The sequence below is a fragment of the Aquitalea palustris genome (assembly GCF_003693445.1).
Classification (GTDB): Bacteria; Pseudomonadota; Gammaproteobacteria; order Burkholderiales; family Chromobacteriaceae; genus Aquitalea; species Aquitalea palustris.
The window spans coordinates 1-56,179 of record NZ_RFAR01000001.1 but is presented as its reverse complement, the minus strand read 5'-3'; the positions used below and the strand labels follow the sequence as shown (position 1 = coordinate 56,179).

The 56,179-nt window shown below is 59.8% G+C and carries 55 protein-coding genes; 40 read left to right on the top strand and 15 right to left on the bottom strand.

Translation table 11 applies throughout. The features are described from left to right. From EAY64_RS00280 to ylqF, 7 genes are all read left to right on the top strand, one after another. Window positions 1-1,188 carry an acyl-CoA dehydrogenase gene (locus EAY64_RS00280; RefSeq protein ID WP_103522807.1) on the top strand — a complete coding sequence of 396 codons (1,188 nt, stop codon included), beginning with the start codon at window positions 1-3 and terminating at the stop codon, window positions 1,186-1,188. A gap of 181 nt (window positions 1,189-1,369) precedes the next feature. Next, window positions 1,370-2,560, top strand: coding sequence for a CaiB/BaiF CoA transferase family protein (locus EAY64_RS00275; protein ID WP_103522806.1), 1,191 nt, complete (start codon window positions 1,370-1,372; stop codon window positions 2,558-2,560). A gap of 105 nt (window positions 2,561-2,665) precedes the next feature. Beyond that, a complete protein-coding gene (locus EAY64_RS00270; protein ID WP_103522805.1) occupies window positions 2,666-4,285 on the top strand; it encodes an electron transfer flavoprotein-ubiquinone oxidoreductase in 1,620 nt (539 codons plus the stop codon). A 329-nt stretch (window positions 4,286-4,614) separates the two neighbouring features. Continuing rightward, window positions 4,615-5,226, top strand: a complete 612-nt coding sequence (locus EAY64_RS00265; protein WP_147456157.1) for a hypothetical protein — start codon at window positions 4,615-4,617, stop codon at window positions 5,224-5,226. 22 nt (window positions 5,227-5,248) lie between these two features. Further along, on the top strand, window positions 5,249-5,587 hold the full coding sequence (locus EAY64_RS00260) for a DUF4870 family protein (protein ID WP_103522803.1): 339 nt from the start codon (window positions 5,249-5,251) through the stop codon (window positions 5,585-5,587). Window positions 5,588-5,940: 353 nt separating this feature from the next. Further along, window positions 5,941-6,153 (top strand): DUF3820 family protein, encoded by a 213-nt coding sequence (locus EAY64_RS00255; protein WP_059285267.1) that lies wholly within the window; start codon window positions 5,941-5,943, stop codon window positions 6,151-6,153. Between the two features lie 4 nt (window positions 6,154-6,157). Continuing rightward, complete coding sequence (ylqF, locus tag EAY64_RS00250) at window positions 6,158-7,105, top strand: ribosome biogenesis GTPase YlqF (protein WP_103522802.1); 948 nt, start codon at window positions 6,158-6,160, stop codon at window positions 7,103-7,105. A gap of 73 nt (window positions 7,106-7,178) precedes the next feature. Here ylqF and EAY64_RS00245 read toward each other — a convergent pair whose 3' ends face one another. Next, complete coding sequence (locus EAY64_RS00245) at window positions 7,179-7,616, bottom strand: hypothetical protein (RefSeq protein WP_103522801.1); 438 nt, start codon at window positions 7,614-7,616, stop codon at window positions 7,179-7,181. 380 nt (window positions 7,617-7,996) lie between these two features. On the opposite strand from EAY64_RS00245, the gene EAY64_RS00240 reads away from it, so the two are divergent. The 3 genes from EAY64_RS00240 to EAY64_RS00230 all read left to right on the top strand — a co-directional run bounded on the left by EAY64_RS00240 (window position 7,997) and on the right by EAY64_RS00230 (window position 11,471). Beyond that, entirely contained in the window at window positions 7,997-8,347 is a 351-nt protein-coding gene (locus EAY64_RS00240; protein ID WP_103522800.1) for a DUF2834 domain-containing protein, read from the top strand. A 341-nt stretch (window positions 8,348-8,688) separates the two neighbouring features. Continuing rightward, the gene (locus EAY64_RS00235; RefSeq protein WP_103522799.1) at window positions 8,689-10,008 is read left to right on the top strand and encodes an MFS transporter; all 1,320 of its coding nucleotides are present in this window, start codon (window positions 8,689-8,691) and stop codon (window positions 10,006-10,008) included. Further along, window positions 10,005-11,471, top strand: a complete 1,467-nt coding sequence (locus EAY64_RS00230; protein ID WP_103522798.1) for an amidase — start codon at window positions 10,005-10,007, stop codon at window positions 11,469-11,471. The genes EAY64_RS00235 and EAY64_RS00230 overlap by 4 nt, the downstream gene beginning before the upstream one ends. Window positions 11,472-11,552: 81 nt before the next feature. Here EAY64_RS00230 and EAY64_RS00225 read toward each other — a convergent pair whose 3' ends face one another. From EAY64_RS00225 to moaA, 6 genes are all read right to left on the bottom strand, one after another. Next, the gene (locus EAY64_RS00225; protein ID WP_103522797.1) at window positions 11,553-12,095 is read right to left on the bottom strand and encodes a hypoxanthine-guanine phosphoribosyltransferase; all 543 of its coding nucleotides are present in this window, start codon (window positions 12,093-12,095) and stop codon (window positions 11,553-11,555) included. A 66-nt stretch (window positions 12,096-12,161) separates the two neighbouring features. After that, entirely contained in the window at window positions 12,162-13,031 is an 870-nt protein-coding gene (gene galU, locus EAY64_RS00220) for a UTP--glucose-1-phosphate uridylyltransferase GalU (RefSeq protein WP_103522796.1), read from the bottom strand. Window positions 13,032-13,111: 80 nt separating this feature from the next. Continuing rightward, window positions 13,112-14,551 carry a tetratricopeptide repeat-containing glycosyltransferase family protein gene (locus EAY64_RS00215; RefSeq protein ID WP_103522795.1) on the bottom strand — a complete coding sequence of 480 codons (1,440 nt, stop codon included), beginning with the start codon at window positions 14,549-14,551 and terminating at the stop codon, window positions 13,112-13,114. Window positions 14,552-14,560: 9 nt separating this feature from the next. Then, window positions 14,561-16,990, bottom strand: a complete 2,430-nt coding sequence (gene ligA / locus EAY64_RS00210; protein WP_103522794.1) for an NAD-dependent DNA ligase LigA — start codon at window positions 16,988-16,990, stop codon at window positions 14,561-14,563. Window positions 16,991-17,045: 55 nt separating this feature from the next. Beyond that, window positions 17,046-18,227, bottom strand: coding sequence for a cell division protein ZipA C-terminal FtsZ-binding domain-containing protein (locus tag EAY64_RS00205; RefSeq protein ID WP_103522793.1), 1,182 nt, complete (start codon window positions 18,225-18,227; stop codon window positions 17,046-17,048). Window positions 18,228-18,324: 97 nt separating this feature from the next. After that, on the bottom strand, window positions 18,325-19,299 hold the full coding sequence (moaA, locus tag EAY64_RS00200; protein WP_103522819.1) for a GTP 3',8-cyclase MoaA: 975 nt from the start codon (window positions 19,297-19,299) through the stop codon (window positions 18,325-18,327). A 329-nt stretch (window positions 19,300-19,628) separates the two neighbouring features. Between moaA and EAY64_RS00195 the strand changes: the two genes are divergently transcribed. From EAY64_RS00195 to EAY64_RS00180, 4 genes are read left to right on the top strand one after another with little or no spacing between them, the layout of a single operon-like run. Continuing rightward, complete coding sequence (locus EAY64_RS00195; RefSeq protein ID WP_226034311.1) at window positions 19,629-20,021, top strand: MarR family winged helix-turn-helix transcriptional regulator; 393 nt, start codon at window positions 19,629-19,631, stop codon at window positions 20,019-20,021. Further along, the gene (locus tag EAY64_RS00190; protein WP_103522791.1) at window positions 20,008-20,553 is read left to right on the top strand and encodes a cytochrome b; all 546 of its coding nucleotides are present in this window, start codon (window positions 20,008-20,010) and stop codon (window positions 20,551-20,553) included. Before EAY64_RS00195 ends, EAY64_RS00190 begins: the two co-directional genes overlap by 14 nt. 25 nt (window positions 20,554-20,578) lie before the next feature. After that, complete coding sequence (locus EAY64_RS00185) at window positions 20,579-21,130, top strand: YceI family protein (protein WP_226034312.1); 552 nt, start codon at window positions 20,579-20,581, stop codon at window positions 21,128-21,130. A 19-nt stretch (window positions 21,131-21,149) separates the two neighbouring features. Then, a complete protein-coding gene (locus EAY64_RS00180; protein ID WP_103522790.1) occupies window positions 21,150-21,722 on the top strand; it encodes a YceI family protein in 573 nt (190 codons plus the stop codon). A 65-nt stretch (window positions 21,723-21,787) separates the two neighbouring features. On the opposite strand, the gene EAY64_RS00175 is transcribed toward EAY64_RS00180, so the two are convergent. From EAY64_RS00175 to smc, 3 genes are all read right to left on the bottom strand, one after another. Then, on the bottom strand, window positions 21,788-22,252 hold the full coding sequence (locus EAY64_RS00175) for an energy transducer TonB (RefSeq protein WP_158604585.1): 465 nt from the start codon (window positions 22,250-22,252) through the stop codon (window positions 21,788-21,790). A gap of 233 nt (window positions 22,253-22,485) precedes the next feature. Next, window positions 22,486-23,865, bottom strand: coding sequence for an MFS transporter (locus tag EAY64_RS00165; protein ID WP_103522787.1), 1,380 nt, complete (start codon window positions 23,863-23,865; stop codon window positions 22,486-22,488). A gap of 124 nt (window positions 23,866-23,989) precedes the next feature. Beyond that, window positions 23,990-27,469 carry a chromosome segregation protein SMC gene (gene smc / locus EAY64_RS00160; protein ID WP_103522817.1) on the bottom strand — a complete coding sequence of 1,160 codons (3,480 nt, stop codon included), beginning with the start codon at window positions 27,467-27,469 and terminating at the stop codon, window positions 23,990-23,992. 141 nt (window positions 27,470-27,610) lie between these two features. On the opposite strand from smc, the gene EAY64_RS00155 reads away from it, so the two are divergent. From EAY64_RS00155 to EAY64_RS00050, 22 genes are all read left to right on the top strand, one after another. Next, a complete protein-coding gene (locus tag EAY64_RS00155) occupies window positions 27,611-28,171 on the top strand; it encodes a YqgE/AlgH family protein (protein ID WP_103522816.1) in 561 nt (186 codons plus the stop codon). Further along, a complete protein-coding gene (gene ruvX / locus EAY64_RS00150; RefSeq protein ID WP_103522786.1) occupies window positions 28,155-28,592 on the top strand; it encodes a Holliday junction resolvase RuvX in 438 nt (145 codons plus the stop codon). Before EAY64_RS00155 ends, ruvX begins: the two co-directional genes overlap by 17 nt. A gap of 13 nt (window positions 28,593-28,605) precedes the next feature. Further along, window positions 28,606-29,118 (top strand): DUF3592 domain-containing protein, encoded by a 513-nt coding sequence (locus EAY64_RS00145; protein WP_103522785.1) that lies wholly within the window; start codon window positions 28,606-28,608, stop codon window positions 29,116-29,118. Continuing rightward, window positions 29,111-29,578 carry a DUF3592 domain-containing protein gene (locus tag EAY64_RS00140; protein WP_103522784.1) on the top strand — a complete coding sequence of 156 codons (468 nt, stop codon included), beginning with the start codon at window positions 29,111-29,113 and terminating at the stop codon, window positions 29,576-29,578. The genes EAY64_RS00145 and EAY64_RS00140 overlap by 8 nt, the downstream gene beginning before the upstream one ends. Before the next feature lie 184 nt (window positions 29,579-29,762). Continuing rightward, window positions 29,763-30,503 carry an S-methyl-5'-thioinosine phosphorylase gene (locus EAY64_RS00135; RefSeq protein WP_103522783.1) on the top strand — a complete coding sequence of 247 codons (741 nt, stop codon included), beginning with the start codon at window positions 29,763-29,765 and terminating at the stop codon, window positions 30,501-30,503. 45 nt (window positions 30,504-30,548) lie between these two features. Beyond that, window positions 30,549-31,961, top strand: a complete 1,413-nt coding sequence (locus EAY64_RS00130; RefSeq protein WP_103522782.1) for a class I adenylate-forming enzyme family protein — start codon at window positions 30,549-30,551, stop codon at window positions 31,959-31,961. Next, on the top strand, window positions 31,961-33,346 hold the full coding sequence (locus EAY64_RS00125) for an aldehyde dehydrogenase family protein (protein ID WP_103522781.1): 1,386 nt from the start codon (window positions 31,961-31,963) through the stop codon (window positions 33,344-33,346). Before EAY64_RS00130 ends, EAY64_RS00125 begins: the two co-directional genes overlap by 1 nt. A gap of 99 nt (window positions 33,347-33,445) precedes the next feature. Then, complete coding sequence (locus tag EAY64_RS00120; RefSeq protein WP_103522780.1) at window positions 33,446-34,558, top strand: radical SAM protein; 1,113 nt, start codon at window positions 33,446-33,448, stop codon at window positions 34,556-34,558. Between the two features lie 8 nt (window positions 34,559-34,566). Beyond that, on the top strand, window positions 34,567-35,055 hold the full coding sequence (locus EAY64_RS00115) for an acyltransferase (protein ID WP_103522815.1): 489 nt from the start codon (window positions 34,567-34,569) through the stop codon (window positions 35,053-35,055). 41 nt (window positions 35,056-35,096) lie between these two features. Beyond that, a complete protein-coding gene (locus EAY64_RS00110) occupies window positions 35,097-35,321 on the top strand; it encodes an acyl carrier protein (protein ID WP_103522779.1) in 225 nt (74 codons plus the stop codon). Window positions 35,322-35,391: 70 nt separating this feature from the next. Next, window positions 35,392-36,405, top strand: coding sequence for a class I SAM-dependent methyltransferase (locus tag EAY64_RS00105; RefSeq protein ID WP_103522778.1), 1,014 nt, complete (start codon window positions 35,392-35,394; stop codon window positions 36,403-36,405). Continuing rightward, window positions 36,402-37,550 carry a dTDP-4-amino-4,6-dideoxygalactose transaminase gene (rffA, locus tag EAY64_RS00100; RefSeq protein ID WP_103522777.1) on the top strand — a complete coding sequence of 383 codons (1,149 nt, stop codon included), beginning with the start codon at window positions 36,402-36,404 and terminating at the stop codon, window positions 37,548-37,550. Before EAY64_RS00105 ends, rffA begins: the two co-directional genes overlap by 4 nt. Window positions 37,551-37,593: 43 nt before the next feature. Next, window positions 37,594-42,462, top strand: a complete 4,869-nt coding sequence (locus EAY64_RS00095) for a glycosyltransferase (protein ID WP_233566460.1) — start codon at window positions 37,594-37,596, stop codon at window positions 42,460-42,462. 90 nt (window positions 42,463-42,552) lie between these two features. Next, entirely contained in the window at window positions 42,553-43,395 is an 843-nt protein-coding gene (locus EAY64_RS00090) for a flagellin N-terminal helical domain-containing protein (RefSeq protein WP_103522775.1), read from the top strand. A 78-nt stretch (window positions 43,396-43,473) separates the two neighbouring features. Then, on the top strand, window positions 43,474-43,899 hold the full coding sequence (locus EAY64_RS00085; RefSeq protein ID WP_103522774.1) for a flagellar protein FlaG: 426 nt from the start codon (window positions 43,474-43,476) through the stop codon (window positions 43,897-43,899). A gap of 37 nt (window positions 43,900-43,936) precedes the next feature. Then, window positions 43,937-45,295 carry a flagellar filament capping protein FliD gene (fliD, locus tag EAY64_RS00080; protein ID WP_103522773.1) on the top strand — a complete coding sequence of 453 codons (1,359 nt, stop codon included), beginning with the start codon at window positions 43,937-43,939 and terminating at the stop codon, window positions 45,293-45,295. A 24-nt stretch (window positions 45,296-45,319) separates the two neighbouring features. Then, a complete protein-coding gene (gene fliS, locus EAY64_RS00075) occupies window positions 45,320-45,748 on the top strand; it encodes a flagellar export chaperone FliS (protein WP_103522772.1) in 429 nt (142 codons plus the stop codon). Between the two features lie 32 nt (window positions 45,749-45,780). Continuing rightward, window positions 45,781-46,098, top strand: coding sequence for a flagellar protein FliT (fliT, locus tag EAY64_RS00070; RefSeq protein WP_103522771.1), 318 nt, complete (start codon window positions 45,781-45,783; stop codon window positions 46,096-46,098). 66 nt (window positions 46,099-46,164) lie between these two features. Continuing rightward, window positions 46,165-46,524 (top strand): DUF2802 domain-containing protein, encoded by a 360-nt coding sequence (locus tag EAY64_RS00065; protein WP_103522770.1) that lies wholly within the window; start codon window positions 46,165-46,167, stop codon window positions 46,522-46,524. Then, a complete protein-coding gene (gene fliK, locus EAY64_RS00060; RefSeq protein WP_103522769.1) occupies window positions 46,521-47,576 on the top strand; it encodes a flagellar hook-length control protein FliK in 1,056 nt (351 codons plus the stop codon). The genes EAY64_RS00065 and fliK overlap by 4 nt, the downstream gene beginning before the upstream one ends. Further along, window positions 47,554-47,895 carry an EscU/YscU/HrcU family type III secretion system export apparatus switch protein gene (locus EAY64_RS00055; RefSeq protein WP_103522768.1) on the top strand — a complete coding sequence of 114 codons (342 nt, stop codon included), beginning with the start codon at window positions 47,554-47,556 and terminating at the stop codon, window positions 47,893-47,895. Before fliK ends, EAY64_RS00055 begins: the two co-directional genes overlap by 23 nt. Window positions 47,896-48,008: 113 nt before the next feature. Further along, a complete protein-coding gene (locus tag EAY64_RS00050) occupies window positions 48,009-48,875 on the top strand; it encodes an NAD(P)-dependent oxidoreductase (RefSeq protein ID WP_103522767.1) in 867 nt (288 codons plus the stop codon). A 179-nt stretch (window positions 48,876-49,054) separates the two neighbouring features. Here the strand turns inward: EAY64_RS00050 and EAY64_RS00045 are convergent, their stop codons facing one another. Next, on the bottom strand, window positions 49,055-49,345 hold the full coding sequence (locus EAY64_RS00045; RefSeq protein ID WP_103522766.1) for a DUF1272 domain-containing protein: 291 nt from the start codon (window positions 49,343-49,345) through the stop codon (window positions 49,055-49,057). Window positions 49,346-49,670: 325 nt separating this feature from the next. On the opposite strand from EAY64_RS00045, the gene EAY64_RS00040 reads away from it, so the two are divergent. Beyond that, on the top strand, window positions 49,671-49,910 hold the full coding sequence (locus tag EAY64_RS00040) for a hypothetical protein (RefSeq protein ID WP_103522765.1): 240 nt from the start codon (window positions 49,671-49,673) through the stop codon (window positions 49,908-49,910). On the opposite strand, the gene EAY64_RS00035 is transcribed toward EAY64_RS00040, so the two are convergent. The 3 genes from EAY64_RS00035 to EAY64_RS00025 all read right to left on the bottom strand — a co-directional run bounded on the left by EAY64_RS00035 (window position 49,894) and on the right by EAY64_RS00025 (window position 52,322). Further along, window positions 49,894-50,403: a hypothetical protein gene (locus EAY64_RS00035; protein ID WP_103522764.1), complete on the bottom strand. Its 510-nt coding sequence runs from the start codon at window positions 50,401-50,403 to the stop codon at window positions 49,894-49,896. The two genes, EAY64_RS00040 and EAY64_RS00035, sit on opposite strands and share 17 nt — an antisense overlap. A 220-nt stretch (window positions 50,404-50,623) precedes the next feature. Beyond that, on the bottom strand, window positions 50,624-51,256 hold the full coding sequence (locus EAY64_RS00030; protein WP_147456156.1) for a hypothetical protein: 633 nt from the start codon (window positions 51,254-51,256) through the stop codon (window positions 50,624-50,626). A gap of 199 nt (window positions 51,257-51,455) precedes the next feature. Beyond that, the gene (locus EAY64_RS00025) at window positions 51,456-52,322 is read right to left on the bottom strand and encodes a YicC/YloC family endoribonuclease (protein WP_103522762.1); all 867 of its coding nucleotides are present in this window, start codon (window positions 52,320-52,322) and stop codon (window positions 51,456-51,458) included. 100 nt (window positions 52,323-52,422) lie between these two features. On the opposite strand from EAY64_RS00025, the gene EAY64_RS00020 reads away from it, so the two are divergent. From EAY64_RS00020 to rph, 3 genes are all read left to right on the top strand, one after another. Continuing rightward, window positions 52,423-53,391 carry a serine/threonine-protein kinase gene (locus EAY64_RS00020; protein WP_103522761.1) on the top strand — a complete coding sequence of 323 codons (969 nt, stop codon included), beginning with the start codon at window positions 52,423-52,425 and terminating at the stop codon, window positions 53,389-53,391. A gap of 10 nt (window positions 53,392-53,401) precedes the next feature. Continuing rightward, window positions 53,402-54,295: a PP2C family protein-serine/threonine phosphatase gene (locus EAY64_RS00015; RefSeq protein ID WP_103522760.1), complete on the top strand. Its 894-nt coding sequence runs from the start codon at window positions 53,402-53,404 to the stop codon at window positions 54,293-54,295. Between the two features lie 118 nt (window positions 54,296-54,413). Then, window positions 54,414-55,130: a ribonuclease PH gene (rph, locus tag EAY64_RS00010; RefSeq protein WP_103522759.1), complete on the top strand. Its 717-nt coding sequence runs from the start codon at window positions 54,414-54,416 to the stop codon at window positions 55,128-55,130. A gap of 54 nt (window positions 55,131-55,184) precedes the next feature. On the opposite strand, the gene EAY64_RS00005 is transcribed toward rph, so the two are convergent. Continuing rightward, window positions 55,185-55,994 carry a trypsin-like serine peptidase gene (locus tag EAY64_RS00005; RefSeq protein ID WP_103522758.1) on the bottom strand — a complete coding sequence of 270 codons (810 nt, stop codon included), beginning with the start codon at window positions 55,992-55,994 and terminating at the stop codon, window positions 55,185-55,187. Between the last annotated feature and the right edge of the window lie 185 nt (window positions 55,995-56,179).

Below are 56,179 nucleotides of genomic sequence, written 5' to 3'. Positions count from 1 at the left end.
ATGGCCGCATCCAACAGCCGCGCACCCTTTGCCTGGGAAGATCCCTTCCTGCTGGCCGATCAGCTGACCGAAGAAGAACGTCTGGTCCAGCAGACCGCAGAAGCCTATTGCCAGGATCGCCTGATGCCGCGCGTGCTGACGGCCAATCGTGAAGAACGCTTCGATCGCGAAATCATGAGCGAGATGGGCGAACTGGGCCTGCTGGGCTGCACCATCGACGGTTATGGCTGTGCCGGTCTCAGCCACGTGGCTTACGGCCTGGTAGCCCGCGAAGTGGAGCGTGTCGATTCCGGTTACCGCTCGGCCATGAGCGTGCAGTCCAGCCTAGTGATGCACCCGATCTGGGCCTATGGCTCGGAAGCACAGAAAGACAAATACCTGCCCAAGCTGGCCACTGGTGAATGGGTGGGCTGTTTCGGCCTGACCGAGCCGGATGCCGGCTCCGACCCGGCCGGCATGAAAACCCGCGCCCGCAAGGTAGACGGCGGCTATGTGCTGTCCGGCAGCAAGATGTGGATCACCAACAGCCCGGTGGCCGATGTATTCGTGGTATGGGCCAAGGATGATGAAGGCGAGATCCGTGGGTTCGTGCTGGAAAAAGGCATGAAGGGCCTGTCGGCACCGAAGATTCACGGCAAGTTCAGCCTGCGCGCCTCCATCACCGGCGAAATCGTCATGGACGAAGTACTGGTGCCGGAAGATGCCATCCTGCCGGGTGTGAAGGGTCTGAAAGGCCCGTTCGGCTGCCTGAACAAGGCCCGCTTCGGTATCGCCTGGGGCGCCATGGGGGCTGCCGAATTCTGCTGGCATGCTGCCCGCCAATACACGCTGGATCGCAAGCAGTTTGGTCGCCCGCTGGCTGCCACCCAGCTGATCCAGCTGAAACTAGCCAATATGCAGACTGAAATCGCCCTGGGCCTGCAGGCAGCCATCCGTGTCGGCCGTCTGCTGGACGAAGGCAAGGCAGCGCCGGAAATGATTTCGCTGATCAAGCGCAACAATTGCGGCAAGTCGCTGGACATCGCCCGTATCGCTCGCGATATGCACGGTGGCAACGGCATTGCCGACGAATTCCACGTCATCCGCCATGTGATGAACCTGGAAGCCGTCAACACTTATGAGGGCACGCATGATGTGCATGCCCTGATTCTGGGCCGAGCCCAGACCGGTATTCAGGCATTTGCCTGATAGCACAGCGGGGGCATGGCTCCACCTGCCCCTGTTGTTGGTTCCTGTCTGTCCTTGTGAGGCCCGGTGAGTACCGGGCCCTTTTTTTGGTGCACAGCGTAATGCGGCTGCCGTGGCGGCAGCATCACTCTGTCCATCCGGTTGCTGTTGCAGCGGCCATCAAACCAATCAGGAGAACACCATGGCGGGCGCACTCGCAGGCATCAAGGTTCTGGATCTATCCCGTGTACTGGCCGGCCCCTGGGCGGGCCAGTTGCTGGCCGACCTGGGTGCCGAAGTGCTCAAGGTCGAGCGGCCCGGTGCCGGCGACGATACCCGGCAGTGGGCACCGCCCAGCCTGCCGGATGGCACGGCGGCCTATTTTTTGTGCGCCAACCGTGGCAAACGCTCGGTGACGGTGGACATCACCAAGCCGGAAGGGCAGGAGATTGTGCGGGCACTGGCGCGTGATGCCGACGTGGTGATTGAAAACTACAAGGTGGGCGGCCTGAAAAAATACGGGCTGGATTACGACAGCCTCAGCCAGCTCAATCCGCGGCTGGTGTATTGCTCCATTACCGGCTTTGGTCAGGATGGCCCCTATGCCGAACTGCCCGGCTACGACTACATCGTGCAGGGCATGTCCGGCCTGATGAGCATTACCGGCCCGGCCAACGGCGAACCACACAAGGTGGGCGTGGCGGTCACCGACCTGTTTACCGGCATCTACGCCAGCAATGCCATTCTGGCGGCCATCATCGCGCGTCAGAGCAGCGGCAAGGGGCAGTACATCGACATGGCGCTGTTCGATTGCGCGCTGGCGTCTTTGGCTAACATCAATATGAACTGGCTGATCGGCCAGCAAGTGCCGCCACGGCTGGGCAATGCCCATGCCAATATCGTGCCCTATCAGGTGTTTGCCTGTGCTGATGGGCATTTCATTCTGGCCTGCGGTAACGACAAGCAATTCCGTGCGGTGTGCCAGGTGATTGGCCTGCCGGCACTGGCCGACGACGAGCGCTTTGCCAGCAATCCGCAGCGGGTCAAATACCGCGACAGCGTGGTACCCGTGCTGGCCGAAGCCTTCATGGGCAATACCCGCGAGCAATGGTTGAAACGGCTAGATGAAGCCGGTGTACCCTGCGGTCCGATCAATACCGTGGATGAAGCCTTCCGCGATCCGCAGATTCAACACCGCGGCATGGAAATACACTTGCAGGACAGCGTAGGGCAAAATGTGCCCTTGGTAGGGTGTCCGATCAAACTTTCCGGCACGCCAGTCGAGTACAATCAGGCCCCTCCCAAACTGGGTGAACATACCGACGACGTACTGCGCGCGCTGGGCTACGACGCTGCCAGGATTGCCACACTGCGTGAGCAAGGCACCGTTTAAACGCTTGTTTGATTTTGACGAGCAAGGCCGCTTCATTGCATGATGACTGCCAGCCAATAAGGACAGCCCACCGGGCGCAAAGGAGATGTGGTGCAACGCGATTATATGGAATACGACGTAGTAATCGTCGGCGGCGGCCCTGCCGGGCTGTCTGCCGCGATTCGCCTGAAGCAAGTGGCCGAGGCCAAGGGCCAGGAAATCAGTGTCTGTCTGCTGGAAAAGGGCTCGGAAATCGGCGCTCATATCCTGTCGGGTGCCGTGATTGAAACCGGCGCACTGGCTGAGCTGATACCGGACTGGAAAGAAAAGGGCGCGCCGCTCAATACCCCGGCGCTGTCTGACCGTTTCCTCTACCTGACGGAAACCGAATCCATCCAGCTGCCCACCCCGCCGCAGATGCACAATCACGGCAACTACATTGTCAGCCTGGGCAATTTCTGCCGCTGGCTGGGCGAGCAGGCCGAAGCGCTGGGCGTGGAAATCTACCCTGGCTTTGCCGCTGCCGAAGTGCTGTATCACGCCGACGGCTCGGTCAAGGGCGTGGCCACCGGTGCCATGGGGACCGGCAAACTGGGCGATGAACCGGGCGAGCCGGGCATGGAGCTGTGGGCAAAACAAACCATTTTTGCCGAAGGCTGTCGTGGCTCGCTCACCAAGATGCTGTTCGAACGCTTTGGCCTGCGTGATGGTGCCGACCCGCAAACCTACGGCATCGGCATCAAGGAACTGTGGGAAGTCAAACCGGAAAACCACAAGCCGGGCACCATTACCCATACCGTGGGCTGGCCGGTGGACACCGCCACCTATGGCGGCTCCTTCATGTACCACCTGGAAGACAATCAGGTGGTGGTGGGCTATGTGGTGGGTCTGGATTACACCAACCCCTATCTGTCGCCGTTCGAAGAGTTCCAGCGCTTCAAGACCCACCCGGCCATCAAGGGCGTGTTCGAAGGCGGCCGTCGCCTGAGCTATGGCGCGCGTGCCTTGTCCGAAGGCGGCATCCAGAGTCTGCCCAAACTCACCTTCCCCGGTGGTTTGCTGGTGGGAGACACTGCCGGCTTCCTCAATGTGCCGAAGATCAAGGGTACCCATACCGCGATGAAGTCGGCCATGCTGGCCGCCGATGCCGTATTCGAGCTGCTGCAGGCCAACCCGGAAGTACAGGGACAGCAAGCCGTTGGCTATTCCGCCAGCTTCAAGCAAAGCTGGCTGCACGAAGAACTGCACCAGGTGCGCAATATCCGCCCGTCCTTCCGCTGGGGCCTGTGGCCGGCGATGATCTACTCGGCCATCGACACCTTCCTGTTCCGTGGCAAGGCACCGTGGACACTGCGTCACAAGCATGCCGATCACGAAGCCCTGCGCCCTGCCAGCGAATGCAGCCGTATCGATTATCCCAAGCCGGATGGTGTGCTGACCTTCGACCGCCTGTCCTCGGTGTTCATCTCCAACACCAATCACAGCGAAGACCAGCCGCCGCACTTGAAGCTGAAAGACGCCGCCGTGCCGATCAGTTTCAATCTGGCCAAGTACGATGCCCCGGAGCAGCGCTATTGCCCGGCCGGCGTGTATGAAATTGTCGGTCAGGAAGAAGGCAGCCCGCGTCTGCAGATCAATGCGCAGAACTGCGTGCACTGCAAAACCTGTGATATCAAGGACCCCAGTCAGAACATCAACTGGTGCACACCGGAAGGTGGCGGTGGCCCCAACTATCCCAATATGTAAGCGGCCCTTGTCGCTGCTTGTTGCAAAAGCCCGGCATAACGCCGGGCTTTTTTGTGCAATGCAATGTTTTTTACCTGTCTTCCTTGACAGGTAGCAGGCCTTGTTGGCAGGATGGTTGCCATGATTACTTTCTCCGCAGTCTTTAACGCCTATTTTTATTGGTACCGCAGCTCACGGCGGCTCCAAGGGGCGTCTCTGGACTAGAGAACAGTACAAGAGAACGAACACACCCGATAAATGCCGCCGCGGTCACTCCGGCGGCATTTGTTTTTTCAGCAGACAAATCAGCTCCGGACCCACCCAGGCAAGCCCGACTGGAGATGCAGGTCATGAATGAAGTCAGTGATGCAAGGCAGATCGCCCGAGAAAGCGCCAGTCTGGCGCTGGACGGTGCCGCATGGTCCATAACCCTGTTGACCGATGGCGAGGCCCTGGCCAACGCTGTTGCACCGCAAGCGGACCACCTGTATCGCTACCTGCAGCAAGACCAGACAGCGGCCACACCGCTGCTGGAATCGCTGCTGCCGGACATTCGGGCCTTTGCCACGCTGCTGGCCTCCACGCGCCGGCAGCCCCAGGGTTCACCTGCACGCTTTACCGATGCGACGGACTGGCTGGCGGCACGTATCGCCGTGCTCGAACTCAGCCATGTTGCCGTTACCCTGCCCGAACTGACGCAGCTGGACGAGGCGAACCGCCGCCTCAAGCTGCTGTCGGAACAGTTGCAGCTTAAACTGCCATCGGCAGCTCCGGTGCTGCTGACCGCACCAGAGGCCACGCCCGGTGTATTGCGCGGCTGGAGCCGACAGCGGCAGAGCGGCATGGTGGGCACGGTGCATGGCATGCAATCCATGCTGATGGCCTCGCGCCTGGTGGCGCAGCAATGCCGTCAGCGGCTGCAACCTTTCTGGCACGGCCTGCAGGCTGCACGCCGCGGCTGAGATATCGATAAGCGGAAATACGATGCAACTACAAACGCGTGATGATGAGCGCAAACTGAATAATCTGACACTGGTGGTGTATATCCTTCAGGGCGTCAGCCTGTTTACCGGCGTCCCCATGCTGGTTGGCGTGATCATCAACTATCTCAAGCTGGATGATAGCCGTGGCAGCTGGTATGAAAGCCACTTCCGCTGGCAGATCAATACCTTCTGGATCGGCCTGCTCGGCACGGTACTGGGCTATGCACTGGTATGGATATTGGTGGGTTTTGCCATTCTGGGCCTGACCTGGCTGTGGTGCTTGTACCGCGTGCTGCGTGGTTTTCTGGCTTTTAATGACGGCAAGCCGCTGCCGCTATAAGGCCGGACAAAAAGACGGGCAACCGTTGCCGGCTGCCCCAAGAGGCCCTGAGCCGGTTGCCGGACCGTAATCCGGCCCAATGAAAAACCGTGTGCTGACACGGTTTTTGTGCTGCAGGGCCTACGTCGCTATCACTAAACTGACTAGGTTTGGCGGGTGTGCAAGGCGGATTGTCACCCCAGACGAAGCGCCACCATGCTAGCTGCCAGTGCTCTTGGCTGATAGCAAAATGACAACGGCACTTGTCATAGGTCAAATTCTGCCATGGCAGGACAAAACCTCGACAAAACAAGGCTGTGGCGTAATGGCTCCGCCTTTGGCACAATGCGCAACCTTCAGTCCGATGTGAAATCATGCAACAAGAAGATCTGCAACGGCTGGTCAGCACGACCATGCCTTTTGGCAAACACCAGGGCACCCTGCTGTGTGACCTGCCCGGCAACTATCTCAACTGGTTTGCCCGCGAGGGTTTTCCCAAGAGCGAGATTGGCCGTCTGCTGCAATTGATGCAGGAGATCGACCACAATGGACTGAGTTATTTACTGGACCCGTTAAGAAAGCGTTAAAAGCATGGCAATTCAATGGTTTCCCGGCCACATGAACAAGGCGCGCAAAGATGTCATGGAGCGCCTGAAAGACATCGATGTGGTCATCGAAATGCTGGATGCGCGCTTGCCGGCGTCCAGCGCCAATCCGATGCTGGCGCGCATGGCCAAAGGCAAGCCGCGCCTGATGATACTCAACAAGCAAGACCTGGCCGACCCCGCCATCACCACGCAGTGGCTGGACTGGTATCGCGCCAAAAAGCAGACCCAGGCCATTGGCCTGGATGCCGGCGAGCGTGCGCCATCGCAAAAGCTGGTGGCAGCCTGCCGCGAGCTGGCCCCCAATCGCGGCGGTCTGGACAAGCCGTTGCGCGTGCTGATCTGTGGTATCCCCAACGTGGGCAAGTCCACCCTGATCAACAGCATGAGCAGCCGCAAGATCGCCAAGACCGGCAATATGCCGGGGGTGACCAAGAACGAGCAGCGCATCATCCTGGACGATGATGTAGAGCTATACGATACGCCCGGCATGCTGTGGCCCAAGATCGAAGTGGAAGAGGGTGGCTATAATCTGGCCGCCAGCGGTGCCGTTGGCCGCAATGCCATGGACGAGGAAGAAGTCTCGCTGGAGCTGCTCAAATACCTGCTGCAACACTATGTCCCTGAACTGACCGCCCGTTACAAGCTGGATGATGTGGATGGCCTGCAGGACTGGCAGGTGCTGGAAATGATTGGCCGCAAGCGTGGTGCCATGCTGGGCGGTGGTCGCGTCAATATCCAGAAAGCAGCCGAAATCGTGCTTACCGATTTTCGCGATGGCAATACCGGCCGCATCACGCTGGAGCGCCCGCAGGAATGGGTAGTCTGGGAAAAGCGTGCCAAGGAACTGGCCGCACAGAAAGCGGCTGCCCGCGAAGCCATGATGAGCGAAAAAGAAAAGCGCAAGCACACTTCACGTGGCCCGCAGGATTGACAGCCGTTTGCTTGGCTAGCAGATAAAATACCGTTGCCGCCTGGACGCTAGTGCCATCATCAGGGCCGGTCGTTCAGGCCAGGGTGTCGACGATGCTGCTATCCGTACTGTCCTGCACTGCTGTATTGCTCAATGCCGGATCACTCTGCAGCAGGCTGCCCCAATTGCTGCTCAAGCCGGCCAGGGTGCCGCTGCTGGCGGCCGTTCCTCCCAGCAGCTGATCATCCACTGCGGCTGCCGCTGATGCCGGATCACTGGCCGCGCTGCCTTGCAAGCTGCCTGCCTGGGTAAAACTGTTCAACAAGCCTGCTGCGTCATACGTTGTCCCGTCATCGCTCGCTCCACCAAGCGTCACCACGACGCTGGCGTCTTCGGCAATGCTGGCAGCCGCATCCACGAGTGCCGCATTGCTGTTGGAGGACTGGATAACCGGTGATGGCAGCACGCCGCCATTCAACAAGGCGGCGCTGGCCAGGGATAGCTGGGTAGCCTGGGTGATGGAGTTGCTCATGGCGAAATCCGCTCATGCGTGTTGATCATTCACCTATAGTGCAAGCGCCATTTCTCTGGCAAAGAAAAGATGTTGCCAGATGTTGCCCGTCAGTCGTGCGGGCATGTAGCAGGCCATGATCAAGCACCAGGCTCGGGCTCTGTCATTGTGCCGGCAGCCTGCCTGCCGCTTGTTCGCCATATTCCGTGCACAGGGTGAGGTGGTGGCGTCTTGCTACGGGACTGATTGGACAGTAGAGATATTGCACTCTTCCCCCTACGCTGCTGGGCAATTCAGCCTGTCCTTCCGCCGAATGCGGCCTGCAGAGAGCCAAACTGACACATCGTCGTGCACACTTCACGCCAGGCTGAGCATCGGCACCCCCCTGCAGGAGATCAGTAATGAGCCGGACAAAGCACACCTATGCCACCTTGGCATTCCTTGTCATTGCCATTGGCGGTTTCATTGTCACCTGGTACTTCAACCTGCAGTACCTGATGCAGGGAGGAGGCCTGGGGCCCGCCGAATTCTTTGCTGCGGCGTTTGCCAATCCACTCACCAGCGCGATCACCATCGACATATATTTGTCGGCCATTGCATTTTCCGCCTGGGTCGTCAGTGATTCACGGCACGCCAGGATCAAGTGGCCATGGGCTTACATCCTGATCTGTTTTGCGCTGGGCCTGGTGGTGTCCCTACCCATCTATCTGGTCATGCGCGAGCGGGCCAGGCTCCGCCACCTCAGTAGCTGAACAGCCCTGATGTCCAGCACTGCTGGTCAGGCAAGCGAGTCGGTCACCGCCTGTCAGTCACCCATCAGTCGACTGGCTCTGGATGGCCACTGATTGTCGCCATGGCAGCAAAGTGGCTAATAGTCTGGGTTTCTCTTGTGCGGCGGCCACCGCTGTCTTGTGGCAAGCCACGGCCTTCTGATAAGGACTGCTCTCTATGCCAGTGTGCTGCCAAAGCGGACAGTAGCTGCCTGATGGCAGCCGCCCTACCTTGCACCTCTGTTCCGTCCGCATGGCAAGCCGGTTGTGTTGCCAGCGGCACGATTGGGCTAATCCTATCTGGCAGCTAGAGGTGGCAAGGCATGGCGACTGACAAACCGATTTCCCGGCAGCGGCAGATTATTGCGGCGGTCGTGGGCAATACGCTGGAGTGGTACGACTTCATCGTTTACGGCTTCATGACCGGCATTATTTCCAAGCTGTTTTTCCCGGCAGATGGCAACGAGTTCATCTCCCTGCTGATGGCGACCGCCACATTCGGAGTCGGTTTCTTCATGCGACCGGTGGGGGGAGTTCTGCTGGGCATCTATGCCGACCGCAAGGGGCGCAAAGCCGCCATGCAGTTGATCATGGCCATCATGGCCCTGGTGTCCTTGCTGATTGCCTGTGCACCACCTTATGCGGCCATTGGCGTGGCTGCCCCGCTGCTGATCGTGCTGGCGCGACTGCTGCAAGGCTTTGCCACCGGGGGGGAATATGCCAGTGCCACGGCTTTTCTGGTGGAGGCGGCCCCGGCGCATCAGCGTGGCCTGTATGGTTCCTGGCAACTGGTGGGGCAGATGCTGGCCATTCTGGGCGGTGCCGGCATGGGGGCGCTGATCACGCATAATCTGGATCAGGGGCAGCTGGAAAGCTGGGGCTGGCGAATACCGTTTCTGGTCGGTTTGCTGATTGCTCCGGTAGGTTGGTGGGTGCGCCGCCATATGGATGAAACCGAGGCCTTCCTCGAAGCCAGCCAGCCACAGGCGGCTGCGCCAGGACTGGGCGGCCAGCTGCAGCAGAACCGGCGCAATATCCTGCTGACCATCGGCCTGACCATTCCTGGCACTGCAGGGTTTTATGTGCTGCTGGTGAATATGCCGGGCTATGTGCATCGCCAGTTTGGTTTGCCGCTGGATCAGGCCTTTGCCATTCAGATGCTGGCCGTGGCCTGGATGACCATCCTGATTCCCTTGTCTGGTGCATGGTCCGACCGCATCGGTCGTCGCCCCCTGCTGTTCTGGCCCTATCTGGGCTTCCTTATCATGATTTATCCGGGATTTGCCTGGCTGGCAGCTGCACCCAGTATTGAACGCCTGCTGTGTGTGCAACTGCTGTTTTGCACCTTGATGGGGCTGGCATACGGTCCGGCTCCAACGGCGGTATCCGAACTGTTTCCGGTGCGGGTACGCTCTACCGGTGTTTCCATTGGCTACAATCTGGCCGTGATGATCTTTGGCGGTTTTGCTCCCTTCATTGTCACCTGGCTGGCCGGTAGTACCGGCTCACCGATTGCGCCGGTTTACTATCTCTTGCTCTCCACCGCTCTGGGCGTGACGGCCTGCTATTTCCTGCCGCGCGGTCGCCCTGCGGCAGTGACAAGGGAGCCGGCAGCGCTTGCCACCTCCGGGGAGTCGTCATGAATACCCCTGTGACCGCTCTCGATCCCATCGTGGCGCTGGATGCGCTTCCCCTGTCGCAGGCGATTCACCAGCGGCAGCTGTCTTGTGTCGAGGTGATGCGCAGCTATCTGCAGCACATCGACCGGGTCAACCACCAGGTCAATGCGCTGGTGTCGCTGCAGGATGAAGCTTTGTTGCTGCGGCAAGCTGCGCAATGTGATGCTGAATTAGCCCATGGCGAATCTCGTGGCTGGTTACATGGCATACCGCAGGCCATCAAGGATCTCTCCGCCACGCGTGACATCCCGACGACCATGGGCTCAAGCCTGTATCGCCAGCATCAGCCTGCCAGTGACGGCATCATGGTGGAGCGCATGCGCCGGGCGGGGGCCATCTTCATTGGCAAGAGCAATACCCCGGAATTCGGTGCTGGTTCGCATACCTATAACGCGGTATTCGGTGCCACCGCCAATGCCTATCAGCCAGAGCTGTGTGCCGGAGGCAGCTCGGGTGGTGCCGCTGTTGCGTTGGCCTTGCGCATGCTGCCAGTGGCCGATGGCAGTGACATGATGGGTTCGCTGCGTAATCCGGCGGCATTCAACAATGTATTCGGCTTTCGCCCCAGTTGGGGAACGGTGCCACTGGGGCCAGGCCCGGAGCTGTTCTTGCAGCAACTGGCGACCGAAGGGCCGATGGGGCGTACCGTGCCGGATATTTTGGCGCTGTTGCGTACCCAGGCCGGTGCAGATGCCCGGGCGCCACTTGCACATGGTGCCATTGCCGGGCTGGAGCAGTCGCTGCAGCGTGATGTCAGTGGCTGGCGACTGGGCTGGCTAGCTGACTGGAATGGCTATCTGCCGATGGAGCAGGGGGTGCTGCAGCAGTGTGAGCAGGCCTTGCCCGATTTTTCTGCTCTGGGCTGCCAGCTGGAGGCGTGCACGGTCAATTTCGATCCGTCCTTACTGTGGGAAAGCTGGGAAGTCCATCGCCACTGGCTGATGGCGGGCAGCTTGCAGGCCGATTATCAGGATGCCTCGCGTCGTCAGCAGCTCAAGCCTGAATTGCAGTGGGAGATCGAGGGTGGTCTGCAACTGACTGCGCTGGATGTCTACCGTGCATCGCGCATACGCAGCGACTGGTATCGTGCCGTGTTGCAGCTATTCGAGCGATTCGATTTTCTGTTATTGCCCAGCGCCCAGGTTTATCCCTTTGCCCTGGAACAGCACTGGCCGCGCATGGTGGGAGGCCGCGTCATGAGCAGCTATCACCGCTGGATGGAGGTGGTGATCGGGCCGACCATGGCCGGCTTGCCGGTGATGAATGTGCCCGTTGGCTTTGGCAGCAATGGTTTGCCGATGGGCTTGCAAATCATCGGACGGCCACGGGCAGATATCGAAGTATTGCAGCTGGCCCATGCTTACGATGGGCAGCGGCGTTGGGTGCAGAGCATCCTGCCTGAGTTGTTGCAGGCGGCTGCCCGCTAGTCCGGATGGGTGTAGGTCCATGAAAAAACCGCGAGGGGCCTGGCCGCTCGCGGTTTCTTTTGCCTGCCAGCAGCTGGCGGCTTACTTCAGTGCGTGAATGGCCGGCAGATTGCGCCAGGCACCGCGCACGTCCATGCCGTAACCGAATACATAACGGTCGGGTACGTCCAGACCAACAAAGTCACAAGCGATCGGTTTTGCCTTGGAGATCAGCTTGTTGGCAAACACGCCGCTGTAGAATTCCTTGGCGCCCATGCCCATCACCTTGTCGCGGATGGCTGCCATGGTATGACCTTCGTCCAGGATGTCATCCAGTACCAGTACCACGCGATCGCGTACATCTTCCTTGGGTGCCTGTTTCCACACCAGTTCGCCACCGTGGGTCTTGTCGCCATAGCGCGATACATGCACGTAGTCGAAATCCAGCGGGAAATTCAGGCGCGGCAGCAACTGGCCGGTAAATACCACGGCACCACCCATGACGGACAGGACCAGCGGATAGGTTTCACCCAGCTTTTCGGTGATCTCCACTGCCATGCGATCGACGGCAGCGCTCACCTCTTCTGCGGTGAACAGAATGTCCGAGCTATTGATCAGACCGCGAGCTTCGGCAATGTTGGGCATGTTGACTCCTTGAGAAAATACAAACGCCGCTCCGTCTACAGAGCGGCGTAATGGAAAATTGGCAGATCAGTTCTGCAGGTTTTGCAGATACTGTGAAAATTCCTTGGCCACTTCGTGGTGCTTCAAACCATAGCTGACGGTAGCTTTAAGATAGCCCAGTTTCGAGCCGCAATCGTAACGGGTTCCCTTGAACGGCAAGGCCAGTACCGCCTCTTCTTTCAGCAGGGCGGCAATGCCGTCGGTCAGCTGGATTTCACCACCCGCTCCAGGCGTAGTGTTGAGCAGCTTGTCGAAAATGCGCGGGGTGAGAATGTAACGCCCCACCACGGCCAGATTGGACGGCGCCACATCCGGGTGCGGCTTTTCCACAATGCTCAATACCTGCTGCTGGCCCTGGGCATTGCTGCCGGTTTCGACAATCCCGTAGGAGCCGGTTTCTTCACGGGCCACGGTTTCTACCCCCAGAATCGAGCTGTGCGTGGTATCGAACAGGCTGACCATCTGCTCCATCGCCCCCGGCTCGCCATCGATCAGGTCATCGGCCAGGATCACGGCAAAAGGCTCATCACCCACCACCGGGCGGGCACACAATACGGCGTGCCCCAGACCCAGTGCTTCGGTCTGGCGAATATAGATGCAGCTGACCGAGGGCGGAATGATGCCGCGCACGGTGTCCAGCAGCTTCTGCTTGTTCTTGTTTTCCAGCTCGGTTTCCAGCTCGTAGGCCTTGTCGAAGTGGTCTTCGATGGAGCGCTTGTTACGGCCGGTAATGAAAATCAGCTCGGTGATGCCGGCGGCAATGGCTTCTTCCACTGCATACTGGATCAGGGGTTTGTCCACTACTGGCAGCATTTCTTTCGGGCTAGCCTTGGTGGCGGGCAAAAATCGCGTACCGAGTCCGGCTACCGGAAATACCGCCTTGCTGATTTTTTTCATCGTCGTAGAAGTCTTCAATTGAAAATATTTCTGACTGGCGCGCATTCTATCCTGTCTTGCGCGCCGCACCAAACAACAACTCAATCCCGCGGCAATTGCCGCAGCGTTTTTGCCACGCTGGCGATCAGCGGTGGCCAATCACCAGGGTTGGCCTGCCGCCAGATATGCATGCTGGCATACCAGGGCGAAGTTTCTCCCTGGGCCATGAAGAAGGGGGCGCTTTCTGCCCGCATCAATACCCATACCGGTTTGCCCAGTGCACCCGCCAGATGGACGACCGAGGTATCCACGCTGATCACCAGATCAAGCTGGCTGATGATGGCTGCGGTATCGGCAAAGTCCCCAATCTCTGGGGCAAATACCTTGTCTTGCAATGTGGCAGGCAGCTCGCCCAGTTGTAGCGAGACAAAGTCCGCGTCCATGTCCTCCAGTAGCGGCATAAACTCCGTCAGCGGCACTGACTTGTTCTGCCGGCCGTGGTCGGCAATGCCTACGCCCCAGCTGCCGGTTTCCCAGACAATGCCGATGCGCAGCCGGCCCCTCTGGCGTGCTGGCAGCCGGGCATCCCAGGCGCTTGCCAGTGCCGGATCGGCTTGCAAATAGGGCTGATCAGACAGGGTAGCCAGCGTGACATCCAGCCGCAGCGGCAAGGACATCAGCGGTAATTGCCAGTCATGGGGCGGAGGCGTGTCCTCCAGTGGTACCAGTTCGATATTGGGTAATTGGGCAAACAGTCGCAGGCAGGCATGCTGGCAGGCGAGGATCAGCCGGGCCTCGGGATGGCGGCGCTGCAACTCGGGCAGGAAACGTACCATCTGCAGGGTGTCGCCCAGGCCTTGTTCGGCCCAGATCAACAGGCGTTGCTGGCCCAGATCCTGGCCTTGCCAGGGCCGCTCGCGGTAGCGCGGCTGCATGATGGTGCCCCAGCGTTGTTCGTATAGTGGCCAGGCTTCACGATACCGGCCCTGCAGCAGCAGGGCCACCGACAGGTTGAAGCCGAGGAAGGCATCGTCGGCCTGCAAGGCCATGCCCTGCTGGTAAGCGTTGACCGCCTCGTCCAGTCGTAGTGCGCAGGTCAGTGCATTGCCCAGATTGTTCAGTCGGCCGGCACTGGCGCCGGCTAGTTGCAAGGCATTCTGATGGCAGATCACGGCGTCGTCATAACGCAGGGCATATTGCAGTACCACGCCCAGATTGCTCCAGGCATCGACATGCTCAGGTTCCGCCTGTAGTACTTCGAGCAGCAGGTTTTCCGCCAGAGCCAGCTCGCCCAGCTCCTTGAGCAGTACGGCCAGATTGCATTTGATATTGCTGGACGATGGGTTGAGGGCGGCGGCAGCCAGATAGTCTTCCAGCGCCAGTGGATAGTGCTTCAGCCGCATCTGTGCCGTGCCGCGGTTGAACAGGGCCTGCCAGTCCTGGGCGTTGCGGCGCAGACATTCGCTGAAGGCGGCGATGGCCTGTTCATGCTGATTGGCTGCCGCCAGACGGTTGCCGCGCTCGAATGCCGTTTCGCTCATCATCGTTCCTTATTCGCCCGCAGTCTGCTGCAGCATGGCTTGCAGGGCGGCTTCATCCAGTACGGCCACGCCCAGTTCCTGAGCCTTGGCCAGCTTGCTGCCGGCATCGGCACCGGCCACCACAAAATGGGTTTTCTTCGACACGCTGCCAGCCACCTTGCCACCTGCTGCCTCGATCAGTGCCTTGGCCTGATCCCGTGACAGTGTAGGCAGGGTACCGGTCAGGACAAAGGTTTTGCCATCAAACAGCGGGTGGGCTGTCACGGTGTCTTGCGGCAGGCTGTTGAGAATTTCCGTGCGCAAGTCAGCCAGTTGTTGCAGGGCGCTACGATTGGCCGCCTCGTCCAGCCAGTCGGCCAGCTCATTGATGACCTCGGCCGGCAACTGCAGCAGCAATAGCTGGCGGCGCTCCATGCGCGCCAGTTGTTCCAGTCCGCTGATTTGTGCCGCCAGTTGCTGGCTGCGCACCTCGGTCAGCCGTGGAATCGTCAGCCGCGCCAGCAGGACGGCAGCGTCCAGTCGCTCGCCCAGCTTGGGTGAGGGGGGATGCTCGTCGGCCGGAACGACATAGTGCAATAGCGCGTCCAGTGCTGCTTCGTTGTTCTCTTCGGCAAAGAAATCTGCCAGCGACTGGGCTACCACGCCACCAATATCCGGCAGGGCAGCGAACAAGGCTGCCGGTGCGCGGCGGATCAGCGCCAGCGAGCCCAGCCAGTCGGCCAGGGTCTTGGCGGTGGATTCGCCAACATGGCGGATGCCCAGCGCAAACAGCAGGCGTGCCAATGGCGGCTGATGGCTGTCGGCGATGGCTTGCAACAGATTTTCCGCCCATTTGCTGGCGACCTTGCCGGCCTTGACGGTTTCCGGCGTCACGCCTTCGTCTTCGTCGGCACGGCGCTTCATTTCCAGCAGGTCGTTCAGCTTCAACTGGTACAGATCGGCCACGCCATGGACATAGCCATATTCCACCAGCTTGTCGATATAACGCTCACCCAGGCCGTCGATGTCCATCATGCGGCGGCCGGCAAAGTGCTGAATGGCCTGGCTGCGTTGTGCCTTGCAGCTGAGTCCGCCGGAGCAGCGGGCAATGGCTTCACCTTCCTCGCGTACCACATGGCTGCCACATACCGGGCAGTGGCTGGGCAGGCGATAGGCTGGATATTGTGCTTCCTCGCCCTGGCTGAACAAATCACCGCCAGCTGCCGGGCGCATTGGGCGACGTTCCAGCACCACGGAGACCACTTCCGGAATCACGTCGCCGGCGCGGCGCACGATTACCGTATCGCCCACGCGCACATCCTTGCGCAGCACCTCGTCTTCATTATGCAAGGTGGCATTGGTGACCGTCACACCGCCGACGAATACCGGCTGCAAGCGGGCTACCGGGGTAATGGCACCGGTGCGGCCTACTTGTTCTTCGATGGCTTCCACCAGTGTCAGCGCTTCTTCAGCGGGGAATTTGTGGGCGATGGCCCAGCGCGGTGCGCGCGAGACGAAGCCCAGTTCTTCTTGCTGGGCGCGGCTGTTCACCTTGTACACCACGCCGTCAATCTCAAAGGGCAGGGCAGCGCGACGCTGCAGCACACTTTCGTAATAGGCGGCCAGGCCATCCGCGCCACTGACGACAGGGCGCAGGCTGGCTTCGACGACCGGAAAACCCAGCTGTTGCAACCAGTCCATTTCGCCGGCATGGCTGAGCGGCCAGTCGGCACCCTCTACCTGGGCGATGGCGTAGGCGTAGAAGGACAGCCGCCGTTGTGCGGTAATGCGCGAATCCAGCTGGCGCAGACTACCGGCGGCGGCATTGCGCGGGTTGGCAAACGGCTTGTCGCCGCGTTGCAGCTGTTCGGCATTCAGGCGCTCGAAGTCGCGCTTGAGCATCAGTACTTCGCCACGCACTTCCAGCAGCGCGGGCGGCTGTGCCAGTTCCAGCTTGAGCGGAATGGCATGGATGGTGCGGATATTTTCGGTGACATTTTCACCGCTAATGCCATCGCCGCGCGTGGCCGCCTGTACCAGCACGCCGGCACGGTAAAGCAGGCTGATGGCCAGGCCATCAAACTTGGGTTCGGTGGCATAGCGGATGGGTGTTTCGGCCAGTTCGCGCCGGATGCGCTCGTCAAATTGCACCAGTTCGGCGTGGCGCTGGGCAAAATCGTCCTGCTGCATGTCGGAAAAGGCATTGCCCAGCGACAGCATGGGCACGCTGTGGGTGATCTGACTGAATTCCGGTAGCGGCATGCCGCCCACGCGCAGGGTGGGGGAGTCGGCGGTTTTCAGTTCTGGATGGGCATTTTCCAGCGCTTGCAGTTCGCGGAACAGCCGGTCGTACTCGGCATCCGGCACGCTGGGAGCATCCAGCACATAGTATTCATGGCCATAGCGGGTCAGCTGCTGGCGCAGGGCATGGGCGCGGGCGGCGAGGTCGTTGGTGGTCATCGGATAGTCTCAAAACGGAAAAAGGCCGGCATGTGCCGGCCTGCGCGCTGTGGATTCAGGCGAACAGCCTGAGTGCGGCGACACTGCCTGGCGCAATGCCGCGGTCGTCCATGCTGCTGTAAATATGTACCAGCTGGTCGCGGATGCGCGACAGCCCGACGTCGGACAAGACGCGGCGGTTGTCATCCACCAGTTGCGCGTCGAATTCGGCGGCCAGCTGCTTGGCAAACAGTACGGCACGGTCGAATACTTCCACACCACCGGCGACACGCGGTACATCAAACAGCAGCGTCAGCGCCGGGAAGGACTTGTCCAGCAGGGTATGGAAGGTAAACGGCATCTGGTCTGCAGCCATCAGCGAATACAGGGTGTTGCCGGAGTCAGCCAGATAATGGAAGGCACCGTCCGGTTCCAGTTGCAGGCCGCCGGCCTCGACAAAGCTGCGCAGGCGGCTGCCTTCCACGGCCTCACGCGGGACGACATTGATGCCGATCAGCACGTCGACATCGGCGCAAAAACGATCCAGTTCGCGTGCCGCCACCAGTTTTTGCTGGCGTTGCGGAAAGCTGACTGCGGCATCGTGCTCTTCGGCGAAGCGCGACACCTGCTGGCAGAATCCAGCCAGTTCCGGTTCAGTAACCGAGCCGCTGCGATCCACCATCTGCATGCCGATGTTGATTTGCTTGTAGCGGGTGCCAGGCACGGCTTCGGCCGGTTTCCACAAGCCTTTTTCGGTACGGCCAATGATGTGGGTGCGCTTGCCGACGTTGAAACGCGGCATGGCGGCCAGCTCGTGCGGCTCGTGGAAGACGACTTCGGCGATGAAATCGAGCGAGGGGTCGAGCAGGGCGGCCACCAGCGCCTGATGATCGGCCGATTCAAACTGGCCGGACTCTTCGTCTTCGCGCTGCGGCATCGGCTCGGGTATTGGTGCCGGGCGTTCTACCGTCGGCGGCAGGGTAAGGGTGGTGTCTTCCGGGATTTCAGGTTCGAACGGTTCGTCGTCGTAACCGGCCGGCAAGTGCGCGCTGTCGACCAGCACCGGCTCCATGCGGTCGGCCCGCACGCCATCCCGGACATTGTTTTTGGGGACGTTCAGCAGGACGTCGTCATGAGGGCGCGCAAAAGCCTGGCTGGTTTTCTTGCGAAAGCGCCACTCCTGAAAAACATTGAATCCGAACACCAGGGCGATGACTGCAACGCCCAATATCAGTACACCAATCTGCAATTCGCTCATTAGGCCGTCCGCGTTAAGGCGAATAATTTGCCAATAGTATAACGAAAGCGGGCTGTTGCAGGCTATGGCCGGCACAAACTAGCTGCTTTTGGGCGCATTAACCGCCGGTCATCGACATGATGCGGATGAGTTTGCCCGGATTTTCGCGAAATTCGTGCCGTTCCGGCTTCAGCTCGATGGCCTGGCGAATGGCGTCCAGCAAGCCTTCATCGCTGATGCCGCTACGCAGCAAGGGCCGCAGTTCGAAACTTTCCTCCTGTCCCAGACACATATACAGCGTGCCGTCGACCGACAGGCGGACGCGGTTACAGGTGGCACAGAAATGCTGGGAAATGGGAGTGATCACCCCCAGCGTGAATGCCCCGTCGGCGCTGCGCCAGTAACGTGCCGGTCCGCCACCCATTTCGCTGCTTTGTGGCAACAGACCAAAACGCTGTCGTAATTGTTCCAGCACCGGCTGCAAATCCAGATAGGCGGTATTGCGCCCGCTGTCGCCCATTGGCATGGCTTCGATCAGCCGCAGCACAAAACCGTTGTCAATACAGAAACCCACCATGGTTTCGATGTCAGCCTCGTTGACGTCCTTCATGGCCACCATATTGATCTTGATGGGCGACAGGCCGGCGGCACGGGCTGCTTCCAGACCGGCCATGACTTGCGGCAGGCTATCACGGCCGGTGATGGTGTTGACACATTCGCGCCGCAGCGAATCCAGGCTGACATTGACACGTTTGACGCCGGCGCGGTACAGCGCGTCGGCATGCCGCGCCAGCTGGGTGGCATTGGTGGTGAGCGACAGGTCTTGCAGGCCGGGCAGGGCTGCCAGGCGACCGGCCAGTTGCGGCAGATCGCGCCGCAGCAAGGGCTCGCCGCCGGTCAGCCTGACCCGGCGTGTACCCAGGCTGACAAATGCCGCCACCACGCGTTCGATTTCGTCGAAGGTGAGCCAGTTTTCCGGTTCTTCGAAGTCCTTGAAGCCTTTGGGAATGCAGTAGCTGCAGCGCAGGTCGCAACGATCCGTTACCGACAGGCGGAGATATTCAATGCTGCGTCCAAAGCGGTCCTGCAGGATATTCATGATGGAGCGACCAGGTTAAGTCAGCACGGGGCTGCCGTGATGGGTGATATTGATCAGAATAGCGCCAAACCTCGCTGGGTAAAAGGCGTTAGGAATTATTGTCGTTTGTCGTGGTCCACTGCTCTTTATCCTGATTTGTCGGCATTCTGTTACGGTTCTGTCTGTTAAAGACGTGGATTTTTCTTAACATCAATTGCAAACTAGTTCTAGTTTGAACTATACTGATTCGAACAAAGGTTGATGACGCTATGAGTCATGTAAAAAAGGAGCCGTCTCTGTCGGTCATTCGGGAACTCGCGCGGACATTCCAGGCATTTGAGCAATTGTCGGCTTTTCATATCCGCCAGATGGATCTCACGCCGCCACAATTCGATGTGGTGGCGACACTGGGCAATACGCCAGGCATGAGCTGCAAGGAATTGTCGGAAAAAACGCTGATCACCAAGGGCACACTGACCGGGGTGATCGACCGCCTGATTGAAAAGGGCGTGGTCAGTCGCTGTGCGCAGGAGCAGGACCGCCGCAGCGTCATGGTGGCCTTGACCGCACAGGGCGAAGCCTTGTTCCAGCAAGTGTTTCCGGCGCACATCGCCTATATGAAAACCGCCTTCGACCTGCTGGAACCGGCGGACATGGAAGAATTGTGCCGTCGGCTCTCGCAGCTGCGTGCTGCATTTAACCAGGTACTGGAGCAAAAAAAACATGAAATCGAGTGAGCGCTATTCCTCACCCGCCATTGCATTGCACTGGCTGATTGCCGGGCTGATTATCGCGACCTTTATTGCCGGTCTGCTGGTGTCTGGCCTGCCCTTGTCGCCGGCCAAGTTCAAATACATCGCCTGGCACAAGTGGGCGGGCATCACCATTCTGGCGCTGGTGGCCGTGCGCTTGCTGGTGCGCCTGCTGAAGCGCCCGCCCGCGCTGCCGGCGCACATGAATGGTCTGGAGCGGCTGCTGGCGCATGGCGGCCATTTGGCACTCTATCTGCTGATGTTCGCCGTGCCGCTGACCGGCTGGCTGATGAGCTCGGCCTATGGTTTTCCGGTGGTGTTGTTCAAATTGGTGCAGCTGCCGGACCTGGTGGCGCAGAACGAGCAACTGGCCGCCACCCTGAAGACCGTGCACGAAACCCTGAACTGGATCATGGCCGCCTGTGTGGCTGGCCATGTGCTGGCCGCCATCAAGCACCATGTCATCGACAAGGACGGCATGCTGTACCGCATGAGCCTGCGTGGGCCACGCGAATAAACCCTTAGCTGAAGTGAGAACGAGCATGAAACAACTGAGACTGATTCCTGCAGCATTGCTGCTGGTCGCCCCGCTGTTGCAGGCCGCGCCGCTGGATACAGGCAAGAGCCAGATCAATTTCACCATGAAGCAGCTGAATGTGCCGGTGACCGGCAACTTCAAGAAGTTCAGCGGCACGGTGGTGCTGGACCTGAAGAAACCTGAAGCCGGCAAGGCCGACATCAGCATCGACACTGCCAGCATCAGCCTGCCGACGGCCGAAGCTGTGGGCGAGGCGAAAAAAGCAGACTGGTTCAATGTAGCGAAATTCCCGTCGGCCCGTTTTGTCAGCAGCAGCATCAAGAACCTGGGCGGTGGCAAATTGCAGGTGGCAGGCAAGCTGACCATCAAGGGCAATACCCGTGATGTGACGGCGCCCTTCACGGCCCGTCAGGAGGGTGCGCTCACCGTGGTGGAAGGCGTGCTGCCGGTATCGCGGCTGGCTTACAAGATTGGTGAGGGCGACTGGGCCGATACCGGCACCGTGGCCGATGAAGTACAGATCAAGTTCAAAGTGGCCATTCCGGCCGGCAAATAACACTCAGGAGAGTTAAGTCATGATGAAGAAAGCCTTGTTCGCTGTTGCGTTTTCGGCCTTTGCTGGTGCCGCCCTGGCCGCCCCGGTTAGCTATAGCGTGGACCCGACCCACACCGTGGCCCAATACGAAGTGCGTCACCTTGGTTTCTCGGTGCAGTCCGGCGTATTCACCAAGACTGCCGGCAATGTGGTGCTGGATACCGAAGCCAAGAAGGGCGCTGTTGACATCACCATCGATACCAACTCGCTGCAAACCTACCTGGCTGCACGCGACACCCACCTGAAGAGCAAGGATTTCTTCAATGTGGCCCAGTTCCCCACCATCACCTTCAAGTCGACCGACCTGAAGTTTGCCGGTGACAAGCTGGCTGCTGTTAACGGCAACCTGACCATTCTGGGCGTGACCAAGCCGGTGACCCTGACCGTGACCAACTTCGGTGGCGGCAAGAACCCGATGAGCGGCCAGGAAACCTATGGCGCCAACGCCGAAACCACCATCAAGCGTAGCGATTTCGGCATGAAGACTTTCCTGCCGGCGATTGCTGATGATGTCACCCTGAAAGTGACCATCGAAGCCGTCAAGGCGCAGTAATCTAGCTGTCTCTGTAGCAAGAAAAAGCCCGCATATGCGGGCTTTTTTCATGGGTGGCGGGGTGCTCAGTGCGACTGCAGGCTGAAGCTGATGGGCACCAGAATGCGCGATGCAATAGCCGTGCCATCCTGGCGGGCCGGTACGAAGCGCCAGTCAGCAACAGTGGCGCGGGCTGTCTCGTCCAGCCGGCGCGAATGGCTGCTGTCAACGATATCGATCTGGCCGGCACGGCCTTCCGGGCTGACCAGCACCCGTAGCAGGACCCGACCCTGTTCACCCAGTTCACGCGAGCGTTCCGGATAGGGTGGCTCCGGGTTGTGCAGATAGGCCGTGCGATATAGCGCGGGATGATTTTCTGCGTCGCTGGCGGCTGGCGTATTGGCGGCTTTGCCCGGCGTGCTGGCCGGCGGATTGTCGCTGGTCTGGCTGCCCGCCGGAGTGGCTGCTACCGGGCTGGCCATGGTCTGCTGTGCCTGGCGGTTCGCCGCCAGGCGTGGGCTGGCTGCCGGTGTGGGCGGGGTAGTAAGCACGGGCTGTGTGGCTGCTGGCAGATGCCTGGTTGGTGGGCTGCTGCTGTGCGGCGTCTGCGGCAGCCGCGCCGGCATCCTTTGTAATTGTAACTGCAGGCCGGCTGGCGCCGGGGCCGCGGCTGGGCCTGCCGGCCAGACCGCATGGCTATAGCCCAATAGCCCGGCATGCAGCAATAGCGACAGCAGCAGGGCGGTGAACAGGGGCAGGTGTGGCAGTCGTGGCATTCCGCTACTCAGCAGCGCATGCTGGCGGTCGGTCGGGCGTACTGCCACCAGGCCACCGCCATCGATACCAGATAAAAAACCAGGAACAGCATGAAGGCGGGGACGAAGCTGGCGAACCAGTCCAGTGCGCTGCCAAAGGCTTTGGGAATGAAGAAGCCGCCCAGCGTGGCCGAAACCGAGCTGATGCTCATCGCCGCCACACCACGCCGTCCGCCACGGGTGTAGGCGGCGGCAATGCTCTCGCCGCTGGCCTTGGCCTGCCGGCCAGCCTCGATCAGGAAAACCTTGGGTGACAGCTGGTAGGACGAGCCATTACCCACGCCGGCGGCAAAGAACATCAGCAAAAAAGCACACAAAAACAGACTGAAGCTGCCGCCGTCGAGCTCGCCGGGCAGGCTGACCAGGATGAGCAGGGTGCCGACCACCATCAGCGCATTGCAGACCAGCGTGGTGATGCCGCCACCGATGCGGTCACCGCACCAGCCGCCGATGGGCCGGGCCAGCGCGCAGATCATCGGCCCCAGAAACAGATAGGGCGTGGCATTCACCAGCGGGAACAGGGCATGGGCCAACAGCGGAAAGGCGGCGGAAAAACCGATGAAGGTGCCATAGCTGCTCAGATACAAAAGGCAGATATACCAGGTGTGGCGCTCCTTCATCATCAGCCACTGGTCGTTCAGGGTCAGCCGCAGCTTGGGCAGGTCGTGTGCGTACAGCAGGCAGAGCGTGGCAATCAGCAGGATGGGGATGATCCAGATATAGCCGGCATTCTGCAGCCAGACCGGATGCACCTGCGCACCACGGCCCCAGATTTGCGGCTCGCCAGCCAGGCTGCCAAACAGCGGAACGGCAATGGCCAGCGGCACCACGATCTGCACCACGGACACGCCCAGATTGCCCATGCCGGCATTCAGCCCCATGGCAAAGCCCTTGGCCGACTTGGGAAAGAAAAAGCTGGTGTTGGACAAGTGCGACGACGAAGCGGCGCCGCCAATGCCGCAACAGGCGGCCACCAGCAACAGCAAGGGGAAGGGCGCGCTGATGTCCTGTACCAGCCAGCCCACGCCCAGCGCGGGAATCAGCAGGAACAGCGTGGAAATGCCCAGCCAGGTGCCACCGCCTACCCAGCTCCAGATGCAGGCATAAAACAGCCGCATGATGCCGCCGACCAGCGGCGGAATGGAAACCAGCAGAAACTGCTGCTGACCGGTCATGGCAAAGCCGATGGCCGGCAAATTGCTGACCACGATGCTCCACATCATCCATACATTGAAATTCAGATGCAGGGCGAGGGTGGAAAGGAGCAGATTGCGGTTGGCAATCCTGCGGCCGCGGGTCAGCCAGAAAATGATGTTTTCCGGCTCCCAGCGCTTGATGCTTACCGTCATGCCCGAGGTCTCGAAGAAGTCAAAATGCGCGTTATGGCAACGCAAGTCGCGCAGTATGAGCGCGACCTCTGGAGCATAGATTGCGATGCATCAATTGCGCCATGTTGAAACTTGCGTAGATGCGTCATGCAATTTCGCGCATCTTCAGTGCCTCGACAATATCCACCGCCACGATGCGGCTGACCCCCTGTTCCTGCATGGTGACGCCCACCAGCTGCTCGGCCATTTCCATGGTGAGACGGTTGTGCGAGATATACAGGAACTGGGTGCGTTCGGACATTTGCTTGACCAGATCGCAGAAGCGGCTGGTGTTGGCATCGTCCAGCGGCGCATCGACTTCATCGAGCAGACAGAACGGCGCCGGATTGAGCGAGAACAGCGAGAACACCAGGCTCATTGCCGTCAGCGCCTTTTCGCCACCGGACAGCAGGTGGATGGTGCTGTTTTTCTTGCCCGGCGGCTGGGCGATGATCTGCATGCCGGAATCCAGCAGGTCTTCACCGGTCAGTACCAGCTCTGCGCGGCCACCACCGAACAGGGTGGGGAAGAATTCGCGCATCTTGCCATTGACCGCTTCATAGGTGCTTTGCAGCATCTGGCGCGTTTCGCCGTCTATCTTCTGGATGGCTTCTTCCAGCGTCGCCATGGCCTGGTTCAGGTCTTCGGCCTGGCTACCCAGATACTCGCCGCGTTTGCGGGCTTCTTCCAGTTCTTCCAGCGCGGCCAGATTGACCGCCCCCAAGCCTTCCAGTGCGCGTGCCAGGCGAGCGATTTCCGCCGCCAGCGCATTGGGCTTGATGGCATCGGTGAGGTCGGCCAGTAGTGCGGCCTCGTCGGCCTGGGCTTCTTTCAGTTCCTCGGCAAAACGCTCCATCGCCAGCCGGGCTTCCTGGTGTTTGAGCAGCCAGTCGGAACGCCCCTCGCGCAGGGCCGGCAGTGCGGCATTGGCCTCGTGCTGACGCTGCGTCAGCTGGCGTAGCTGCTCGGTCATGCCGTTCAGGCGGTCGCGAGTGGCTGCCAGTGCGGCTTCGTGCTGTTCGCGCAGTTCCAGCGCTTGCTGCATGGCCTCTTCCGGCACGGTGTCGTCAACCGTCTCGGCTTCTTCGGCCAGGGTTTCCAGCCGTTCGGCCAATTGCTGGTCGCGCTCGTCCAGCTCGCGGGCGCGGCGCGCCAGTTCGCCGGCTTTCTGCTCCGCAGTGTTGAGTTCCAGGCGGATTTCATGCAGCTGTCGCTCGGCATCGCGGGTTTTGTTGCGGGCCAGTTGCAGGCCGGTTTCGGCGTTCAGGCGGTCCAGCCGCACTTCCTCCAGCTGCACGGTCAGCTCTTCCAGTGTCATGGCCGACTCTTCGCCCAGCAGCTCGCCTTCTTCGATTTCCAGTGCCGCCTGCTGTTGCTCCTGGCGGATGCGCAAGCGCTCGGCCTCGATGAAGGACAAGCGTGCCGCGCCCTGGCGCGCGGCCTGATCCAGCTTGACGTGCTCCAGCGTCACCGCGTTGAGCTCGGCTTCCAGCCGGGTGAGTGAACCCTTTTGTGCCCGTACCGCTTCGGACAGCATGCCGTTCATGCTTTGCAGTGATTCACGGCGCTTTTGCAGCTTGTCGATGTCGGGTGCCAATTGCTGCTGGCGGCTGTGGGCCGCTTCCAGTTGCTGTTTGCGCACCATGACGCCGGCACCGCTGGCCTCGCTGTGAAAGCTGACACTGCTGGCGCTGACCCGGTGGCCCTGGGGAGTGAGCAGGCACTGGCCGGCCAACAGCTGCGTGCGGCGGGAGATGGCCTGGGCCAGGTCATCGGCCAGATACACGCCGTCCAGCCAGTCGGCCAGCGCGGCGGTAAAGGGCGCACTGGCGCTGATCTGGTCCAGCAGGCGTGGCCAGGGCTGGGTGGCCGTGGCCGCGGGCTGTTGGCCATCCACCACGGTCAGCGCTGCCGGTGGCTGCGCTGTGCAATGGGCGGCACGGGCGGTGAGCCGCTCGCCCAATACCGCTTCCAGTGCGCCTTGCCAGTGCGGATCGATCTGCACCGATTGCCACAGCTGAGGGCTGTGGCTCAGACCCTGTTGTTCCAGCCAGTCAGCCAGTTTTTCACCGGCGGCTTCACGTTCCAGTACCGCGGTGAGGGCGGCGACTTCGGCTTCTGCCCGCGCCAGCTCGGCACGCTGGCTGGCCAGTTGCTCGTCCAGTTTTTCCCGCTCCGAGGCCAGATCAGCCAGCTTGGCTTCGTCGGCCACCACGCGGGCGCGTACGGCATCCAGCGCCGAGCGTGCCCGCTCCACTTCGGCTTGCGCCGCTGCTTGCTGGGCGTGGTCGGGCAGGTTGAGTTCGGTCAGTTCACGTTGTAGCGATTGCTCACGGCCTGCCAGTTGCTCCAGTGCCCGGCGCTGGTGTTCGGCTTTTTGCCGTGCCAGGTCGCGTTCACGGGTGAGGTTGGCCTGCTGTGCCAGCAGCTGGGCTTGCAACTGGTCGCGGGCGCGGAATTCGGCTTCGGCCATGGGCAACTGGTCGGCACCGTCTTCCAGTGCCATTTGTGCTTCTTCCAGCCGCATCTGTGCTTCTTCGCGCCGTGGCAGCCAGTCGTCCAGCTCCATGCCGGCCTGGCGGCGGTTTTCGGCCAATTGCTGGCGTTCGCTGCGGGCGGCGGCCAGTTCGCGCTCTACCCGCACCTGGTTTTGCTGGCGATGGCGTTGCTGTTCTTCCAGCCGTGCCAGTGCCGCATTCGCTTCGAACAGCCGTTGCTGGGCCTCGTGCACTGCATCGCTCACCGCGTAGTGGCTTTCGCGCACGGTTTCCAGCTCGCTATCCAGATGGGTGAGCGCCGCTTCCATGGCGGCTTCTTCGGTTTCGATGCGCGACAGCTCGGCGCGGGCGTGGGCTTCGTTGCGGCTGGCTTCTTCGCGGCGGGCTAGCGCCAGCAGGTTTTGCTTGTGGGTGAGCGTGCCGCGCAGGTCGTGGTACTGGGCGGCCACTTCGGCCTGCTCGCTCAGCCGTTCCACCTGGCGTTCCAGCTCCTGGCGCAGGTCTTCGATGCGCTCCAGATTGGCGCGGGTGTCGGCGATACGGTGTTCGGTTTCGCGGCGGCGTTCCTTGTATTTGGAGACGCCGGCGGCTTCTTCCAGATAGGCGCGCAGCTCTTCCGGGCGGGCTTCGATGATGCGCGAAATCATGCCCTGTTCGATCACCGCATAGCCGCGCGCGCCCACGCCGGTGCCGAGAAACAGGTCGGTGATGTCGCGGCGGCGCACTTGCTGGTTGTTGATGTAGTAGCTGGATTCGCCCTGGCGGGTGAGCACGCGCTTGATGGCCACCTCGGCATATTGGCCCCACGGGCCGGTGAGCTGGCCGTCGGCATTGTCGAACACCAGTTCCACCGAAGCACGGCTGACCGGCTTGCGGGTGGAGGAGCCGTTGAAGATCACGTCCTGCATCGACTCGCCACGCAGCTGCTTGGCGCTGGATTCGCCCAGCACCCAGCGCACCGCGTCAATCACATTGGATTTGCCGCAGCCATTGGGGCCGATTACCGCTACCAGCTGGCCGGGGACCGGGATGCTGGTGGGGTCGACAAATGACTTGAAGCCGGAGAGTTTGACGTGGGTCAGGCGCAAGGCGTCCTCGCAGGGTGAATGAAGCAACGGCGGCATTTTATCAGGGTGGCGCCATTTGGTCGGATTTGCTGCAGATCAAGCGTCAATCTGCGCCAGGAGTTGTAAGCGCTGTTGTCAACTTTGTTGTGCCATAATGCCCGCATGGAACCGTTATCGCTGACCGATCACTTTCTGATTGCCATGCCCAATATGGCTGATCCGCTGTTTGCCCGCTCGCTGGTATACCTGTGCGAACACGGCGAACACGGTGCCATGGGCCTGATTGTCAACAAGCCATCCGGCATCGCCATGGCGCAGTTGTTCGAGCAGATCGACCTGCCGCTGGAGACCGATCCGCTACGTGGCGAGTCGGTGTACTTCGGTGGGCCGGTGCAGCCCGACCGCGGCTTTGTGCTGCATGCGCCGGCCGGGCATTGGCAGTCCAGCCTGCAGGTCAAGGACGGCATGGCGCTGACCACCTCCAAGGATGTGCTGATTGCCGTTTCCGAAGGCAGGGCGCCGGAGCGCATGCTGATTACCCTGGGCTATGCCGGCTGGACCGCCGGGCAGCTGGAGCAGGAAATCAGCGACAACAGCTGGCTGACTGTCAAGGCCGAGCCTTCCATCCTGTTTGAACTGCCGGCTGAGTTGCGCTACGACGCCGCCATGTCCCTGTTGGGATTTGATCCCTCCTTGCTGTCGGGAGATGTCGGCCATGCCTGAGGGAACCGTACTGGCTTTTGATTTTGGCGAACGGCGCATCGGCGTGGCCATGGGTGAAACCATGCTGGGCATTGCCCATCCGCTGCTGACCATCGATACCGAAATCACCGACGCCCGCTTCGCCGCGATCGGCAAGCTGATCGACGAGTGGCGGCCGGCCCAACTGGTAGTGGGCCTGCCCATGCACCAGGACGACACCGAACACCAGATGACCCAGCTGGCACGCCGTTTTGCCAATCGTCTCAAGGGTCGCTTTGGTCTGCCGGTGTGGCTGGTGGACGAGCGGCTGACTTCGGTGATCGCCGAATCCATGCTGGAAGAAGCCGGCGTGCGTGGCCGCAAGCAGAAACCGGCGCTGGACCAGGTAGCTGCCCAGGCCATTCTGGCGACCTGGTTTGAAAGCCCCGGCATCGCCGTCTGAACCATCCATCATCATGCATCTATCCCCCCGTTTGCAGACATCCATCCTGATGCTGGCCTTCCTGCTCAGCCTGTCAGGGCTGGTCTACCTGCTGCTGGACCCGGCACGCAGTGTCAGCCACTGGCAGCCGGCCCCCGGCCATGTCGAATCCAGCCGCATCCTGGTCAGCAGTCCGCCCGAGCATCCCGACCAGATCCACTGGGAACCCTATGTGCAATACCTGTACACGGTAAACGGCGAGCTTTACCACGGTGATCAGCTGTACGCGGTGGCGGCCGGCCTGCCTGGCGACCACAGCAGTGCCGAAGACATCACCCGCCGCTTTCCCGCCGGCAAGGCGGTGGTGGTGTATTACAACCCGCAAGAACCGACCCGCGCCGTGCTGATCCGCGCCGGCGACAGCAGCATAGGCAGCGGGCAGTTCATTCTGGCGGCGCTCAGCACCCTGTTTGGCTGGGCCTTGCTCGACCGCCTGCTGCAACGCTGGCGGCTGGGGCGCGGCCACCGGGCGGTATCGCATGGTTGAAAAACTGCTGCAAAGCCTGATGCTGCTGGCCGGACTGGCCGCCTTCGGCTATCTGTGGTGGCTGGGTGCCAAGGGCGATGCCTCGAGCAGCTGGCCCAGTGCCGTCGGCATCGTGCAGCAAAGCCGGCTGGAGCAGCGCCAGGTCAATGCCGGTGGTGATCGCGACAATACCTGGGAATACTTTCCCTACATCAGCTACCACTACCAGGTGCAGGGTCAGACCTATCAATCCGCCAACCGGCGCTTCCCCAATCCCGGTTACAGTCGCAGCCAGCAGGAAGTGGCGGACATCCTGGCGCGCTATCCGGCAGGGGCGCAGGTGCGGGTGTATTACAACCCGGCCAAGCCGGCCGAAGCCTGTCTGGAAACCGGTCAGCACTGGACGGCCTGGGTGGGCAAGGCCATCGCGCTGCTGATCGTGGTGGTGGCCGCCGGTTTGCTGTGGCGCGGACAAAGCTGACGCGCGCAGGGGCAGACTCTGGCCATCTGGCTGCGGCCACCTTTGCCGCCAGGTTTTTCCATGCAAATCGACTGCCGTTCGGGATAAAGCAATTTATCCCCCCACCCGATTTAAGCCATAATGCCAGCAAAACCAAGCTGCATGGCACTTGCATCCGCGCCATGCCATAACAAGGGGAACGACTATGTTGGCCATTATCGGAGGCAGCGGCCTGGCCAAGCTGCCGATTCTGGAAGTGACCCATCGCCAGGTAGTGAGAACGCCGTACGGTGATCCATCCTGCGCGCTGACTTTTGGCCGCATCGGTCAGCAAAACGTGGTGTTCATCGCCCGCCACGGCCATGGCCACTCGCTGGCACCGCATGAAATCAATTACCGCGCCAATATCTGGGCCCTGCACAATCAGGGCGTGAAAGGCATTCTCGCCATCGGCTCGGTTGGCGGCATCCGCGCCGACATGGGGCCGGGCACGCTGGTGGTGCCGGACAACATCATCGATTACAGCTGGGGCCGCAAGCACACCTTTTTTGATGGCCCGGAGCGGCCGGTAGTGCATGTTGATTTCAGCAATCCCTACGACGACGGCCTGCGCAGCAAGGTGATCGACGCGGTCAAGGCCAGCGGCAAGCCAGCGATCAACCAGGGTGTCTATGCCTGCACCCAGGGCCCACGGCTGGAAACTGCAGCAGAAATCCTCAGGCTGGAGCGCGATGGTGCCGATATAGTCGGCATGACCGGCATGCCCGAAGCCTGCCTGGCCCGCGAAATGAACCTGCCCTATGCCCACCTGTGCCTGGTAGTGAACTGGGCGGCTGGCAAGGGTGGCAGCGCCACGGTGAATTTCGATCCCGCCACGGCTGAGGCCGGCATCAGCGATGTCACGGCGGTGTTGCAGGCCATGCTGTCGGCTAGCGCATCGGTATGATCTTGCCGCAGCCTTGCCTGCGGCAGTCAATTTCTGGAGAGAGTCATGTCCTCTGCCCGCTATGATTTTTTTGACGCCATCTTTGCCGCGCGCCGCGATCAGCCCCTGATTCTGCATGGGGATCAAACGATCAGCTACGGCCAGTTTTTCGACCGGGCACTGCGTTTGCTGAATCATCTGGTGATGCAGGGTGCCCGCCATGGTGACCGCATCGTCATCGGCCTGGAAAATCGCCCGGAATATCTGGAGCTCATGCTGGCGCTGGCGCTGGGGGGCATGACAGCCTGCCCGGTGGACCCGGACATTACCGTGGCGCAACTGAACAAGACGCGCCAGGTCGTCAATGCCGCACTCTGCATTACCTCTTACGACCAATTGGCCTATGCACTGGACAACAGCGTTCCGGACTGCGTGGCGCAAGGGGATCTGAACCTGCCCTTCCTGGTGGTGTTCTCCTCAGGAACCACCGGTGCGCCAAAGGGTATTGTGCAGTCGTTGGGCAATTTCTTTGCTGCAGCCCGGGCGTTTGCCAGCGAGGTAGGGCAGCAGCCCGGACAGATTACCTTGCACAACTGGCCGATGTTCTATAACGCGGGTCTGTTCAATCTGTTTGCCTGCCCCTTGATGACCGGTGGCAGCATTGCCGTTTGTCCGCGTTTCAGCGCCAAGTCGCTGGGGGGCTTCTGGGATGATCTGCAACGCTACCAGCCGGATTATCTCTATCTGTCGCCGACCATGGCGGCTTCTTTGGGCAAGACCTACAAATTTTTCAAGGCTGATCTGGCGCCACTGCAGCGGGCCAGCGTCATTTCCACCAGCTCCATTCTTTATCCGGCGATCAAGGATGAAGTCCGGCAGTTGCTGGGCGTGGAGATCCGGCCTTGTTTTGGCATTACCGAACTGGGTGGTTCCTTCACCATTGGTAGCCGGCAAGCCGGTCCCTTCTCGGTCGGGCGGGTGATGCCCGGCGTTGAAGCGTTTATCGACCAGGCTGCCGATGGTGAATTGCTGGTACGTTCCCCTTATATGGCACTGGGCTATCTGGGGGCCGAGGGGCATATCGAGCTGTTCGACCGTGATCAGCCATTCCGTACCGGGGACTTGGGCCATCTGGCCGGCGATGAGCTATTCGTTTCTGGCCGGCGCAAGGACTCCATCAAGAAAGGTGGCGAGTTGATCAGCCTGTCAGAGATCGAGGACATGGTGCATGGCGCCGATCTGTGTGAAGAGTGCTATGCGGTGGGCAAGCCGGATTTATTCTGGGGCGAAACCTACGACGTGTTCTTTGTCCCGCGTGCTGGCGAACACGCCGAGGCAGTACGCGATGCGCTGATACGCCTGTTCAATACCGGCCTGCCCCAAGTTCAACGCCCGGATCAGGTCCACGCGGTAGACAGCATCCCGCGTACCTCGTCGGGCAAGCCCATCAAACGGCTGATCAGCTATCAGGCGGTGTAATGACGTCGAATCTGTTAAGCACCTTCGATCCGCGTAACGGCCGGTTGGTGGCGCGCTATCCCTGTGCAGATGCTGCGCAGGTCGCGCAGGTATGCCAGCGAGCGCGGCAGGTTTTTTTCGACAGCTGGCGGGTGCTGCCCGCCGCACGTCGCAGCCAGGCCTTGCACAGTGTCGCCCAGTATCTGCGCGCCCATCTTGCCGAGTTTGCCGCTGCAGAAGCTGCCGATACCGGCAAGTCGCTTGCGGGGGCTGCCGGTGAAGTGGAAGGGGCTGCGGCGCTGTGGGAATATGCTGCGGCGCTGGCTCGCGTCGAGCACAGCGAAACCCTGGGCTCGTCCACCGGCAGCGGACTGGCACTGACCCTGCGCGAAGCGATGGGCGTGGTCGGGATGATCGTGCCCTGGAACTACCCCTTGATCACCACGGCCGAGCGCCTGCCCTTTGCCCTGGCCGCCGGCTGCAGCGTGGTGCTCAAACCGAGTGAGCTGGCGGTGGGGTCGCTGGCGCTGTTGGTGGCCCATCTGCAAGAAAATCCGCTGTTTCCCACGGATGTCGTACAGCTGTTGTATGGTGCCGGTGCCGCAGTGGGCCAGGCACTGACCAGGCACCCGGCCGTCGACATGATTGCTTTTGTTGGCTCCACCGCCACGGGCCGGGCCATCGAAACCGCTGCAGTCGCCTGCGGTAAAAGGGTGTCGGCTGAATTGGGTGGCAATAACCAGGTATTGGTCTATCCGGATGCCGATCTGGGCGCCGCAGCGGATGCCGTCATTGCCGGTGGCTTGCGTAATGGAGGGCAGGCCTGCATTGCCGGCACGCATGTGCTGGTCGACCCGATGGTGGCCGATGCTTTCGTGCTGGAGCTGGAGCAGGCCTTGCAGCGCAGATACCCTGCAGCAGATGCCACATCCTTGCCCGCTGGTTTGCAGCCCATGATCACCTTGCAGCACAAGCAACGCATCCAGGGGCTGCTGCAGCAGGGCCTGCAGCAGGGCGGGCATTTGCTGCAAGGATCACGGCTGGATGGCCCGGGGCAATACCTGGGGCCGGTGCTGGTCGACCGGGTGAGTGCGGATTCCATACTGCGCCAGCAGGAAATATTCGGGCCGGTGATTACCGTGTGTCGCGTTCCTGCCGGTCAATTTAATGCCATTGTTGCCGATAACCATTATGGGCTGGCCGCTTATGTCTGGACCGGCTCCAGCAGCACGGCACTTGCGGTGGTACGGCAGTTGCGTGCCGGGCGCATCTGGGTGAATGCCAATCCTGAATTCTGGTTACCCGAACTGCCCGTGGGCGGATTTGCCGATTCAGGCGTGGGCCGAGAGGGTGGCATCCGGGCACTGGAAACCTACTCCTTGCCCAAGGCCGTCATCATTAACTGATTCTGAATAATCGTCGTGCGCGCCTGGCGCGGGCGACTTGCCCCGAACCTGCCGATACCTTCGGCACACAGGGATTCGGGCTAAACGAGGAGTGTGTCCATGGGTCAGATTTCCCGCCCCCTTTCGCTGGTTGAAAAGCTGAAGCAGGAGTCCGTGCAGGAGTTCATCAATAAATTCCTGTGGAACAAGAGCAATCGGGCACCCTTCGTGGTGGAGCTGGACCCGACCACTGCCTGCAATCTGGCCTGCCATGACTGCATCAGTGCCAATCTGCTCAACCAGGGTGGTATCGACAACGAGCGACTGTTGCGGCTGGCCGAAGAGTTTGCCGAGCATGGCGTCAAGGCCGTGGTGCTGATCGGCGGTGGCGAGCCGATGGCGCACCCCAAGTTTGGTGCGCTGGTGGAGTCCTTGTATCAGTCAGGCATCAAGGTGGGGGTAACCACCAATGGTACGCTGATGCCGCGCTATATGGACCAGTGCATCAATATGACCAGCTGGCTGCGCGTGTCGGTGGATGCCGGTAGCGAAGAAGTGTTTGCCGAGTTTCGCCCGCATGCCAGTGGCAAATCACAGTTCAACCTGGTCATCGACAATATGCGGCAGATGGCCGCCAGCAAAAAAGGTTTGCTGGGCTATTCCTTCCTGCTGCTGTCCAAGTTCAATGCGGATGGCAGCCTGCACCGCACCAATGCGGTGGATATCGAAAAGGCCGCCAAACTGGCCAAGGAAATCGGTTGCGACTATTTCGAAGTCAAGCCGGCCTTTGACATGATGCACTTCCTGCAGCAGCAGGACTTGTCGGTGGTGGAGCTGGTCAACCGCAATCTGAAGGCCATTCACGAGCTGGCCGACGACAATTTCAAGATTATTGCGCCCTTCACGCTGGAAGAGGCACTGCGCGGGGTTGGCACGCAGGTCAAGTCTTACAACCGCTGCCTCACTGCGGAATTGCGCACGGTGATCACACCAAGCGGCGCCTATGTCTGCCCCTATCACCGTGGCAATCTGAACATGCGCATCGGCGATGTGGCCAAGGTCTCGCTGGAAGAACTGTGGCAGGGTGACCGCCGCAAGACCGTGATGAATCGCGTCGATCCTGCCCGCCATTGCACTTTCCATTGCATCCGCCACGAATCCAACCTGTTACTGGAACGCATGGCAGCCGGTGAAGTAGTGGATACCGTGTCCGATTTCGACCTCTTTATCTGATGCCGGCCATGGATCTGCTCAGTCGGGAAGAATTGCTGGCCATCGGCTTTACTGCGGTGGGTGAAGGGGTAAGGGTGTCACGTCGGGCGGTTTTCTACGTGATTGAGGGCAGTATTGGCGATGGTGCGCGTATCGACGACTTTGCCATCCTGACCGGGCAGCTAGAGATCGGTCCGCGTACCCATATTTCCCCCTTCTGCTTTTTGGGTGGCACCGGCGGGCGCATCGTACTGGGGGAGGGCGTGGGCTTTTCCACCCATGTCAGCGTGTTTACCAAGAGTGACGATTACCAGCAGCAGGCCGATGGCCCGCGTGGCAAGGTGGAGGGGGATGTGGTCATCGGCCCGCATACCATTTTTGGCGCGCAGTGTGTCATCCTGCCGGGTGCCGAAGTGGGGCGTAACTGCTCCATCGGGGTGGGCTGCGTCATCAAGGACAAGGTGGCTGATGGCGGACGCTATGTCAGCATGGGCATCCGCTCGGTACAGCTACCCTGAGTCAGCAGACAAACCTGCTGTGCTTGCAAGGAAAAATACAGATGGAAGAAATACGCAACTGGATCAGCGATTATCTGCGGGAGGAAGGCAAGACCGATTTGCAAGCAGACTTGCCCCTGTTCGAACAGATCGACTCCTTCAGTGTGGTGGGTTTCCTGATGGCGGTCGAAGAACGCTTTCATTGTTTTGATGAACTGACGGCCCAGGCATTGAGTGGCCTGACGATAGAGCAGATGGCCAAGCTGCTGGCACAGCATCAGCAGTAGAAGCTGCAGGCAAAGCGTAGCCTGCCTTGATGGTGACGGCCGATTCTGGTCGCAGTTTCCTGGAGTTTCCGTGGATAAAAACAGTTTCGATGCTGCGTTGCGGCCTGGCTTTCGGGCCGCACTTGCGCCATCCAATACCGCATTGCGACAGGCGGAAAACCAGGCATTCAGCCGCTTGCTTGATGAGCACGGACAGTTTTTGCCTGGGGCCAGTTTTATACGCGATTGCCCCCGGTGTCAGACCCCATCGGGTAGTGCAAGCTTGTTGCTGCAGGCACATGGCATGCACCTATTGCGCTGCCCTGTGTGCCGGCTGGTATACAGCCGGGAGGTCATCAACAGCGATTTCGACAGGCAGCGTTACCAGGCCAGTGAGGCTTCTGATGCCAACCTTGCACTGAAGATCGACCCGCATTATGCCGCGCTGGAGCAAGACAAAGCCCGCTATGTGATACAGCGTCTTGGCACCATGGTGGCGCCGGGCAAACTGCTGGACATTGGCTCCTCCACCGGCGCGCTGCTAAGGGCTGCCAAACAGAGCGGCTGGCTGGCGCATGGCGTTGAAATCAATCCGGCAGCCGTTGCCTATTGCCAGCAACATGGGCTGGATGCCATCTGCGCTGAATATCCGTGTGTACTGCCGGCGGGGTGGACAGGTTATGATGCTGTATTGATGCTGGATGTGCTGGAGCATTTGCCAGATCCACTGGCATTTTTGGCTAGGCTCGCGCAGGACATGCGACCGGGCGCTTGGCTGGTGGTGCAGGTTCCCAATTTCCGCAGTTTGCTGATTACCATGGAAGGTGGTCGTAACAATAACATCTGTCATGGCCACTGGAGCTATTTCGAAGCGGAAACCCTGTCAGACATGATGCACGCGGCCGGCTTCGAGATGCATTTTTTAGAAACCTATATCAGCGAGCTGGATCGGGTAAAAGCTTATCCCGACGCTGTGATAGCCAATGCCTGGCAGCAATTGACCGACCAGCAGCTGGCTGCACCACAAGCCCTGACCGTCGATGATGTTCACCAGGCGCTGCTGGGTTACAAATTATTCGGACTTTTTCAGAAAGTAGCGGCATGACGCTTCCGCGCATCCCCTTTGGCAAGCCTTTTATTGTTGGTAAGGAACTGTTCTACATTGCCCAGGCGGTAATGAGTAGCTCAATAGCCGGGGATGGCGTCTACAGCCGCAAGTGTCAGCAGTGGCTGGAAGAGCATCTGGGTTCGCCCAAGGCACTGCTCACCCATTCCTGTACCGCTGCCCTGGAAATGGCCGCCATCCTGGCCGATATCGGCCCGGGTGACGAAGTCATCATGCCTTCCTTTACCTTTGTCTCCACTGCCAATGCTTTTGTCTTGCGTGGCGGCGTGCCGGTATTCATTGATATCCGTCCCGATACGCTCAATCTGGATGAAACCCTGGTGGAAGCGGCGATCACCCCGCGTACCAAGGCCGTGGTGGCGGTGCATTATGCTGGGCAACCTTGTGCCATGGAGGCACTCAAGGACATTTGCCAACGCCATGGCTTGCTACTGATTGAAGATGCTGCCCAGGCCATTCTGGCCCAATCCGAAGGGCGTTCGCTGGGGGCCATTGGTGACCTGGGCTGCCTGAGCTTCCATGAAACCAAGAACATCATCTGTGGCGAGGGCGGGGCATTGCTGGTCAATAACCCGGCGCTGATCGAGCGTGCCGAGGTGATCTGGCAGAAAGGCACCAATCGCAAAGCCTTCTTCCGCGGCGAGGTGGACAAATATACCTGGGTGGATATCGGTTCCTCCTTCCTGCCCAGCGAGCTGAGTGCGGCCTTCCTGTTTGCCCAGCTTGAGCAGGCCAAGCGCATCAATGCCCATCGCCGGGCCCTGTATGGCAAATACCTGAGCCTGCTGGAGCCACTGGCCGAACAAGGCATGTTCGGTCTGCCGCTATCGCCGGGAAATCGCCCGGAAAACGGCCATATCTTTTATTTGCTCTGCCGTACGGCAGAGCAGAGAACCGCCCTGATCGCTCACCTGCAGCAGCACAATATCGCCGCCGTATTCCATTATGTACCGCTGCATGATTCGCCGGCCGGGCAGCGCTTTGCCCGCACTGCCGGCGCGCTACCTGTAACCGAAAGCCTTGCCACCCGCCTGCTGCGCCTGCCCCTGTATTCCGAAATGACCATGGAGCAGGTACGCCGTGTCTGCCTGGCCATCCAGTCGTTCTATCAGGCAAGCCGCTGACCGCGCATTACCCTTCATTTTCGAGGCCCGTATGTCTCAGACCATGCCGACATCTGCTGAGCAAGCCAACGCTCCCTTTTATATTTATGCCCCGCCCTACCGTGAAACTTCCGGAGGTGTACGGGCGCTCTACCATCTGTGCCACTGGCTTAACCAAGCCGGTGAAGAGGCCTATGTCGTGCACCCGGAAAGCCCCAAAGGCTTGAATACACGAGTACTGACCCAGGAAATCTACCAGGGACATCGTGAAGCCGGACGCGAACCGGTGGTGATCTATCCGGAAATCATTCGCGGCAACCCGCTGCAAGCACGCCATGTGGTGCGTTATCTGCTGAATGTGCCGGGCCAGTTGTCCAATACCCCGCTGGACAAGCTGGGCTGGGCTGCCAGCGACATGATCTATACCCATGGCTGGGATATCGTACCGGAGGGCTGGTCTGCCACCCTGTTGCAAGTGCCGCTGATCGACACCCTGGTGTACAACGCGGAAGGTTGCGGTGAACGCCATGGCAAGCTGGTGTGGCTGCATCGCTATCTGGAAAAAGGCGGGGTGCCAGGCGAGGTAGTGGCCGATGCGACCGAGATTTCCTTCCGCGGCAAGATCCGCAGCCCGCGTGAGCTGGCCGAACTCTATCGCAAGGCCGAGTTGTTCTATACCTATGAGCATACGACTGGCTGCTTTGAGGCCCTGCTTTGTGGCTGCCCGGTAGTGTATTTACCCAACCCGCTGATGCTGGAAAAACCGCTGCATAGCTATCTGGGGGATGATGGTGTGGCCTGGGGCGATAGTCCGGAAGCCATCGCGCATGCCAAGGCTACCGTGCACAAGGTGCGCGAGCGTTACGAGGCCATTCACCAGGAATTTTTGCAGGAGCTGCAAGACTTCATTACCGCCACGCAAGGCCGAGTGCGTGCCAGTTCCTATGCCAATGTGGCGGTACAACTGGCCATCGGCAGCTCTGGTCGCACCGAACGCCAGCTGCCGGCCTTGCCTGTCAGTGAAAGCAAGAGCGCGCTACCCGAACAGCGACTGCGTGTTGGTGTGCTGTCAGGAGACTTTCTGGACGGTGCCTGCATGCGCTTGCGTTTGCATGATGCTTTCAGCCTGCTCAGCCCCTGGATCGATACGGCCTACTTTCCCGGCAACTCCGCTTATGGTTGCCGCCGTGAAGAGTTTGACATCGATACGTTGGTGGAATGGGCTGATGCCTTCATCATTCAGCGCGGTATTCTGAGCGAACGCAATAACGACTTCCTCAACAAGTGTTTTGCCAGCGGCAAAACCATGATTTTCGAAGCCGATGACTGGCTGCCAGGCATGCCGGCGTCCCATCACCAGTTCTATCAGTTCGATCCCTACGGACTACTGCGTTTCTGGCGTGACAAGATGCATCTGTTTGCCGCAGTTACCGCCAGTACTGAGCCACTGGCGGCACGGTTGCGCGCGCTGAATCAGAATGTCCACTTGTTGCCCAATGCCTTGTCCCTATCGCGCTATGCTGGTTTGAAGCGAGAAGCCAAGGGGGCGGATGCGCCGATCACCATCGGTTTTGCCGGCACCTCCACCCATGGCGATGACATGAAGGTGATTGGCCAGGCGCTGCTGAATATTCAGCAGAAGTATGCGCATCTGGTGCAGTTTGTGTTTTGGGGCAGTAGCCCGCAGGGGCTGGAAGGTGCGGGCAACGTCAAGGTAGTGGGCAAGTCGGTTACGTATATCGAATATCTGCAAGAACTGAACCGGCTGGAAATCGATATCGGCATTGCCCCGCTGGAAGACACCATATTCAATGAATCCAAGTCTGATCTGAAATGGCTGGAGTACACCGCAGTCGGCGCCGCTTGCGTGCTGAGCGATGTGCCAGCCTATCGTGAGGCCAAGGAACTCGGGCTGGCTGAAGTGGTGGGCAATGATACCGCCAGCTGGGATGCTGCCCTGTCGCGGCTGGTGGATGATGCCGAACGGCGTCGCCAGTTACAGGTGGCCTCTTATGATTACCTGCTGCGCTATGCCACACTGGAAAGCCAAGCATACCGCTGGGTGGAACTGCTGCGCCAGGTACTGCCAGCCTCCTTCCTGCCGACGCTGGCCAGCTATCACCCAGAGCTGCAAGCAGTGGTGCAAAATCAGCGTCTGCAACTGATGTGGCCCAATGCCTATCGTGCCTGGCAAAGCTGGGACAAACAGCACCAGTTACGTGAAATTGATGCCGAAATGATGGCGGAGCGGATGCTGCTGCAATGGAAGCAACAGCCACAATTCTTGCTGCTGATGACAGTACGTGCCAGCGAGGCGGCACAGCTGGCCAATACCATTGATGCCCTGCAACAGCAGCTATACAAGAACTGGAAGCTGATTGTGATGGCCGACTGGGAGATGCCCGACCCCATTTTCAGTGAAAACGATACCCTGGGCTGGTTGCAACTGGACACGCTGGAGGACCCGCAGTTGTTCACCATGGCGCTCAACGGCCTGCTGGGAGAAGTGCCTTCCGACTGGGTGCTGCTGCTGCCGGCCGGCACCATGCCTGCCCCGCAACTGCTACTGCGCATGGGCGACACCATTCACGCGCACCCGCAGGCACTGGCGATTTACACCGACCACGACAGCTATACCCAGCCCGAGTGTAAGGTATTGCCACAGCTGAAGCCTGACTTTGCCCTGGATTATTTGCGCGCACAGGATTATATCGGCGCTGCGGTCGCCCTGTCCTACCAGGGCCTGGCCAGTCTGGGTGGTTTCGAAGCCTATCCGGGCTGCGCGGTGTGGAATCATCTGCTGCGTCTGGCCGAGAATTATGGTTTGAATGTGGTGCAGCATATCGATGAAGTGCTGATGCATCTGCCGGTTGAGCCGCTGGGTGTGCAGCATGAGCGTGAAGCCGCACGTCGGGTGGCGCTGGAAAATCATCTGCAGCGGCTGGGCATTGCCGCCACGGTGGCGAATGGCTATGTCGACAATACCCTGCATGTGGAGTATCAGGTGACGGGGCAGCCATTGGTGTCGGTGATCATTCCCACCCGCGACAAGATGGAGTATCTGCAGCCTTGCGTGGAGAGCCTGTTTGCCCGAACCGATTATCGTCATTTCGAGCTGCTGATCATCGATAACGGCTCACAAGACCCGGATACCTTCCGCTTCTATCAAGATCTGCTGCAGGATTACCCGCAGCAGGTGCGCATTATTGATTACCCGCACGCCTTCAATTTCTCCGCCCAGTGCAATCTGGGGGTGGAGCAGGCGCGTGGCGAATACATCGTATTGCTGAATAACGATACCGAAATCATCCAGTCCGAATGGCTGGAACGCATGATCGGCATTGCCCAGCGCCCGGAAGTTGGTGCGGTGGGCATTCGTCTGGTCTACCCGGAAAGTGGCAGTATCCAGCACGCCGGCATCGTACTGGGCCTGCCTGGCGGGGTGTTGTCGGTGGCGGACCACGTATTTGAAAAGTCCGAACTGGACGCACCGGGCTATATGAACCGGCTGCTGACCGAGCAGAACTACTCAGCCGTCACGGCAGCCTGCCTGATGGTGTCTCGCGAGAAATACCTGGCGGTTGGCGGTTTTGATGCCGAGCAGCTCACCGTACTGTTCAACGATGTGGACTTCTGCCTCAAGCTGCAGCAGCAGGGCTTGCTGAATGTGTTCACGCCCTATGTCACCATGGTGCATCACCATGCCAAGAGTATCGGCAAGCTGACGTACGAGCCGGCTGTGGCGCTGGCCGCCGCCGTGCGCGAGCAGCAGGAACTGGCCGTGGTGCTCAAGCGCTGGTTGCCACAGTTGGCCAATGATCCGGCCTATAACCGCCACCTGGGCTTCCGTACCAAGGACATGGCTTTCGAGCCGACACGCGATGTGAACTGGCTGCCGCGCCAAGTGGGACGCAGCAAAGTACTCGGTCTGCCCATTCCCGGTGGTAGTGGCGAATATCGTGTATCGCTGCCTTTCCATGCTCTGCAGGAAAGCGGACGGCTGGATGTGGCGATGATCTCTCCGGAAAAGGGCGCGGCACCCTTGCTGTCGGTGGTGGAGATGGCGCGTTTCAATCCGGACGCATTGCTGATTCATACCATGCTAACGGATGGTGTGCTGTATGCAGTCAAGCAATACCGGCAATATCTGCCTGACTTGCGCCTGGTGTTCGGGCTGGATGATCTGGTCGGGGCCTTACCAGAAAAAAGCATTCTGAACAGGGTGTGGCGCAAGACCATGCCGGATGCGCGCCCGCGCCTGCGTGCCATGCTCAAGCATTTTGACACGCTGGTGGTGTCGACCGAGCCCTTGGCCGAGGCCTGCCGCGACATGATCGACGATATCCGTGTCGTACCCAACCGACTGGCACGCCATATGTGGGGTAAGGTTTCCTCCTTGCGTGGGCAAGGGAAAAAGCCACGGGTGGGCTGGGTTGGGGCGCAACAGCACCAGGGAGATCTGTCGCTGATCATTGATGTCGTCAAACAAACGGCAGATGAAGTCGAATGGGTCTTCATGGGTATGTGTCTGCCTGAGATGCGGCCATACATTGCAGAAGAACATCCCTGCGTGCCTTTCCTTGATTATCCGGAAAAAATGGCCAGCCTGAATCTGGACCTGGCGATTGCCCCGCTGGAAATTAATCCCTTCAACGAATCCAAGAGCAATCTGCGCTTGCTGGAATATGGCGTCATGGGCTGGCCGGTGATTTGTACCGATATCTATCCCTACCGCACCAATGATGCACCGGTGTGCCGAGTGCCCAATACCACCGAGGCCTGGGTAGACGCCATCCGCAGCCGGATTCAGGACCTGGAGTCGGCGTACCGGGAAGGCGATGCCCTGCGTGCCTGGGTGGATCGTCACTATTGGCTGGAAGACCATCTGGACGACTGGCAGCAAGGCTTGACTGGAGCCATCAACAAAAAATAATCGTGGGGGTACTAAAGTTTGCCAGGGGGGGGCCGATAACTAATCAAGGCCCACACTGTCGCCCCCCCGAATGCTCTAAGGAGAATCATCATGGCACTTACCGTCAACACCAATATTGCGTCGCTCACCGCACAGAACAACCTGAGCAACTCCAGCACTGCGCTCAACCTGTCCCTGCAACGCCTGTCCTCTGGCCTGCGTGTGAACAGCGCAAAAGATGATGCTGCCGGTCTGGCCATTTCGCAGACCCTGACTTCCGCCATTCGTGGTAACAACCAGGCCATCCGTAATGCCAACGACGGTACTTCCGTTGGTCAAACGGCTGAAGGTGCGTTGGGTCAGATTGGTAACAACCTGCAGCGTATCCGTGAAATCGCCACCCAGTCTGCCAACGGCTCGGTCAGCGACACTAACCGTTCGCAGCTGCAAAAAGAAGTCGACCAGCTGACCCAGGAAATTTCGCGTATCGTGCAAACTACCCAGTTTAACGGTACCAAACTGCTGTCCGGTGGTAACACCCTGACTTTCCAGGTGGGTTCGTCCGGCTCTACCGACAACACCGTATCGGTATCGGCTTCTGACCTGACCACTCAGCTGTCGTCGTACAACTCCTCGCTGACCAACACCGCTACTATCAACGTGTTGAGCCAGACTGGTGCCCAGGCACAGCTGTCGGCACTGGACGCCGACATCGGCACCGTTTCGGACATTCGCTCCACCTTTGGTGCGGTACAAAACCGTTTTGACGCCGTGGTTGCCAACCTGCAAAACTACGTGACCAACCTGACTGCCGCCAACAGCCGCATCGTGGATGTGGACTTCGCGGCGGAAACGGCCAACCTGACCAAGAACCAGATTCTGCAACAGGCCGGTACTTCCATCCTGAAACAGTCCAACTCGCTGTCGCAGTCGGCACTGACTCTGCTGCAGTAAGCTACACTGAAGCCATAAGCTGAAGAACCGGCCTCGGTTGGCATGCTAACCGGGGCCGTCTGCACAGGAGTACTTGCCATGCAAATATCATCGACAAATGGTCCCGTTCTGCCTTTGACGACCACCCCGACTGCGCGTCAGCAAAATCAGCTGATCCAGGGCAATACCGCTGATGCTACGGCCAATTCGGTCTTGCCTAACTCAACTGCCGGGGTGACCGCAGTGGGGCAAAGCCAGGCGAAAAATGCCAGCAATGACGGAACTCAGCAGAAAAAATCAGATCCATTGGAACTGCAGAATTCGGTAAAGCAGCTGAATGATGTGGCCAAGCTGTACTCCAGTCAGCTAGAGTTCTCTGTCGACAAAGACACCAATATCCAGGTCGTCAAGGTTGTCGATCAGGAAACCCAGAAAGTGATTCGGCAGATTCCCTCGGAAGATGCCATCCGCATTGCCAAGGCAATCGGTGATTTCAAGGGTTTGCTGCTCAAGGATAAAGCCTGACGGCAGTAGCATTCAGTATGTAAGGAGGTAGTGCCCTATGGCTTCCATCACGACCAGTGTCGGTTCGCTGGATGTACAGTCTATTGTCAGCCAGTTGATGACCATTGAGCAGCAGCCTCTGCAGAGCAGTCAGCAGCGTTCCAGCAAATACAATACCCAACTGAGCTCGATCGGCCAGATCAGCTCCGCCCTGTCGGCCTTGCAGAGTGCCTCCAGCAAGATGTCGACCGGTGCATTTCTGCAGCAATTCAAGGCCAGTTCCACTGATACCAGCATTGCCAATGTCACCACCACTACCGGCGGGGTGGCTGGCAGTTATGCGCTCAACGTGACGCAGTTGGCCAAGTCGCGCCAGCTGGTGTTTGACCAGTTCGCTGGCAGCGCGGTGACCGACCCCAAAGCGACCCTGAGCGGGGCGCCAACCTCGCTCACGCTCACTGTCGCTGGTAAAAATACCGTGATCAATCTGACGCCCAGTGCGACAGATACCGTTAGCCTGCAGTCCATTTCTGACCGCATCAACCAGAGCGGTGCCGGGGTGAATGCCTCGGTGGTGCAGAATAATGGCCAATACAAGCTGGTGCTGGCTTCAGCTGCTTCCGGTAGCGATAACGCCTTTTCCATTACCGCTGGTGGCACCGATTCCGGTTCGACCACCGGTTCTACTCTGGCGGGGCTGACACAAAGTGCTACGGCTGGCACGGAGTCATCCGCCGCCAGCGATGCCCTGTTGACAGTCAATGGTGTCAGCGTCTCTTCTGGCAGCAACCACCTGACTAATGTGATTTCGGGTGTCAATGTCGACATTACCAAGCTGGGCCAGTCCACTGTCACCATGACCTCGGATAGCAGCGGGATTGCTTCTTCACTGCAAGGTTTTGTCGATGCCTACAATCAGGTGAAATCTGCGGTAGACTCGGCACGTGCTGGAAGTCTGAAGGCCAATGCATCGGTACTTTCAATCCAGCAAAAGCTGACCGGCATCCTGAGTACGCCGATTCCGGGTGTTGATGCCAATTCTTCCTATGCCTACCTGTCGCAGGCCGGGATTTCAATCCAGAAGGATGGCACGCTCAAGCTGGACCAGACCGCCTTCAACAAGGCGCTCAGCGCCAATCCAAGTGCGGTGGCCAATCTGTTTGGCAATACCAGCAACACCGGTTTTGGTGATCGTCTGAGCAGCGCTGTGAATGATCTGCTCGGCCCCAATGGTGTGATTGAAACCAGCAAGACTTCCATCAATAGCCTGATTAGCTCTGAAACCAGCTATCAAACCAGCATGAGCGCCAAGCTGAGTGCGCGGCAGACTCAATATACCCAGCAATACACAGCGTTGAATGCCGTATTGTCGAAAATGCAGCAATCGACCAGTAACTTGTCCGGCCTGCTGGCTTAGGACAGAAATACACGGTAAAGAACCATGCTGAATTCCAAAATGCTCAAGCAGTTCAACAAGGCCTACGAAGATGATGCGCTTAAGGCCGCCGTCTACGGCGCCAGCCCGGTCGGCCTTGTTGTATTGCTCTATGAAGGTGCCATCAAGGCGATCAACCAGGCCGGCTATGCCATTGAGTCACAGCGTTATGACGAAAAAGCCCGGCTGGTTTCCAAGACCATCGACATCATCGATGGCCTGCGTGAGTCGCTGGATTTGCAGCAAGGCAGCGAGGCAGCAGGCAACCTGAGTGACCTCTACATCTACATGAAGCAGCGTCTGAGTATTGCCAACCTGAAGAATGATCTGGAAATCCTGGCCGAGGTACGCCGTCTGCTGGAGACCATTCTGCCTGCCTGGCAGGAACTCAATCGTTCCAGCATGTCGACCAGTACGGCCAGCAATGCCTACTGAGCCCGTCGGGCAAGTCACCATCAGGAGTCACCATGAACACTAGCATCCAGCCTGCGCAAATCGATGCCATGCTCGCGCTGCTGGCGGATGCCCTTGCCGCATGCAAGGCGCAGGATTTTGAATCGGTGACGCGCCTGGCTGCCCAGCAGGAAAGCGAACTGGCGGACCTGCTGCACCAATTGCAGCCGGTCGCGGCCAGCATTCCGGAAGAAACCCGCGCCAAACTGCACCAACTGGTGGCGCAGCGCGAGCTGCTGCAACAGCAGATGGCCGAGTGGATTGCCCGCATGCGCGAAGAAATGCAAACCGTCAGCCAGAACAGCCGTTTGCTCAAGACGTATTCTTTATAAAGGCTGGCTTGGGTTGTTGCCGGTTTCACCATACACTTAGAAAAAGTGCAGCGTGAGGTTCACATCATGTCCGGTTCGCTCTTTTTCTATATGGTCGGCTTGTTACTGCTGGGGTTGGCGGCTGCTTGCGGCTACCTCTATTGGCGTCTGCATCAGCTGGAAGGTCGGCGCGATAGCCTGACGACAATGTACCTGGATCAGCATCAGCAACAGATCAGCGCCTTGCAGCGCGATATGGCGCGGCTCATGGCCAGGCTGGAACAACAGTCGCGCAATAGTGAGCCGGCTGTGCTCAGCCCCTATAACCAGGCCATCGAAATGATCAAGCAGGGCATGCCCGCTTCCGAAGTCGCAATGCAATGCGGTATTTCGCGCAGTGAAGCCGAGCTGATCGTCTCGCTATACCGCAATAATTCCACCTCATGATTCCATCCCTGCCCCCCGCCATCAGCACTGGCACCCTGGCACCGCAAACCGTCTCCTCCGTCCGCCTGTTGCTGGAGGGGGGCAGGGCGCTGCTGGACGCCAGCGTACTGCCGGCCAAGCTGCCGCCATTGATGCTGGGCGAGCAGGTAGATGCCCAGGTCGTCGACAGCAAGGACAATGGCCAGCAGCTATCGGTGCTGATCAAGAACAGCCTGTTCAACCTGATCGTGCCGCAAGGCATGACGGTCAGTGGCAATACCCTGTCGCTGAAAGTGGCGACCCTGACCCCGACCCTCAGCTTTGCCCTGCAGGAGCAGAGCAAGGAAATGCCGCAAGATGGCTCGGTGGAAGTGCAATTGAGCCCGGCCTCCAAATACCTTACCGGCATGTTGCAGACCAGCAAGCCCGGCTTGCCTGCGACCGATCTGAGCCTGGATGCAGCCACGCAAACACCAGCCAATCTGGCACAGAACCTGAAAGACAATGTCAGTCAGAGCGGCTTGTTTTATGAGTCTCATCTCAAGGAATGGCTGGACGGCCGTCACAACCTGAGTCAGGTACAGCAGGAGCCGCAGTCGCGCCTGCTCAGCAAGCTGAATGATGATCTGGCTAGTCATGCCTCCAGCAATAATTCCACCTCCGGTAATACGCTGAGCCCCCGAACGGTGGCACCAGAACTGGCTAATCTGGTGCAGCGCCAGCTGGATATCGTGGAAAACCAGCAACTGCAGCTGAATGGCTATGCCTGGCCTGGCCAGCCCATGCAATTGCAGATTCAGCAGGAAGAAACCCAGGAACGTACCGGCAGCCTTGGTGCCGACGAGGCTGGTGTATGGAGCACTTCCTTGTCACTCAGCCTGCCGGCGCTGGGTGGCTTGTCTGCGCGGGTGCGGCTGGTGGGGCAGAACGTGCAGGTATCCTTTGTGGCGGAAGAAGACGAGGCCGGTGGCCTGATCCAGCAACATGCAGCCCAGTTGCAAAGCGGCATGGAAGCATCCGGGCTGACACTGGCCAACCTGGTGGTGAAACATGGCACAGTCTCCCAAGACTGAAGACGGCCGCAAGTCGGCAGTTGCCCTGGCCTACCGCGAAGGGCAGCGCTCACCAACCGTGGTGGCCAAGGGCTATGGCCAGCTAGCCGAGCGCATCATTGACCGGGCCAAGGATGCGGGTGTTTTCGTGCATGACTCGCCCGAGCTGGTCTCGCTGTTGATGCAGGTCGATCTGGACCGGCATATTCCCGAAGAGCTTTATCGCGCGGTGGCCGAGATTCTGGCCTTTGTCTATTTCCTGGAAAACAAGGCGACCGGTGCCGATTTCGAATTCGAATCCTGGCTGGCCGGGCGTCAGAACAAGCAGCCATCCAGCTGATGTCCCGCATGCCATCCGTGCATGGCATGCCTGCTTTATTCTCAGTGCTTACCCTTCAAACCCGCAGTTTGCGGTAATCTTATGCTTTGCCTTCGCATACAGCTGGAGTGGATATGAAAGTCGGTTATATCGGGCTGGGCATCATGGGCCTGCCTTGCGTGTTGAACCTGTTGAAAGCCGGACATGCGGTGACTGTCTGGTCGCGTCGGCCTGATAGCGCAGCGGCAGCACTGGCTGCCGGAGCCAGCTGGGCAGATAGCCCGGCACAACTGGCCGCCCAGGTGGAAGTGCTGGTGAGCAATGTCTCCGATACCGGCGATGTGGAACAGGTGCTGTTGGGCGAGCAGGGTGCTGTGCATGGTGCGCAAAAGGGCCTGGTGTGCGTGGACATGAGCACCATTTCCCCGATTGGTGCGCGTGACATTGCCGCGCGTCTGGCAGCAGCTGGCGTGGATTTTCTGGATTGCCCGGTATCCGGCGGCCAGGTGGGCGCAGTGAATGGCAGCCTGACCATCATGGTGGGCGGCAAGGCCGAGGCACTGGCCAAAGTGCGTCCGGCACTGGAGGCCATGGGCAAGACCATTACCCATATCGGTGATTCCGGTGCCGGCCAGGTGGCCAAGGCCTGCAATCAGATTGCCGTTGGCGTGGGCGTGGCTGCCGTGGCCGAGGTCATGAAGCTGGCCAAGGCCTGCGGTGTTGACCCGGCGCCGGTGCGCGAGGCCCTGTTGGGTGGCTTTGCCCAAAGCCGGGTACTGGATATCCATGGCCAGCGCATGATTGATGACAACTATGCACCCGGATTCAAAGCCCATTTGCACTGGAAAGACATGGGCATAGTGCTGGATACCGCCCGCCAGCTGGGAATCCGTCTGCCGGAAGCTGAGCGCGTCGCCGGCCTGATCGGCCAGTTGGTCGAGCAGGGCGAGGGTGAGCTGGACTCCGCGGCCATCGCCCGCTTGATCTGGCAGCAGAATTAAGCCGCTTGCCGGCCGCATGGCTAGTGCGATTCGTAACCCCGCGTCGGCGGGGTTTTTTGTCTCTGCGCTAGGCTGCTGCTTGGTATTTTGTTACCGCCCCAGCTCCGCTGGCCCGGGGTCATCATCTGGCAGCGCGGCCGTTTGCCGAGCTGTTTCCGTTTCAGTACGACACTGCCAGCTCAGTCCTGTTGCCGTTCAGCCAACCAGCGCGCGTGTGCCGCCAGATCCACCGGGCGATAGACTTCGCGTTGGCTCGCAGGGTAATGCTGCAGATCATTATCATGCCGGCCGCGGCTGGCCGGGCGCAGCGGGCGTGGGCTGAAGCCACCGCCGCAGTTGGGACAGACTTGCTGCAGCAAGGCCACACAGTCCTCGCAGAAAGTGCATTCAAATGAACAGATGCGGGCATGGGCTGCCTCGGGTGGCAGCGGCGTACGGCAATGTTCACAGTTCGGGCGAAGTTCCAGCATGCTCAGGCCTCCTGATGGTGATGACATAGCCTAGCGACCGCCTGTGCTGCTGAACAGGTCAGCCCCGGACATGATGCCGCCAAATCCGGACAGCCTTGTTGGCCGGGTAATCGTGGCCATGTCCAGCGCCCATGGCGTGCTCGGCTGTACTGCTATGCACAATCAACTCAAGAGGCCCAAGCCCGGGTTAAAGCGCCAGCAAAGGACGCTGCTGGCGGAGTCGGGTGCGATCACCCGGCACACCATCCGGCCATCACGGGGAAGGCAACTGAACGATATGCCGGTTGTGTCACTCTAACGTTGTCTGCCAACGCAGGAGGCCGCCATGGATGCCATTGATATTCTGGGCCTGATGAAAAACCACCCGCCGCCGGAGCCGGTCAGCCTGTCGGCCATTCCCTTGTTGCTGGCACAAGCGATTGCCGACATCGCGGCGAAACTGACTGTGACGGAACTGGACAAGCTGATCAGAGCCGGCGCGGCGCTGTATGCCCACGAACAGGATGTGAGCTTCAGCAGTGTCGCCGCTGACTTGCTGGCTAAGCAGCTTAACGAAGCGTCTTGACTGGCTTGGCCGGCGGCTTTTCGGTTGGCTCGGGCAGATATTGCACCATCAGTGCCAGCTGGGTCCGGTAGCCGTCTTCCTGCAGCAGCCCCAGGCGCTCGTGCCAGGTCAGGCTGTCGCCGGCATGGCGCATGCCGCCATTACCACTGAGCAGAATGGCCGCGCTGCCGCCATTGCGCTTCACCTGCTGGGCGATGGCATGCAGTATGTTGAGGTTCACATAGGGCTGATCATAATCGCTGACGCGGAGTATCCCCATGATCCGGTAGCGGTGAGGCGGGTCGCCGGCATCCCATATTTCCACGTCGTCTATCAGCCGCTTGCTGCCACCCTCCCCGTCAATCACCTTGTTGCCGTTACGATATTCGTAGGTGGTGTAGTCGGCAGTGGTGCAGGCTGCCAGGCACAGGCCTAGCGCGCATAGTGCGAGCCAGCGGGCAGTTATTGTGAATGAGAGCGGGCGCAGCGCCGAGGCTGGCAATGGTTTGAACATCAAAGACTGATCCGATGTGATGGTGGCTGCAAGCGCCGGTCTGCATGCCTGCCGGACAGGACCCGCGCGCAAGGCTGGATGGGCAGGTCTGGCGCGCAGCGCACTGTTTGCAGGCATCTTAACGCCAGCGCGAGTGCAGGTGAGGACTGACGGTCCTGCGGACGGGTAAAGAAATGCAAAACCGGCAGGCGTGCGAGTAGCCGCTTGCTTCGCGCCTTGCTCAGTCATTCCAGCAGCGCAGGCCATTGACACGCATGAAGTCCGGATTACGCAGCAGGGACTCGGCAAAGGCGTTGTTGGCAATCAGCTGCTCGCCCCGGCGCTTGAACAGTGCGCGCATCTGCAGCCCGATGGGCTGGCCATATTTCTTGAAGCTGATCAGGTACTGGATGCTGAAGCCGGGGGTAGCATTGGCAGGCAGGTCGAGCGTGGCCTGGGTGGCCGGGCTGTCCCAGCCCTTGCCGCAGTGCGTGATCAGCTCAAACAGGCTTTGTCCGTTGGCCAGACGGATTTGCTTGGAAAAATAAACCGCGGTGCGCACCTCATCCACCCACTGTTTTTTCGCCAGATTGTCGTCTTCTTCCAGTGCGATATTGCGCGGTATACGCGATTTCCTTACATCTGGGTCGGCATGAATGTACCGATAAAACCGCTGCATTTCATTGCATCCGCTACATCCACGAGCCTGCAAAAATGCCATTTCCTCACGTGCTGGCGGTGCCACGACGGCCACCGGCGGTGATGACGGGATATAAGGATCACTATTGCTGGCCGGGATGGTGTTGAGCAAATCTCCATAGCTACACCCGCCCAGACTGACGCTTACCCCTACTGCCAACACGATCCGGCGCATGACTCATTCCTTTTGTGAGAGCCGGCATTCTAGGTGGCAAGGTTAGTGGATGAATAGCATTCCAATGTAAAGATTACCGCCATGAACTGTGCCTGGCTGGCGCGAGGAGGCGATGATCGCCTGGCTAAACGTAATGAAAAAGCCCCGGCTGGCGGGGCTTCTGTTGGTTCGGTGCCACGGTGTGACACGGTATGAAAGTTTACTCGATATTCTGGATCTGCTCGCGCATCTGTTCGATCAGCACCTTCAGCTCGACCGAGGCCTGGGTAGTTTCGGTGGAAACTGATTTGGAGCCCAGGGTGTTGGCTTCGCGGTTCAGTTCCTGCATCAGGAAGTCCAGGCGCTTGCCAGTCTGGCCGCCGGTCTTGAGGATGCGATTGACTTCGCTCAGGTGGGTGGTCAGGCGGGAGAGCTCTTCGTCCACGTCGATCTTCTGGGCGAACAGGGCAAATTCCTGCTTGATGCGGTCATCCTCGACATTGCCCAGCGCTTCTTGCAGGCGGCCGGACAGCTTGTTCATATAGGCTTCCAGAATCAGCGGCAACTTGGGCTTGATGCCGGCGATGATGGTTTCCATCGAGCTGACGCGCTCTTGCAGGATGATCTTGAGCTTTTCACCTTCGCGGCCACGCGAGGCATTGAAGTCTTCCAGCGCGGTAGCCAGGCTTTGCAGGCAAAGCTGTTGCAGTACTTCCGGCGGCAGCGAGTTGCTTTTCAGGATGCCGGGCCAGCGCAGCATTTCGCCAACGGACAGCCCCTTGGCCTGCGGTGCTCGCTGTTCGACCTGGGCGGCAACCTGCAGCAGGCTGTCCAGCGCCTGGGCGTTCAGTTCCAGCGTGGAGGTGTCGGTTTCCAGCTGGTTCAGGCCTACACGGCATTCCAGCTTGCCACGGGTCACGCGAGATGACACCATCTCACGCAGCTGCGGTTCGATGACGCGCAGCTCTTCCGGCAGGCGCATCTGTACATCCAGATAGCGGTGGTTGACGGCGCGGACTTCCAGGCTGAGCAAACCGCCGGGAAAGTCTCTGCTGATGGAGGCAAAGCCTGTCATACTTAGAATCATTGTGGGTCCCCGATAGTGATGTCAGTAAAAACGATAGCGGGCCCGAATTGCTGTTGTAGCTCAATTCCGTGCCAACGAACACTATAGCAACTGCCATGTCATGACTCAATCCAGCCAACTGACTGCCTTGCCGGTAGGCTATCGCCTGGCGGAGTACACCATTGTTCGCCAGCTGTCCGTGGGCGGCTTCAGCGTCGTCTACCTGGCGCTGGACGATGCCGACCGCAAATACGCCATCAAGGAGTATCTGCCGCGCAATCTGGCCGAGCGCGATGAGGAAGGCATGGTCACGGTGCCGCACGAGCTGGACCGCGATGCCTTCAATCTGGGTTTGAAGTGCTTTTTTGAAGAAGGCCGCATTCTGGCTGAAATCAGCCACAGCAATGTAGTGCACGTGAGCAATTTTTTCCGGGCCAACCAGACCGTGTATATGGTGATGGAGTATGCCGATGGCCGCTCGCTGGGGCGCGAGCTGGAGGTGACCGGGGGCCGGATCGAAGAGCGGCGCTTGCGCAAATGGTTTGCTGCCCTGCTGTCGGGCTTGCGCGAGGTGCATTTGCACCGACTGCTGCATCTGGATATCAAGCCGGCCAATATCTACCTGCGCCGTGGCGGGCATCCGCTATTGCTGGATTTTGGTGCTGCGCGCCAGACGCTGTCGCGGCGCGACAAGCATTTCGCCTCGATGTACACGCCCGGCTTTGCCGCGCCCGAACAATACGAGAAGGACCAGCCGCTGGGGCCGTGGACCGATATCTACGCCATTGGCGCCTGTCTGTATGTCTGCATGGGCGGCCACACCCCGCAAATTGCCGAGCAACGGCGCGAAGCTGACAAGCTGGTGCCGGCAAGCAAGTTGTTCCGCCATTATTATTCCAGAGAGTTGCTTGAGTTGACGGATCAATGCCTGAACCTGGCTCCCGATGAGCGTCCTCCCAGCGTAATGGCGATTCAAAAGCGCCTGCTGGATGTCGATTACAGCGAACCCGAACCGATGCCTGAATCTGCCCTGGCCGCCAAGCGGCTGGTGGGCTGGATCAAGGGGCTGGCCGGCGGCCGTTCTTCCTGAGGAGTTGTCGATGAAACTATCCATTTTTCAGGAAAGCCGGATCGGCGGCCGCAGCTACAACCAGGACCGCCAGGTGATTGCCCATTCGCGTGAGGCGGTGATGCTGGTGGTGGCCGATGGCATGGGTGGGCATTTGCAGGGCGAGGTGGCGGCGCAGATCACCATCGATCTGATGAGCGAACTGTTTTACCAGCAAGCCACGCCCACGCTGTCGCATCCCAACCGTTTTCTGGTCAATGCCATCAGTTCGACGCATCAGGCCATTCTGGACTATGCCGCAGACCAGCGTCTGCCGGAGATCCCCAGTACCACCGTCGTGGCGGCCATCATCCAGCAGGGCATGCTGTACTGGTGCCATGTGGGTGATTCGCGGCTGTATCTGCTGGATAACAAGCAGGGCATGCGCTTGCGCTCGCGCGACCACTCCCAGGTGCAGCGGCTGATCGACCAGGGCAAGCTGACCGAAGAGGGCGCACGCACGCACCCGGAACGCAACAAGATTTATAACTGCCTGGGCGCCACCAGCGATCCGGATATCGACATCGGCGAAAAGCAGTTCCTGCAAGCCGGTGCGTCCATCGTGCTGTGCTCGGATGGGCTGTGGTCGCAGATCAGCGATAGCGAGATGGAGAAGGTGTTCATCGGCCGAGCCGTCGGACAAGTGATGCCGGCGCTGATGAATGTGGCCGAGCGCCGTGCCGGCAGTGCCGGTGACAATCTGTCTGCGGTGGCGATTACCCTGCTGGATGATGGCGCCGACATCAGCGGCAAGGCCGATGCGCTGGATACGCTGCTGACTCCACCACGGCATGCCGGACGGGTGATTCTGGACCCGAATCTGGAGCTGATGCACAAGGAAATCCTGGCCAGCCGTGTGGCAGCGCCTTCCGGCAAGCAAAGCTGAGGCCTGCGCTGCTGGCATTTTCAACCCGGCGCTGCCTTGTAGGCAGCGTTATTGTTTTCAGGCCGGTGGTGGCTGCCGAGCGCTTGTCACCTGATGCCGTTTTATATTGGAAAGAACAATGCGACCCTCACAACGCAATAGCGATGCCCTGCGCGAAATCCGCCTGACCCGTCATTACACCAAGCATGCCGAAGGTTCGGTGCTGGTGGAGTTTGGTGATACCAAAGTCATCTGCACCGCCAGTGTGGATGAATCGGTGCCGGGCTTCCTCAAGGGCAAGGGCAAGGGCTGGGTGACCGCCGAATATGGCATGCTGCCGCGCTCGACCGGCAGCCGCATGCGCCGCGAATCCGCCGCCGGCAAGCAAAGTGGCCGCACCCAGGAAATCCAGCGCCTGATCGGCCGTTCCTTGCGGGCGGTAGTGGATATGGAAAAACTGGGCGAACGGCAGATCCAGATCGATTGCGACGTCATCCAGGCCGATGGTGGCACCCGTACCGCCAGCATTACCGGTGCTTTTGTCGCCCTGCACGATGCCATCAGCGGCCTGCTGGCCCAGGGCAAGCTGAGTGAAAGCCCCTTGCGCGATTTTGTCGCCGCCATCTCGGTGGGTATTCACCAGGGTGAAGTCGTGCTGGATCTGGATTATCTGGAAGACTCCGACTGCGAAACCGACATGAATGTGGTGATGACCGGCAACGGCCGCTTTGTCGAAGTGCAGGGTACGGCCGAGGGCGAGCCGTTTTCGGAAGAGGAAATGGCCAGCATGATGCGCCTGGCCAAGCAAGGTATTGCCGAGCTGATTACCTTGCAGAAACAGGCATTGGGCGTGTAAACCAGCCACTGCACCAGCGGTGATGAAGCGAAAGGGGCCTGTTTGGCCCCTTTGTCATTTCTTGCGCTTGCCCTGCTCGATGAATTGTTGCAATTGCTGATAGAACAAGGGGCTGGCGAGCGCCATATTGTCTTCCTTGCGGCGGCGTGCCGGGCTGGGGGCCGAACTCTGAATGCCCACCAGCGTCATGCGGCCGTTGATGCGCGCCAGCATGGGCGAGCCACTATTGCCCTCCAGCGTGTCACAGCGGTGGGTCAGCCGGCCGTCCGGCAGCAGGCCGGTGGCCTGGCAATTGCTGTGCACCAGCAGATGGCTCAGATCATCCAGCGGGTAGCCGCCATTGGTGACTTTCCAGTTGGCCGCCTGCAGCTGCTGTTTCAGCGCCGCACTGTCACCGGCAAATACCGGTATCACGCCACGGCTGCGCCCCAGCGGCTGGCTTAGCCGGACAAAGGCAAAGTCGCGATTGGCGATTTTTTTCGGGATATACGTGCCATCCGGGCGGTGTTCCAGCCCGGCCAGAAAGTCCTTGTCGACCTGCACTTCGCTGATGCCGCTTTGCTCGGCATATTCATTGCCTGACAGCCCTACGGTAAAGCTGATGGCCGGATCGAAACGGCCACGCTTGTTGATGAAGCAATGGCCGGCGGTGACGACGACATCTTCGGCCACTAGCGTGGCGGTGCATACCAAGTGGCTTTTGGTTTCCAGTTGCCCCACCGGCTGCCATTGCGCGCTGTCGGGGTCGGTCTTGACGCGTTCATCCTTGCCAAAGAACAGGATGAGCTGTTCGGCCGTGGGTTTGGCCTGGGCCGGCAGCGGCAACAGGCAGAGAGACAGGCAAAGCAGGAGGATGCGCAGCATGGGATGGGCTTTCAAATGCAAACGGGGCGCCGAAGCGCCCCGAAAGTATGGCTACAGCCAACCGTAGTCAGCTGTTGATTCCATGCCGATTACTTGGCAGCGGAAGCGGCCTTCTTGGCTTTGGCTTTCTTGGCCGGAGCGGAAGCATCAGCAGCTTGAGCTTTCTGAGCGGAAGCTTCTACTTT

What these genes read in the sequence shown, in the direction of transcription:
- EAY64_RS00280 (WP_103522807.1), top strand. Translation starts at nt 1, where the DNA reads ATGGCCGCATCCAACAGCCGCGCACCCTTTGCCTGGGAAGATCCCTTC.
- EAY64_RS00275 (WP_103522806.1), top strand. Translation starts at nt 1,370, where the DNA reads ATGGCGGGCGCACTCGCAGGCATCAAGGTTCTGGATCTATCCCGTGTA.
- EAY64_RS00270 (WP_103522805.1), top strand. Translation starts at nt 2,666, where the DNA reads ATGGAATACGACGTAGTAATCGTCGGCGGCGGCCCTGCCGGGCTGTCT.
- EAY64_RS00265 (WP_147456157.1), top strand. Translation starts at nt 4,615, where the DNA reads ATGAATGAAGTCAGTGATGCAAGGCAGATCGCCCGAGAAAGCGCCAGT.
- EAY64_RS00260 (WP_103522803.1), top strand. Translation starts at nt 5,249, where the DNA reads ATGCAACTACAAACGCGTGATGATGAGCGCAAACTGAATAATCTGACA.
- EAY64_RS00255 (WP_059285267.1), top strand. Translation starts at nt 5,941, where the DNA reads ATGCAACAAGAAGATCTGCAACGGCTGGTCAGCACGACCATGCCTTTT.
- ylqF (WP_103522802.1), top strand. Translation starts at nt 6,158, where the DNA reads ATGGCAATTCAATGGTTTCCCGGCCACATGAACAAGGCGCGCAAAGAT.
- EAY64_RS00245 (WP_103522801.1), bottom strand. Translation starts at nt 7,616, where the DNA reads ATGAGCAACTCCATCACCCAGGCTACCCAGCTATCCCTGGCCAGCGCC.
- EAY64_RS00240 (WP_103522800.1), top strand. Translation starts at nt 7,997, where the DNA reads ATGAGCCGGACAAAGCACACCTATGCCACCTTGGCATTCCTTGTCATT.
- EAY64_RS00235 (WP_103522799.1), top strand. Translation starts at nt 8,689, where the DNA reads ATGGCGACTGACAAACCGATTTCCCGGCAGCGGCAGATTATTGCGGCG.
- EAY64_RS00230 (WP_103522798.1), top strand. Translation starts at nt 10,005, where the DNA reads ATGAATACCCCTGTGACCGCTCTCGATCCCATCGTGGCGCTGGATGCG.
- EAY64_RS00225 (WP_103522797.1), bottom strand. Translation starts at nt 12,095, where the DNA reads ATGCCCAACATTGCCGAAGCTCGCGGTCTGATCAATAGCTCGGACATT.
- galU (WP_103522796.1), bottom strand. Translation starts at nt 13,031, where the DNA reads ATGAAAAAAATCAGCAAGGCGGTATTTCCGGTAGCCGGACTCGGTACG.
- EAY64_RS00215 (WP_103522795.1), bottom strand. Translation starts at nt 14,551, where the DNA reads ATGAGCGAAACGGCATTCGAGCGCGGCAACCGTCTGGCGGCAGCCAAT.
- ligA (WP_103522794.1), bottom strand. Translation starts at nt 16,990, where the DNA reads ATGACCACCAACGACCTCGCCGCCCGCGCCCATGCCCTGCGCCAGCAG.
- EAY64_RS00205 (WP_103522793.1), bottom strand. Translation starts at nt 18,227, where the DNA reads ATGAGCGAATTGCAGATTGGTGTACTGATATTGGGCGTTGCAGTCATC.
- EAY64_RS00190 (WP_103522791.1), top strand. Translation starts at nt 20,008, where the DNA reads ATGAAATCGAGTGAGCGCTATTCCTCACCCGCCATTGCATTGCACTGG.
- EAY64_RS00185 (WP_226034312.1), top strand. Translation starts at nt 20,579, where the DNA reads ATGAAACAACTGAGACTGATTCCTGCAGCATTGCTGCTGGTCGCCCCG.
- EAY64_RS00180 (WP_103522790.1), top strand. Translation starts at nt 21,150, where the DNA reads ATGATGAAGAAAGCCTTGTTCGCTGTTGCGTTTTCGGCCTTTGCTGGT.
- EAY64_RS00165 (WP_103522787.1), bottom strand. Translation starts at nt 23,865, where the DNA reads ATGACGGTAAGCATCAAGCGCTGGGAGCCGGAAAACATCATTTTCTGG.
- EAY64_RS00155 (WP_103522816.1), top strand. Translation starts at nt 27,611, where the DNA reads ATGGAACCGTTATCGCTGACCGATCACTTTCTGATTGCCATGCCCAAT.
- ruvX (WP_103522786.1), top strand. Translation starts at nt 28,155, where the DNA reads ATGTCGGCCATGCCTGAGGGAACCGTACTGGCTTTTGATTTTGGCGAA.
- EAY64_RS00145 (WP_103522785.1), top strand. Translation starts at nt 28,606, where the DNA reads ATGCATCTATCCCCCCGTTTGCAGACATCCATCCTGATGCTGGCCTTC.
- EAY64_RS00140 (WP_103522784.1), top strand. Translation starts at nt 29,111, where the DNA reads ATGGTTGAAAAACTGCTGCAAAGCCTGATGCTGCTGGCCGGACTGGCC.
- EAY64_RS00135 (WP_103522783.1), top strand. Translation starts at nt 29,763, where the DNA reads ATGTTGGCCATTATCGGAGGCAGCGGCCTGGCCAAGCTGCCGATTCTG.
- EAY64_RS00130 (WP_103522782.1), top strand. Translation starts at nt 30,549, where the DNA reads ATGTCCTCTGCCCGCTATGATTTTTTTGACGCCATCTTTGCCGCGCGC.
- EAY64_RS00125 (WP_103522781.1), top strand. Translation starts at nt 31,961, where the DNA reads ATGACGTCGAATCTGTTAAGCACCTTCGATCCGCGTAACGGCCGGTTG.
- EAY64_RS00120 (WP_103522780.1), top strand. Translation starts at nt 33,446, where the DNA reads ATGGGTCAGATTTCCCGCCCCCTTTCGCTGGTTGAAAAGCTGAAGCAG.
- EAY64_RS00115 (WP_103522815.1), top strand. Translation starts at nt 34,567, where the DNA reads ATGGATCTGCTCAGTCGGGAAGAATTGCTGGCCATCGGCTTTACTGCG.
- EAY64_RS00110 (WP_103522779.1), top strand. Translation starts at nt 35,097, where the DNA reads ATGGAAGAAATACGCAACTGGATCAGCGATTATCTGCGGGAGGAAGGC.
- rffA (WP_103522777.1), top strand. Translation starts at nt 36,402, where the DNA reads ATGACGCTTCCGCGCATCCCCTTTGGCAAGCCTTTTATTGTTGGTAAG.
- EAY64_RS00095 (WP_233566460.1), top strand. Translation starts at nt 37,594, where the DNA reads ATGCCGACATCTGCTGAGCAAGCCAACGCTCCCTTTTATATTTATGCC.
- EAY64_RS00090 (WP_103522775.1), top strand. Translation starts at nt 42,553, where the DNA reads ATGGCACTTACCGTCAACACCAATATTGCGTCGCTCACCGCACAGAAC.
- EAY64_RS00085 (WP_103522774.1), top strand. Translation starts at nt 43,474, where the DNA reads ATGCAAATATCATCGACAAATGGTCCCGTTCTGCCTTTGACGACCACC.
- fliD (WP_103522773.1), top strand. Translation starts at nt 43,937, where the DNA reads ATGGCTTCCATCACGACCAGTGTCGGTTCGCTGGATGTACAGTCTATT.
- fliS (WP_103522772.1), top strand. Translation starts at nt 45,320, where the DNA reads ATGCTGAATTCCAAAATGCTCAAGCAGTTCAACAAGGCCTACGAAGAT.
- fliT (WP_103522771.1), top strand. Translation starts at nt 45,781, where the DNA reads ATGAACACTAGCATCCAGCCTGCGCAAATCGATGCCATGCTCGCGCTG.
- EAY64_RS00065 (WP_103522770.1), top strand. Translation starts at nt 46,165, where the DNA reads ATGTCCGGTTCGCTCTTTTTCTATATGGTCGGCTTGTTACTGCTGGGG.
- fliK (WP_103522769.1), top strand. Translation starts at nt 46,521, where the DNA reads ATGATTCCATCCCTGCCCCCCGCCATCAGCACTGGCACCCTGGCACCG.
- EAY64_RS00055 (WP_103522768.1), top strand. Translation starts at nt 47,554, where the DNA reads ATGGCACAGTCTCCCAAGACTGAAGACGGCCGCAAGTCGGCAGTTGCC.
- EAY64_RS00050 (WP_103522767.1), top strand. Translation starts at nt 48,009, where the DNA reads ATGAAAGTCGGTTATATCGGGCTGGGCATCATGGGCCTGCCTTGCGTG.
- EAY64_RS00045 (WP_103522766.1), bottom strand. Translation starts at nt 49,345, where the DNA reads ATGCTGGAACTTCGCCCGAACTGTGAACATTGCCGTACGCCGCTGCCA.
- EAY64_RS00040 (WP_103522765.1), top strand. Translation starts at nt 49,671, where the DNA reads ATGGATGCCATTGATATTCTGGGCCTGATGAAAAACCACCCGCCGCCG.
- EAY64_RS00035 (WP_103522764.1), bottom strand. Translation starts at nt 50,403, where the DNA reads ATGTTCAAACCATTGCCAGCCTCGGCGCTGCGCCCGCTCTCATTCACA.
- EAY64_RS00030 (WP_147456156.1), bottom strand. Translation starts at nt 51,256, where the DNA reads ATGCGCCGGATCGTGTTGGCAGTAGGGGTAAGCGTCAGTCTGGGCGGG.
- EAY64_RS00025 (WP_103522762.1), bottom strand. Translation starts at nt 52,322, where the DNA reads ATGATTCTAAGTATGACAGGCTTTGCCTCCATCAGCAGAGACTTTCCC.
- EAY64_RS00020 (WP_103522761.1), top strand. Translation starts at nt 52,423, where the DNA reads ATGACTCAATCCAGCCAACTGACTGCCTTGCCGGTAGGCTATCGCCTG.
- EAY64_RS00015 (WP_103522760.1), top strand. Translation starts at nt 53,402, where the DNA reads ATGAAACTATCCATTTTTCAGGAAAGCCGGATCGGCGGCCGCAGCTAC.
- rph (WP_103522759.1), top strand. Translation starts at nt 54,414, where the DNA reads ATGCGACCCTCACAACGCAATAGCGATGCCCTGCGCGAAATCCGCCTG.
- EAY64_RS00005 (WP_103522758.1), bottom strand. Translation starts at nt 55,994, where the DNA reads ATGCTGCGCATCCTCCTGCTTTGCCTGTCTCTCTGCCTGTTGCCGCTG.